The 57,671-nt window shown below is 37.8% G+C and carries 52 protein-coding genes and 1 pseudogene (1 of these 53 running past the window's edge); 38 read left to right on the forward strand and 15 right to left on the reverse strand.

What is annotated here, in order from left to right; all coding sequences use genetic code 11:
• The first annotated feature begins 112 nt into the window (after positions 1 to 112).
• From ACOI1C_RS15055 to ACOI1C_RS15085, 7 genes are all read left to right on the forward strand, one after another.
• Complete coding sequence (locus tag ACOI1C_RS15055) at positions 113 to 1,063, forward strand: ABC transporter substrate-binding protein (protein ID WP_422511320.1); 951 nt, start codon at positions 113 to 115, stop codon at positions 1,061 to 1,063.
• Positions 1,064 to 1,276: 213 nt separating this feature from the next.
• Positions 1,277 to 3,100: an IucA/IucC family protein gene (locus ACOI1C_RS15060; RefSeq protein ID WP_422511321.1), complete on the forward strand. Its 1,824-nt coding sequence runs from the start codon at positions 1,277 to 1,279 to the stop codon at positions 3,098 to 3,100.
• Entirely contained in the window at positions 3,072 to 4,802 is a 1,731-nt protein-coding gene (locus ACOI1C_RS15065; RefSeq protein WP_422511322.1) for an IucA/IucC family protein, read from the forward strand. Before ACOI1C_RS15060 ends, ACOI1C_RS15065 begins: the two co-directional genes overlap by 29 nt.
• A gap of 1 nt (position 4,803) precedes the next feature.
• Positions 4,804 to 6,039, forward strand: coding sequence for an AMP-binding protein (locus ACOI1C_RS15070; protein WP_422511323.1), 1,236 nt, complete (start codon positions 4,804 to 4,806; stop codon positions 6,037 to 6,039).
• On the forward strand, positions 6,036 to 6,311 hold the full coding sequence (gene asbD, locus ACOI1C_RS15075; protein WP_422511324.1) for a petrobactin biosynthesis protein AsbD: 276 nt from the start codon (positions 6,036 to 6,038) through the stop codon (positions 6,309 to 6,311). The genes ACOI1C_RS15070 and asbD overlap by 4 nt, the downstream gene beginning before the upstream one ends.
• Complete coding sequence (locus tag ACOI1C_RS15080; RefSeq protein ID WP_422511325.1) at positions 6,308 to 7,291, forward strand: DUF6005 family protein; 984 nt, start codon at positions 6,308 to 6,310, stop codon at positions 7,289 to 7,291. The genes asbD and ACOI1C_RS15080 overlap by 4 nt, the downstream gene beginning before the upstream one ends.
• Positions 7,288 to 8,118, forward strand: coding sequence for a sugar phosphate isomerase/epimerase family protein (locus tag ACOI1C_RS15085; RefSeq protein ID WP_422511326.1), 831 nt, complete (start codon positions 7,288 to 7,290; stop codon positions 8,116 to 8,118). Before ACOI1C_RS15080 ends, ACOI1C_RS15085 begins: the two co-directional genes overlap by 4 nt.
• Positions 8,119 to 9,240: 1,122 nt before the next feature.
• On the opposite strand, the gene ACOI1C_RS15090 is transcribed toward ACOI1C_RS15085, so the two are convergent.
• The 5 genes from ACOI1C_RS15090 to ACOI1C_RS15110 all read right to left on the reverse strand — a co-directional run bounded on the left by ACOI1C_RS15090 (position 9,241) and on the right by ACOI1C_RS15110 (position 12,673).
• Positions 9,241 to 9,564 carry a hypothetical protein gene (locus ACOI1C_RS15090; RefSeq protein WP_422511327.1) on the reverse strand — a complete coding sequence of 108 codons (324 nt, stop codon included), beginning with the start codon at positions 9,562 to 9,564 and terminating at the stop codon, positions 9,241 to 9,243.
• On the reverse strand, positions 9,527 to 9,937 hold the full coding sequence (locus ACOI1C_RS15095) for a hypothetical protein (protein ID WP_422511328.1): 411 nt from the start codon (positions 9,935 to 9,937) through the stop codon (positions 9,527 to 9,529). The genes ACOI1C_RS15090 and ACOI1C_RS15095 overlap by 38 nt, the downstream gene beginning before the upstream one ends.
• A gap of 455 nt (positions 9,938 to 10,392) precedes the next feature.
• The gene (locus ACOI1C_RS15100) at positions 10,393 to 12,027 is read right to left on the reverse strand and encodes a b(o/a)3-type cytochrome-c oxidase subunit 1 (protein ID WP_422511329.1); all 1,635 of its coding nucleotides are present in this window, start codon (positions 12,025 to 12,027) and stop codon (positions 10,393 to 10,395) included.
• Position 12,028: 1 nt separating this feature from the next.
• Positions 12,029 to 12,499, reverse strand: coding sequence for a cytochrome c oxidase subunit II (locus ACOI1C_RS15105; RefSeq protein ID WP_422511330.1), 471 nt, complete (start codon positions 12,497 to 12,499; stop codon positions 12,029 to 12,031).
• 21 nt (positions 12,500 to 12,520) lie between these two features.
• The gene (locus tag ACOI1C_RS15110) at positions 12,521 to 12,673 is read right to left on the reverse strand and encodes a cytochrome c oxidase subunit 2A (protein WP_422511331.1); all 153 of its coding nucleotides are present in this window, start codon (positions 12,671 to 12,673) and stop codon (positions 12,521 to 12,523) included.
• Positions 12,674 to 13,488: 815 nt separating this feature from the next.
• Between ACOI1C_RS15110 and ACOI1C_RS15115 the strand changes: the two genes are divergently transcribed.
• From ACOI1C_RS15115 to ACOI1C_RS15130, 4 genes are read left to right on the forward strand one after another with little or no spacing between them, the layout of a single operon-like run.
• A complete protein-coding gene (locus ACOI1C_RS15115; RefSeq protein WP_422511332.1) occupies positions 13,489 to 14,172 on the forward strand; it encodes a sensor histidine kinase in 684 nt (227 codons plus the stop codon).
• Positions 14,147 to 14,803, forward strand: coding sequence for a response regulator (locus ACOI1C_RS15120; RefSeq protein ID WP_422511333.1), 657 nt, complete (start codon positions 14,147 to 14,149; stop codon positions 14,801 to 14,803). Before ACOI1C_RS15115 ends, ACOI1C_RS15120 begins: the two co-directional genes overlap by 26 nt.
• A 21-nt stretch (positions 14,804 to 14,824) precedes the next feature.
• Positions 14,825 to 15,259: a GAF domain-containing protein gene (locus tag ACOI1C_RS15125; protein WP_422511334.1), complete on the forward strand. Its 435-nt coding sequence runs from the start codon at positions 14,825 to 14,827 to the stop codon at positions 15,257 to 15,259.
• A gap of 17 nt (positions 15,260 to 15,276) precedes the next feature.
• Positions 15,277 to 16,368: a PAS domain-containing sensor histidine kinase gene (locus ACOI1C_RS15130; RefSeq protein WP_422511335.1), complete on the forward strand. Its 1,092-nt coding sequence runs from the start codon at positions 15,277 to 15,279 to the stop codon at positions 16,366 to 16,368.
• A 71-nt stretch (positions 16,369 to 16,439) separates the two neighbouring features.
• On the opposite strand, the gene ACOI1C_RS15135 is transcribed toward ACOI1C_RS15130, so the two are convergent.
• Entirely contained in the window at positions 16,440 to 17,069 is a 630-nt protein-coding gene (locus ACOI1C_RS15135; protein ID WP_422511336.1) for a molybdenum cofactor guanylyltransferase, read from the reverse strand.
• 209 nt (positions 17,070 to 17,278) lie between these two features.
• Here ACOI1C_RS15135 and ACOI1C_RS15140 point away from each other — a divergent pair, with 209 nt between their 5' ends.
• The 3 genes from ACOI1C_RS15140 to katG all read left to right on the forward strand — a co-directional run bounded on the left by ACOI1C_RS15140 (position 17,279) and on the right by katG (position 23,225).
• Positions 17,279 to 17,986: a Crp/Fnr family transcriptional regulator gene (locus ACOI1C_RS15140; RefSeq protein ID WP_422511381.1), complete on the forward strand. Its 708-nt coding sequence runs from the start codon at positions 17,279 to 17,281 to the stop codon at positions 17,984 to 17,986.
• Between the two features lie 199 nt (positions 17,987 to 18,185).
• Positions 18,186 to 18,812, forward strand: a complete 627-nt coding sequence (locus ACOI1C_RS15145) for an acetate uptake transporter (protein WP_422511337.1) — start codon at positions 18,186 to 18,188, stop codon at positions 18,810 to 18,812.
• A 2,181-nt stretch (positions 18,813 to 20,993) separates the two neighbouring features.
• The gene (katG, locus tag ACOI1C_RS15150; protein WP_422511338.1) at positions 20,994 to 23,225 is read left to right on the forward strand and encodes a catalase/peroxidase HPI; all 2,232 of its coding nucleotides are present in this window, start codon (positions 20,994 to 20,996) and stop codon (positions 23,223 to 23,225) included.
• Between the two features lie 318 nt (positions 23,226 to 23,543).
• Here katG and ACOI1C_RS15155 read toward each other — a convergent pair whose 3' ends face one another.
• The 3 genes from ACOI1C_RS15155 to ACOI1C_RS15165 all read right to left on the reverse strand — a co-directional run bounded on the left by ACOI1C_RS15155 (position 23,544) and on the right by ACOI1C_RS15165 (position 26,566).
• Positions 23,544 to 24,155, reverse strand: coding sequence for a DUF421 domain-containing protein (locus tag ACOI1C_RS15155; RefSeq protein ID WP_422511339.1), 612 nt, complete (start codon positions 24,153 to 24,155; stop codon positions 23,544 to 23,546).
• A gap of 194 nt (positions 24,156 to 24,349) precedes the next feature.
• A complete protein-coding gene (locus ACOI1C_RS15160; protein ID WP_422511340.1) occupies positions 24,350 to 25,453 on the reverse strand; it encodes a chloride channel protein in 1,104 nt (367 codons plus the stop codon).
• Positions 25,454 to 25,939: 486 nt separating this feature from the next.
• Positions 25,940 to 26,566, reverse strand: coding sequence for a toast rack family protein (locus tag ACOI1C_RS15165; protein ID WP_422511382.1), 627 nt, complete (start codon positions 26,564 to 26,566; stop codon positions 25,940 to 25,942).
• Between the two features lie 105 nt (positions 26,567 to 26,671).
• Here ACOI1C_RS15165 and ACOI1C_RS15170 point away from each other — a divergent pair, with 105 nt between their 5' ends.
• Positions 26,672 to 27,142, forward strand: coding sequence for a hypothetical protein (locus tag ACOI1C_RS15170; protein ID WP_422511341.1), 471 nt, complete (start codon positions 26,672 to 26,674; stop codon positions 27,140 to 27,142).
• A 764-nt stretch (positions 27,143 to 27,906) separates the two neighbouring features.
• On the opposite strand, the gene ACOI1C_RS15175 is transcribed toward ACOI1C_RS15170, so the two are convergent.
• Together ACOI1C_RS15175 and ACOI1C_RS15180 are read right to left on the reverse strand one after the other, a co-directional pair.
• Positions 27,907 to 28,248, reverse strand: a complete 342-nt coding sequence (locus tag ACOI1C_RS15175) for a hypothetical protein (protein ID WP_422511342.1) — start codon at positions 28,246 to 28,248, stop codon at positions 27,907 to 27,909.
• A complete protein-coding gene (locus ACOI1C_RS15180) occupies positions 28,245 to 28,523 on the reverse strand; it encodes a hypothetical protein (protein ID WP_422511343.1) in 279 nt (92 codons plus the stop codon). The genes ACOI1C_RS15175 and ACOI1C_RS15180 overlap by 4 nt, the downstream gene beginning before the upstream one ends.
• A 521-nt stretch (positions 28,524 to 29,044) precedes the next feature.
• Here ACOI1C_RS15180 and ACOI1C_RS15185 point away from each other — a divergent pair.
• The 6 genes from ACOI1C_RS15185 (at position 29,045) to ACOI1C_RS15210 (ending at position 36,108) form a co-directional block, all read left to right on the forward strand.
• Positions 29,045 to 29,344: a nucleotide pyrophosphohydrolase gene (locus ACOI1C_RS15185; RefSeq protein WP_422511344.1), complete on the forward strand. Its 300-nt coding sequence runs from the start codon at positions 29,045 to 29,047 to the stop codon at positions 29,342 to 29,344.
• 47 nt (positions 29,345 to 29,391) lie between these two features.
• Positions 29,392 to 31,014, forward strand: coding sequence for a DUF2075 domain-containing protein (locus ACOI1C_RS15190; RefSeq protein ID WP_422511345.1), 1,623 nt, complete (start codon positions 29,392 to 29,394; stop codon positions 31,012 to 31,014).
• A gap of 365 nt (positions 31,015 to 31,379) precedes the next feature.
• Positions 31,380 to 33,407, forward strand: coding sequence for a DEAD/DEAH box helicase (locus ACOI1C_RS15195; RefSeq protein WP_422511346.1), 2,028 nt, complete (start codon positions 31,380 to 31,382; stop codon positions 33,405 to 33,407).
• 37 nt (positions 33,408 to 33,444) lie between these two features.
• The gene (locus ACOI1C_RS15200; RefSeq protein ID WP_422511347.1) at positions 33,445 to 34,395 is read left to right on the forward strand and encodes a hypothetical protein; all 951 of its coding nucleotides are present in this window, start codon (positions 33,445 to 33,447) and stop codon (positions 34,393 to 34,395) included.
• 187 nt (positions 34,396 to 34,582) lie between these two features.
• On the forward strand, positions 34,583 to 34,852 hold the full coding sequence (locus ACOI1C_RS15205; protein WP_422511348.1) for a hypothetical protein: 270 nt from the start codon (positions 34,583 to 34,585) through the stop codon (positions 34,850 to 34,852).
• A 362-nt stretch (positions 34,853 to 35,214) separates the two neighbouring features.
• A complete protein-coding gene (locus ACOI1C_RS15210; protein WP_422511349.1) occupies positions 35,215 to 36,108 on the forward strand; it encodes a hypothetical protein in 894 nt (297 codons plus the stop codon).
• 366 nt (positions 36,109 to 36,474) lie between these two features.
• Here the strand turns inward: ACOI1C_RS15210 and ACOI1C_RS15215 are convergent, their stop codons facing one another.
• On the reverse strand, positions 36,475 to 37,806 hold the full coding sequence (locus ACOI1C_RS15215) for an NAD(P)-binding domain-containing protein (protein ID WP_422511350.1): 1,332 nt from the start codon (positions 37,804 to 37,806) through the stop codon (positions 36,475 to 36,477).
• 90 nt (positions 37,807 to 37,896) lie between these two features.
• Positions 37,897 to 38,349 (reverse strand): MarR family winged helix-turn-helix transcriptional regulator, encoded by a 453-nt coding sequence (locus ACOI1C_RS15220; protein WP_422511351.1) that lies wholly within the window; start codon positions 38,347 to 38,349, stop codon positions 37,897 to 37,899.
• Between the two features lie 654 nt (positions 38,350 to 39,003).
• On the opposite strand from ACOI1C_RS15220, the gene ACOI1C_RS15225 reads away from it, so the two are divergent.
• The 5 genes and pseudogenes from ACOI1C_RS15225 to ACOI1C_RS15245 all read left to right on the forward strand — a co-directional run bounded on the left by ACOI1C_RS15225 (position 39,004) and on the right by ACOI1C_RS15245 (position 44,806).
• Positions 39,004 to 42,306, forward strand: a complete 3,303-nt coding sequence (locus tag ACOI1C_RS15225; protein ID WP_422511352.1) for an SNF2 helicase associated domain-containing protein — start codon at positions 39,004 to 39,006, stop codon at positions 42,304 to 42,306.
• Positions 42,307 to 42,371: 65 nt separating this feature from the next.
• Positions 42,372 to 42,641 (forward strand): NUDIX hydrolase, encoded by a 270-nt coding sequence (locus ACOI1C_RS15230; RefSeq protein WP_422511384.1) that lies wholly within the window; start codon positions 42,372 to 42,374, stop codon positions 42,639 to 42,641.
• A gap of 7 nt (positions 42,642 to 42,648) precedes the next feature.
• Positions 42,649 to 42,801, forward strand: a complete 153-nt coding sequence (locus tag ACOI1C_RS15235) for a hypothetical protein (protein WP_422511353.1) — start codon at positions 42,649 to 42,651, stop codon at positions 42,799 to 42,801.
• A gap of 137 nt (positions 42,802 to 42,938) precedes the next feature.
• Positions 42,939 to 43,506: pseudogene (locus ACOI1C_RS15240) on the forward strand (DUF4256 domain-containing protein).
• 694 nt (positions 43,507 to 44,200) lie between these two features.
• Complete coding sequence (locus tag ACOI1C_RS15245; RefSeq protein ID WP_422511354.1) at positions 44,201 to 44,806, forward strand: Crp/Fnr family transcriptional regulator; 606 nt, start codon at positions 44,201 to 44,203, stop codon at positions 44,804 to 44,806.
• Here the strand turns inward: ACOI1C_RS15245 and ACOI1C_RS15250 are convergent.
• Positions 44,793 to 45,509 (reverse strand): DUF4386 domain-containing protein, encoded by a 717-nt coding sequence (locus tag ACOI1C_RS15250; RefSeq protein ID WP_422511355.1) that lies wholly within the window; start codon positions 45,507 to 45,509, stop codon positions 44,793 to 44,795. The genes ACOI1C_RS15245 and ACOI1C_RS15250 overlap by 14 nt on opposite strands.
• A 216-nt stretch (positions 45,510 to 45,725) precedes the next feature.
• On the opposite strand from ACOI1C_RS15250, the gene ACOI1C_RS15255 reads away from it, so the two are divergent.
• From ACOI1C_RS15255 to ACOI1C_RS15285, 7 genes are all read left to right on the forward strand, one after another.
• Positions 45,726 to 45,962 (forward strand): TetR/AcrR family transcriptional regulator, encoded by a 237-nt coding sequence (locus ACOI1C_RS15255; RefSeq protein ID WP_422511385.1) that lies wholly within the window; start codon positions 45,726 to 45,728, stop codon positions 45,960 to 45,962.
• Between the two features lie 97 nt (positions 45,963 to 46,059).
• Positions 46,060 to 47,145 (forward strand): alpha/beta fold hydrolase, encoded by a 1,086-nt coding sequence (locus ACOI1C_RS15260; RefSeq protein WP_422511356.1) that lies wholly within the window; start codon positions 46,060 to 46,062, stop codon positions 47,143 to 47,145.
• A 379-nt stretch (positions 47,146 to 47,524) separates the two neighbouring features.
• Positions 47,525 to 47,761 (forward strand): hypothetical protein, encoded by a 237-nt coding sequence (locus ACOI1C_RS15265; protein WP_422511357.1) that lies wholly within the window; start codon positions 47,525 to 47,527, stop codon positions 47,759 to 47,761.
• The gene (locus ACOI1C_RS15270; RefSeq protein WP_422511358.1) at positions 47,748 to 48,311 is read left to right on the forward strand and encodes a hypothetical protein; all 564 of its coding nucleotides are present in this window, start codon (positions 47,748 to 47,750) and stop codon (positions 48,309 to 48,311) included. Before ACOI1C_RS15265 ends, ACOI1C_RS15270 begins: the two co-directional genes overlap by 14 nt.
• 93 nt (positions 48,312 to 48,404) lie before the next feature.
• A complete protein-coding gene (locus ACOI1C_RS15275) occupies positions 48,405 to 48,650 on the forward strand; it encodes a hypothetical protein (protein ID WP_422511359.1) in 246 nt (81 codons plus the stop codon).
• A 692-nt stretch (positions 48,651 to 49,342) separates the two neighbouring features.
• Entirely contained in the window at positions 49,343 to 49,918 is a 576-nt protein-coding gene (locus tag ACOI1C_RS15280; RefSeq protein WP_422511386.1) for a Uma2 family endonuclease, read from the forward strand.
• Between the two features lie 259 nt (positions 49,919 to 50,177).
• The gene (locus ACOI1C_RS15285) at positions 50,178 to 51,857 is read left to right on the forward strand and encodes a glutamine--tRNA ligase/YqeY domain fusion protein (protein WP_422511360.1); all 1,680 of its coding nucleotides are present in this window, start codon (positions 50,178 to 50,180) and stop codon (positions 51,855 to 51,857) included.
• Positions 51,858 to 51,923: 66 nt separating this feature from the next.
• Here the strand turns inward: ACOI1C_RS15285 and ACOI1C_RS15290 are convergent, their stop codons facing one another.
• Complete coding sequence (locus ACOI1C_RS15290; RefSeq protein ID WP_422511388.1) at positions 51,924 to 52,226, reverse strand: DUF6155 family protein; 303 nt, start codon at positions 52,224 to 52,226, stop codon at positions 51,924 to 51,926.
• Positions 52,227 to 52,554: 328 nt separating this feature from the next.
• Here ACOI1C_RS15290 and ACOI1C_RS15295 point away from each other — a divergent pair, with 328 nt between their 5' ends.
• The 5 genes from ACOI1C_RS15295 to ACOI1C_RS15315 form a co-directional block, all read left to right on the forward strand.
• Positions 52,555 to 52,677 (forward strand): hypothetical protein, encoded by a 123-nt coding sequence (locus ACOI1C_RS15295; RefSeq protein ID WP_422511361.1) that lies wholly within the window; start codon positions 52,555 to 52,557, stop codon positions 52,675 to 52,677.
• A complete protein-coding gene (locus ACOI1C_RS15300) occupies positions 52,674 to 53,834 on the forward strand; it encodes a DUF4317 domain-containing protein (protein WP_422511362.1) in 1,161 nt (386 codons plus the stop codon). Before ACOI1C_RS15295 ends, ACOI1C_RS15300 begins: the two co-directional genes overlap by 4 nt.
• Before the next feature lie 120 nt (positions 53,835 to 53,954).
• A complete protein-coding gene (locus ACOI1C_RS15305) occupies positions 53,955 to 54,170 on the forward strand; it encodes a hypothetical protein (RefSeq protein ID WP_422511363.1) in 216 nt (71 codons plus the stop codon).
• A gap of 1,033 nt (positions 54,171 to 55,203) precedes the next feature.
• Complete coding sequence (locus tag ACOI1C_RS15310) at positions 55,204 to 57,408, forward strand: AAA domain-containing protein (RefSeq protein ID WP_422511364.1); 2,205 nt, start codon at positions 55,204 to 55,206, stop codon at positions 57,406 to 57,408.
• Positions 57,409 to 57,443: 35 nt separating this feature from the next.
• Positions 57,444 to 57,671 carry the beginning of a DUF1456 family protein gene (locus ACOI1C_RS15315; RefSeq protein ID WP_422511365.1) on the forward strand. It continues 279 nt past the right edge of the window, so 228 of the gene's 507 nt are visible here — the first part of the coding sequence; its start codon is at positions 57,444 to 57,446; the stop codon falls past the right edge of the window.

Consider the following 57,671-nt stretch of genomic DNA (forward strand, 5'->3'; position numbering starts at 1 on the left):
TGCCCTGAAGTCCATTTTGTCCATGCAGGAAGTTATATTTGTCTATGTTCAGCTTAGTTGATAATGATTATCATTGATAATGAAATTCAATATTGTTTAGGGGGAGTCATTCATGAAGAAGTCAGTTGCTCTATTGAGCGTTGTTTTCATGTTATTTTTAGTTGTTTTAACAGGATGCGGAAAAGGAGAAGAAGCGTCGTCAGAAGCAGTTGCTGAAAAGAAAGAGGAAGAAAAGACAGAAGAAACAAGAACGGTTGAGCATTTATACGGAGAAGCAGAAGTCCCGGCTGAGCCGAAGAAAGTGATTCTGCTGTCCCATGTGTCCTGGGAAGGATCACTAGTATCTGTTGGCGTAAAACCATACGCAGTGATGGCGTATGATAATGAGTTTCCACCGCATTTAACAGAAGAACTCGAAGGTGTACAGGCGCTACCTTACGTTGATGAAATAAGTTCAGAGGAAATTGTGAAGTTAGATCCAGATCTTCTTATCATCAGTGATCGCTATAAGCCTCTATATGATCAGCTATCTGAAACTATTCCAACCGTTGTGGTGGAAGTGGGTGGAGATTGGAAGGAAGACCATCTGAAAGTAACCGAAGCTGTCGGCAAGCTTGATGAAGGTAAGAAAGTGATTGAAGATCTAGACAAGGTAGCAGAAGAGATCGGAAGCCGCGTTCGTGAAAAAATGGGCGATGAAACATTCATGGCTGTTGCGATCAATAAAAAGGATATTCGTGTATATGGACGTACAAATCATGCAACAAATTCTTTATTATTTGATGATTTGAAGCTAACTCCTGCAGAGAATCTTCCAGAGGATTTCGGTGAAAACATTTCAATCGAAGGGCTAGCAAAATACAACCCCGACCATATCCTGGATGTTTCCTACTTTAACAGCGGAGAGTTCTATGATTCCGTCACCCAGGGCGAGGTTTGGAAGAGTCTCAACGCAGTCAAAAATGATAACGTACATACCCTTACAACAACGTGGGGCTACTGGGACCCAATCGAACGCCAAAAAGGATTAAAAGAAATTGAGTCCTTGCTATTAAACAAATAGGTCATTTAAAGAATAGTGATTGCTTTATAGAAATCAAGAGCGGTATTCAATAGCCTAAATCGAATTACACCTTAAAGAAGAGGCAGAGATCTCACGTGCTCCTGTCTCTTCTATCAATCTGATTATTTTCTAAGAAAGTAATCAAATTTTTTAGCCACCGTTGAGAATGGTTATCAATTACTAGGTCTAAAGACTCGGTGAAAGGATGGAATTATGCAAAGATCAGCCAAAAAAATTGCAGAACATGCAACGTTTCAAGCTTTTATAAATAGTTACTTAAAAGAAGTAGACTGCGGTCAGTGGATGGAAAAAAAGGAATGGATGCAGGAGCAGCAGCCGTCCATAACTCTCTCAGGCAAGTCGGTAGTAGAGATAGAACTTCCAGCCCAGTCCACCAAGTTTGCAGTTGAAGTGATGTACCAATCACGAACTGGAAGGCATCTGATTGGGTGTTCCCTTAAATATTGTGAAAAAAGTCGGGAATGGATTCTCCAGGATAGGCTGCAGACGATGATCACCCTTAGCCATGAGCTGCACCTAATGGCCCAATCTAATGGCTGCCACGAACTTGTATCCCAGTTTGATGAGCTGGTTCTCAGGCTGATCGAGAGCTATCAGACGATGACGTCGTACATTGAAGCTAGAATGAATGATGAGAAAAGCCTTTACTCTGAAGAAAGTACTTTCATTGAAGCCGAGCAATCGCTCTTGTTTGGCCACTGGCTCCATCCTACACCTAAAAGCAGGCAGGGAATGGCTTGTTGGCAGCACCCAAACTATGCCCCGGAATTGAAGGGCCGTTTTCAGTTGCACTATTTTCAAATCAACCGGGAGCTGGTCATAGAAGCGTCCAATAACCTGAAAGGTGCAAACGAAATTATTCTTGATTCATTAACAAAATTGATGCCTCATCTTACTGTTCCGCAAAATGGCTGCCTTATTCCAGTCCATCCTCTTCAGGCTCAATGGCTGCTTCAGCAGAATCATGTCAAAGAGGCGATGGAAAAAAATCTTATAAAGAATCTTGGGCCAATCGGTGCTTATTATTCAGCCACCTCTTCAATTAGAACCGTTTACAATTCTGAAGATGAATGGATGTACAAATTTTCCGTTCCGGTAAAAATCACGAATTCGTTAAGAACAAATCGACTTCATGAGCTAAGGGCAGGTACCACGATGGCGAAGCTAATGGATAAACTGCGCTTTACAAAAAAATACCCGGCATTCCGGATGATTGATGATCCCGCATATATTTCTGTTGAATTTCCGGGAGAGAAAGAAACCGGATTTGAGGTAATTATTCGATCCAATCCATTCACTAAAGGCAAAGACAAAGGGATCAGCACTATCGCGGCATTGGTGCAAGACCCTCTGCCAGGAGAGCGCTCAAGACTGCAGCGGACCATTGAAAGGCTGGCACAATCGGAGAGGCGAAAAACCGAGGATGTAAGCTGGGATTGGTTCGAGAAGTATTGGAGATGTTCAATTGACCCTCTTATCCGTCTATATGATGAACACGGAATCGCGCTTGAGGCTCATCAGCAGAATAGTGTCCTGGACCTTACATCCGGCTATCCGGAAGCTTATTACTACCGCGATAATCAGGGGTATTATCTATCAAACTCTTATCGGGAAACGTTATCTGCGCTCCTTCCATCCTTGGAAAAATGTCCGGAGCTTTTTTATGAGGATACTCTCATTCAGGAAAGGTTTACGTACTACCTTTTTATGAATCAGCTCTTTTCCGTGATCTGCCGGTTTGGGCAGGAAGGTCTCATTAGTGAAGAAGGTTTGCTTGAATGGAGCCGGAAACAGCTTTCCCGTCTTAAAAATGAGATGACTGGACAGGGGAAAGCATTTATTCGCCATATACTCCATTCGGAGAAACTATCCTATAAAGCCAATCTATTAACCCGTCTTCATGATGTGGATGAACTGATGGCGAAGAATGAACAAGCGGTTTACACCTATATACCAAATCCTTTTAACCTAGTGAAGGAGGAGAAATATGCAGAAGCTTCAACCGCTGCCGTATAGGAAAGTTGTTAAACGGATAGTCAGGCAGCTGATGGAGGCAATTCTTTTCGAAGGGTTGATGGATTTTAAAACCGCTTCCCGGCTGGATGACCCTCTATTAACCTTTACCATTTTCACAAGCAAATGGACCTACTTCTGCACGGGGAAAATCACTGCGTTTGACCGTGTACGAATAAAAGAGGGAAGCATCCGCTCCTTGCACTGTAATGGCTCCATCACGGAAACCAGTATGGAGGAATTGGCGGGAGATCTCGTTTCTGATCCAGAGAAAAGAAGCTTGCTTATTCGTGAGCTTGAGCAAACAGTTCTGCTGTCTGAGTGGAATGAAGCTCATCTCAAGACGACCCTTTCCAGACGAGCATTCAGCTATGAGGAACTGGAGTCGCAGATATGGGAAGGGCATCCTTATCATCCTTGTTTTAAGGCAAGAACTGGATTTACGCTGGAAGACCATGCTGCATTTGGTCCTGAAGCAAGACAGTCTTTTACGTTGCAATGGGCAGCTGTCAGACGGGAGCACAGCAAAATCGCACTTCTTGGAGATGAGAAGCGCTTCTGGGAGGAAGAACTCGGACCTTCCATGTTCCGGCAGCTGCTGGCTGAACTGGATGAGAATGGCAAAACCTTTGAAGAATACACCTTTCTGCCCATCCATCCCTGGCAGGTGAAATTTGCAAAAGATGAGCTGGACAAAGGGAAGATCGCCCTTTTGAAAGCAATAGGGGCTTCTTACCGGGCAACACAGTCCGTCCGAACCTTATGGAATGTTTCAAATCCTGAGAAAGCTCATGTAAAACTATCCATGAATATGGTGAACACCTCCTCTCGAAGAACCTTGGACGCTCATGCCATCTGTGCAGCTCCACATATCTCCAAATGGATAGCGGATGTGGTGCAATCAGACCATTTTTTAAAAGAAGAAGCTTCCCTCATCATTCTGAAGGAATATGCAGGGGTTGCCTATCAACCAAATGGGCAAGAAACACGGGCCAAGCTTGGAGCCATATGGAGAGAAAGCATCCGGCTTTATATGAAGGAAGACGAGGAGGCAGTGCCTTTTACAGCCTTGCCACTAATGGAGCGTGACGGCTTACCATTTATTGAGGAATGGCTGAAGCGCTATGGAATCGAAAACTGGCTGAAAAGATTAATGGAAGTAAGTGTGGTTCCGGTCTGGCACTTGCTTGCCTCCCATGGCATTGCCGTGGAGGCGCATGCGCAGAATATGATTCTTCTCCATAAAAACGGCTGGCCGACACGCGTGGCCCTGAGAGACTTTCACGACAGCGCAGAGTACCATTCGACCTTTTTGAAAAAGCCCAGCCATGTCCCTGATTTTGCGCGGATCCATGAACAGTTTAAAAACGGCGAAAATGACAAGTATTATTGGATGTCATCCATAGAAGCGCTGAGAGAGCTAGTGATGGATTCATTGTTTGTTTTTCATTTAAGCGAACTGTCCTTTGTACTCCAGGAGCAGTACGGGTACAGCGAGGGGAAGTTCTGGGAAATTACATATGAAGCGATAGCCGGGCACATGAGCTGCCATCCTGAATTGATTTCACGAAATCGCCTGCTTCAGCATACAGCAACTTTTGTGTATGCCGAGTCGCTTCTGAAAAGGAAGACCCGAAGTGAAGAGTCTAGCGGGTTTCGCCATCTTGTCACAAATTCTTTAGAGGATAGCCAAAAGGAGAATTGAGATGTATTTTGTAAATGATCAGTACTACACACTAGATGAAATCGAAAGACAATATAATGTATTTGAAAATATTCCATACTTAAGAGATTGCAAGAATAGAAGACTGGCAGTTTGTATGCCGGATGTATTTCACTGGTTGGCACTATGTTTATTTGTGCGGAAAAAAGGGGGATCCATTGTCCCAATCCATCCTTCCGTACCAAAAGAAGGGGCGATCCGGATGGCAAGTTTGGCAGGAGGCCATTTCTTGCTTTTTGAAGATATCCACTCACCACTTCACCTATCAGATCAAAAAAATGCAAGGGAGGGTGTACTGGTGCAAATGAGTTCAGGTACAACAGGAGCTCCTAAATGCATTGAACGTACCTGGAATTCGATTGAGATCGAGCTTGAAAGCTATGTTTCTGTATTGTCGGTTGAGCAAAACACCACGACATTCGTTGCCTGCCCGGTTACCCACTCCTATGGCTTGATCTCCGGGGTGTTTGCCTGCTTCAGGCGCGGTGTGGAACCGGTCATTCTGACAAACATGAATCCAAAGTATATTCTAAAAAAACTGAAGGAGCATCCTAATCATATTCTCTATGGAGCGCCTGCATTATTGCATACCTTAACGAGTCTGATTCGTGATGATCAGCGGTTTAATGCAGTGATGACATCAGGTACACTAATGCCTTCTGGTTGGCTCAGAGCATTAAAGAAGGTTTCAAACCGTGTGTTTCAACAATATGGATGTTCTGAAGCTGGATGTGTGGCTATACAGCAGGATGTGAGCGACAGATGTGAAATGGGCTATCCACTTCCACATCTCAAGGTGGAGGCCGGAAGCATGGATCATCCTGGTGAAATTATCATCCATGATTTGGAGAAAACCATCTATACAAAAGATCTTGGCTATATAAAAGACGGACTCCTGTTATTTCTAGCAAGAATGGATGACACCATAAATGTAGCTGGCTTAAACGTTTATCCGCAAGAAGTGGAGGAAGTTCTGATGGCAGAACCAAGAGTTGTAGAGGCGGTTGTTTATAGAAAGCTCCATCCGCTTTCAGGAGAAAGAGTATGTGCACAGTATGTCTGCTCCCAACCAGTTGAGGAGCAGGAGTTACTGAAATGGTGCAGAGACTATCTTGCTCCATATCAAGTACCTATGGAATTTATCCAGGTGGAAGCAATCGAAAAGCTGCCGAATGGAAAGATCAGCCGAAAAAGGCTGGGTGAAGGAGTGCTGGCATGAAAAGACAAGAAATAGTACAGATCATTTATGATATTCTGCAGCACAATTTAAAGCTACCATTTATGGAGGCTTTCCATGAAGGTGCTCGTCTAAATGAAGATTTGTATATGGATTCCATCATGATCCTGCAGTTGATCCTTTATTTGGAAGTGGATCTTGGCTTTGATATCCCAGATGAAATGCTTGTGTCAAAAGATTTCCAAACAGTAGGAAGCTTGGCCGATTTTCTTGAATACCAGCAGAAGCCGGCTACATTGGAGGAGATCCTATGATTAAAGTTCATTGCTTTGTAAGCTGTGTATGCGAGGCAGTAAAAAAGAAAGAAGGTACCGATCACAGACCTTATTATTTTGGGGTATGGGATGCTGATTTCGATATATTGGAGAATGGAATCCTAACCTATCACTCCAAGCGAATCGACCATGATTTTTTCCACCAATGGTATGAAATGCTCTATGGCATTAAGCTTTATAAATGGTATGACGAAAACCAAAGCAAACAAGGAAATATAAATGAAATGCTCAAACTGCTCGAAAATAAGCAGCCTGATCAATATTTAATGGTCATGCTGGACTTGTCAAAGCTACCAGAAAGGGAAAATAAATTTCATCAAAGCCCATTTCCTCATTATGTGATGCTCGAAATGACAGAGAACGAAGAAGAATGGTTGATGTATGATCCGGACTTTCGCTGGGAAGGGGTACTTCCGAAACAGCGGATCCTCTCTGCCATCGAGGATCCTTCTGCAAAAGGTGGCTATTTCTTTGATGCTTCAACCATCATTCCGCCATCTGTAGAAACGGTTGAGGCATATTTTAACACATGCATCAAGCATAGCAGCAACCCGATAACAGATGCTGTTACAAAAATCATCCATCTACATACTGCTGGAGATGAAAAATATCCACTGTCAGGATTGACACTGGCTTTAAGGGAGCTGCCCGTTCTAGCCATCCGGAAATACGCATATGAACATGCCTTTGCGTTTTTCTGGGAATCGCTTGGGTATGACGAGGTAAGCTTTGAAGTCTGGTGCGATGATATCGACAGGCTTGTGAAAGGCTATACGGAAATCCAATATCGGGCCATGAAACTTGCCATGACTGGAAACATGCGTTTAAAGGAAGAAATCACTGCAAAACTACAAGAACAGAATTTCCTGGAATTTAAGATTAAGAGAGGTTTGCAGGAAAGCTTTGAGGCGTGGTTAAAACAGAAGCATTCTCAAAATATGAAGGAGGAAATCTTATGAAACTCTCTCTCTGCACCATCTCTTTCCGACACCAACTACAGTCAATTGACCAGATTGCCCATTGGGCCCAAACACACGGATTCCAAGGAATTGAACTATGGGGTGTCCATGCCAAAAATCTGGCAGAAGATATCCATTATGGAAGTGAGTGGCTAAGCTCACATGGTCTAGAAACGAGCATGCTGAGTGACTATTTGCCACTGGATGCGCCTCTCCCTGCATTAATAGCTGAAATTAATGAGTTATGCTCGCTGGCACATCGTTGGGGAACGAATAAAATAAGGACTTTCGCTGGAAACAAGGGAAGTGCGGATATTAGCAGATTAGAGCGAATTGAGCTTGTTTCCCGCATGAAGATGCTCTGCAAAATCGCTGAAGCAGAAGGAAAGCAAATTCTGGTAGAGACTCATCCGTTTACCCTAACAGACAACCCGTCTTCCACGCTTCAGCTTATTGAGGAAACAGATCATCCGGCGCTCCGGGTAAATTTCGATGTCCTTCATATATGGGAATCAGGGGTGGATCCCCTCTATGCACTCAAACAACTGCGGCCATATATTTCATATTTCCATTTTAAGAATATTGAATCACGCAATCAGCTTTCCGTGTTTGCCTCTACTAATGTATATGCAGCTGCCGGGAGCAGGGAAGGGATGGTCTCCCTGTTTGAAGGTGCAGTGGACTACCGGCTGTTTCTGAGAGAAGCTGCCGATATGATTGAGATGGAGGCTTCACTGGAATGGTTTGGGGCGAATGTGAAAGACATTCTTGCTAAGGACAGCAAGGAAGTCAAGAAGATTCTTCAGCTTGAGAAAGCTAATCAATAAATGAAATTCATATTAATAGTAAAAGCTCAGAGATTCTTGTCTCTGAGCTATTTTGCGGTTTGGAAATATTTAAATATAACAATTTTAAACAAATGTTTGATTATATCTTATATTGGCGTTATAGCGGTGGTGTTTAAAAGTGTTCGTAATTTTTCAACCGTTTTCGCATGGAATATCAGGATAGAAAGCGCTAAAACCCTTCCATACACTATGATGTACCAAGAAAAGGGGAAACCGGTACATGAAAAGTGAGGATGATAAAGAATGATGTTCCAGAAAAAGTGAAACAGGTACATGAAAAGTAGGGTTCGCGAAGGATGATGTCTCAGAAAGAGCAAAACAGGTACAAGATAAGTAAAGTTCACAAAGAATGATGTGCCAGAAAGAATGAAACAGGTATATGAAAAGTAGGATTCGCAAAGAAGATGTACCAGAAAAAGCAGCGTGCCAATAGCATTTCTCTTTTGGGGGATACCGAACATATGGTGGCGAGGGTAAATCTGGTCGATGAAGGGAATTAATTAGAATGTAATATCGAGACATCGCAGGGGATACCAATTCTGTGCTGCCTTTTTGTCGATACAGGCTAAGTTTAGTTCCGCTTTTCTTCAAAGCAGCCCACAACCATACCTTTCCATCCATCCTAAAAGGCCCCTCACTCCATTTTCCAGCTCACGACATACTCCGTATTCTCACTTTACCGCTTCAGCTCCGGTTCCTCTATTTTCCAGTTCCCCTTTATATGGGGTTCAGCCAACATTTTAACAAAAAATATACGCTTAGGATGTTCAGAAGCAAGAAAAGCGAGTTTTCCCGACTCTAAGGTCCGAATGTCCTATAAACTTCATTAGCGGTCATCATGCAGTCTGAAATCAGATTGTTACGTCCACTAAGGCTGTCAGGAACGGGGTGAATCTGCTAATGCTTAGCGTATAAAACCGTCAAAATGTTGGCTCTACCCCTATATTTAGCTGAACATAGATAAAGAAATAAGTTAACAACATTATCAGATAAGGAAAAGCCTCATAAATCCTTCGTTGGTGGGACCCCAGATATAACGAATGATGACGGTACTATAATCAAATTCATCACCACTAAACTAAAAGATCAATTCCATATATACTAAGAAAAGCATGGATCCATATAGGAAACCATGCTTTTTTTACATAAGGCATATTTTGGACATTCCATAACCCTTGTATGGAGTAACTCTTTTCTATGGATTGTAAGCTTATTATTATCACTTAAACGACTATAAAATCCTTTATCATAAAGTAAATGATTGTCATAAATATCTCCAGAAATAAAATCTGAAGGTCTAAAAGCATCATAACCTAAAAAGGTTTCTCCACTTTTCTCGATAAATTCAAACAAACCAAGCATTACATTAAGTCCAGACTTTGCATACTCATATCTTGTTTCTGCGTTCTTTAGAGGGTTTCTCATTAACCCTAGGGACTCTAGGTTTTGTAAAATCCTCAATCTTAGCTTCAATTACCTCAATTTCGTTCGGAAAGGTTACCTCAACATAAACATTGTTAGCTATAGCCTTACCGGTATTGCTTAGCTCAATTTTAAAAGGAACTCCCATTTCAGTTACTCTAATGTATATCTTAATCTCTTGATTATAATTTTTTACTTTCTCAATCTCATCTATCAAATTAGAATTATATTCATTCAATTCTTTTTGATCAATATGTTCTCTAAGGTAGTCAGGAACCAAAGTTTTGTCTATTTCAATAGGTAAATTAAGTGATTTATTTGTAGATTTCTTATAGTATAAGTCAAGTGGTTTCTGCTCATTAATGTTTAACTCCAATATAGGAAAAGCCTTCTCTTGTTTTTGCTTTAATTCATCAAATTCAGCTTTTAACTCCCGATTTTCTCTGCTTGATCCCGCTAACTCTTCTGCAACCTTTGGGGAAATTGCTTGATTAGCTCTAACCCAACCTACTCTCGGATATCTCTTAATAGTTTTGGAATAGCTAATGAAATCCTAGTTGCTAGCTGGTCGGAATTGCTCCAAAAGTTAACCATTTTACTACCTGTGGCTTTTTCTACAAACTTCACTAATTCTTCTCTTTTTCAGGGTCATCTTCCCGTTCAAAAGGTTTAGTAGAAGCATCTCTGTCCATCACAAATGCTAATATTGGTATTCCTTTTTCTTTTGCATAATCGTATTCTTTCACAGTATAACTAATCCCTTCATCACTAACAGCACTATAACGATGCCTAACGGTTTTTATTAAACCAGTCTAATAGAAAAAGTTACTACTACCAAAACTTAAAACCCTTTGAACCAGGCGGTGCATGTTCAATCATATCCATGACCGGGAATGTGTAAGCAAATAAGATTAAGGCAATCGTGATCGAGATCCAGAGTTTCCAGTTTTCGAGAATTTGTGGAGTCTTCTCAGCATCTTTATCTACTTCTCCAATTGGGAATTCCTCGTGTCCGGTTGGTGTTACAAAAACTAATTGAGTGACAATGTACATTAATAACAAAATAGCAACAAATAAAATGGTTCCTCCGAATGCCATGACAACATGATAAGGGATCCAGGTCAAAGCCTCAGGATGGTCTGTATAGGTTGTAAATGATGTTCTGCGTGGGTTCCCCAATAAGCCTGTTGTATGCATCGCACCCGACATAAAGAACATTCCAACTACCCATAATATAGTTTGTACATTGGCTAGTGCATTTAATTTCTTCGTAAAGGTTCGTCCAGTTAAATGAGGTATTAACCAGTAGCCAATCCCAAAAAATGTTAGGGCAACTGAAGTTGCAACCGTTAAATGAAAGTGACCTGTAACCCATAGGGTATTATGAATAACTTGGTTAAGCTGGTTACTAGCATTGATAATTCCTCCAGCACCTGCCGGAATAAAAATTAGCATCCCCATAAAAGGAGCGAAGAATCTAGCATCCTTCCATGGTAGCTTTGTTACCCAACCGAATAGTCCTTTTGCTCCTTTTTCACGTCCATAAATTTCAAATGTAGCAAAGAGTGAGAAGGCTGTCATTAAGGATGGAATAATTACCATAAAGGTGAGTACAACTTGAGTGTATTTCCAGATTGGGCTAATACCGGGCTCTAGGAGCTGATGGTGAAAACCAACTGGAATTGAAAATAGTATAAAGAGTACAAATGAAAGACGTGCTAGTGAATCGCTAAAGATTTTACCTCCAATGATTTTAGGGATAATAGCATACCAACACATATAAGCTGGGAGTAACCAGAAGTATACTAATGGATGACCAAAATACCAGAATAGTGTTCTACTTAATAAAATATTAATGGTTTCAACCCATCCAAACGACCATGGAATGAACTGAAATAGGACGGTTGCTGCAACTCCAAGTGTCGCAATAAACCACATCGTCATTGTAGCAATAGCCATAAAACTTAAAAGAGGAGACAATTGTCCTTTGTTTTCTTTTTTCCATGAAGAATACGTATGAATCATACCAGCAAAGCTAATCCAGCTTCCAACAACTATAAGAGCTAATGCGATATAGTACCATGGTGATGCTTGAAGTGGAGCGTAAAAGGTATAAAGAACAGTTGCTTTATTAAGTAAAATTAAGACCGTACCTAAAACAGTACCTATTAGCATCACATAGAACCCGATCCAGCCAAGCTTTCTAGAAGCAGCTGTTAAATCATTTTGGGTTCTCGCTATACATGCATATAAAAACCCGATAATAAAGAAAGTTGTAAAGATGAGTCCCAATAATACCCCGTGAGCTGTTAATAACTGATAATACCCAATACCTGCTGGTAAGGTAAGAGAACCACTTCTTACTAATGTTTGAAGTAAGCCTGCAAAAGCCCCGATGAGAAGAGCAGTAAAGGCAACAACCAAATGAATAAGTACTAGTTTTGAATCTTGTTTTGACAAGCGCATATTATTCTACCACCTTAATTTTCGTTCCCATAAGTTGATGACCAATTCCACAATATTCATTACATAGTAAGAGATAGTCTCCTGTTTTAGTAAATACCTGAGTATAGGAATTGATATGCCCTGGAACAATCATCATGTTGACGTTTGTTCCTGCTAAAGCAAATCCGTGAACAACATCCTTACTAGTTACAACAAAATGAACCTTCGAGCCTTTTGGGATCTCCACTTCACTAGGTCTAAAGGTAAACGCTTCAGCCACCATCGTTAACTGGTATTCGTTATCCCCAATTTGTTTTAAGCCCGGCTCATTAAATGGCGGAGTTTGATCAACAAGCTCAGGATCTATGATTGTTAAATCACTTGGTGGAATATGGTCCATCGCGAATGCGGTAAAACCTATGATAGAAAGAAATATTACTATTGTTGCTCCTCCGAGCATTAACCAAATTTTTTCGTATTTATGAAGATGCATTTAAAAATCACTCCTTTTTCTCTATAATCTTTGAATAAATAATGCATAAACAGTTATCCAGGATAAAACAATAAATGCCCCTAGTAATAGTACTGAAACAAATGTCCCTTTCAGGTTTGACTCCTTTTCGTGTGGAACTTTAACCGGTGTGTCTTTCTTCACACTTGGTTGCATAAAAACGCCCCTTTCTCATGTTTAGAAATTTAAACAAATCATTGGTCAACTCTAAGTAGTACTAAGTTGAGCGGGATACATAGCTATATTCTAGGGGAAAAAGGGGTTAGTAGGTTGTGATAAAAATCACAACCTAGCACTATTTAATTTGACAATCCTGTTAACAATGGAAGTGGTTTTTGTTTTAGGTTGTTTTCGTTACTAATAACCGTGTCTGTTGATTGCAACTCCAGGATGCTCGCTTTCTGTGGGGCGCGAGAAAGGATGGTTATTTTCACTACTTTCGCTACAATCAACATTTGTTTAAATCTTGATTCTTGCTAAAAACAACATTCTTTACGAAAACAGCCTTGTCTTAACTGTATAAGGTTAAACTGATAAAGGATTTTCTTACTAAGACACATTTTTGTCAAAAAGGATATTGTAGTCTGTGAGGAATATCACTGGTTAATTGTTTTTGTTTCGATAAAATGAAAATAAATAGAAGAGGGGTGATCATTATATTCTCGTTCGTAACGGCATTCGTCATTTTAGCGAGCATTATGATAATTATTACGATGGAGCTTTCGTCCGATTCTGATGAAGGCGATGAGCCATTCAACAAGTCAGTCTGACTAAGGTAAGAAACCTGATAATGAACTTATCAGGTTTTTTGCACCTCTATTTTGAAATGAATTATGAGAAAACTAAAATGAAGTAGGATTCAATTTATTGAATAAGGGATTTATACTTGTGAAAATGAGTGTATTCCCTGATGTTTTTTCAAACAAAATTAGGATATATTTACACAAAATAAATAAAATGGAGAGAAATATATGACACTTCTTAGTGCTAGAACAATGTCAAATGTGATTCACTCAATAGAGGAAGAACATAAAAGAATTGCTCATGAATTACATGAAGGTATAGCACAAACCCTATATAGTGTTTATAGTGGTTTACAATATATTGAAAACAAAACAGAGGATAAGGACTTGTGTAAATACACGAGCGAAATGACTTTAATGATTGAAAGAACCATTGAGGAATTACGTTGGTTCTCCATTGACCTCTATCCAGCATCACTTAGCTTACAAGGAGCGTTTGCTGCGCTTAGAGCTTATGCTACTATATATACAAAAACATATGGTATTGAAATTCAACTACTTGAAAATGATACAAAAACTACAATTTCTTCCTTTCAAGAAACATTGCTATTTCGTATATGCCAAGATATGCTAAAAGCAGCCGCAGTCTATTCGGAGACCGAAAAAATAACGATTCTATTTGAGTGGAACTCTTATAATGTGAACATTACTATTTTCATAAAAGGAATTGGTAAACAGATTATCCAATCACGTGAATTTCAAGAAGAGATAAAAAAGGCAAAAGTAAAAGCACTTCTAATTAATAGTGAAGTGACACATGGATATAAAGAAGAAGGCGAAATATCAATCATTATATCCATTCCATCGGGGAAAGAGGTGATAGTAGATGATAAGGGTCTTATTAGTGGATGATCATGCTGTAGTAAGAACAGGTTTGAAAATGTTACTGAACTCAATTGAAGGAATGGAAGTAGTTGGGGAGGCAACAGAAGGTGACGAGGGTATAAGAAAAGCTAAAGAACTTTTGCCAGATGTTATTCTAATGGATCTAAGCATGCCACATGGGAAGGATGGGTTACTTGCTACAGCGGAGATCCAGCAACTTCTGCCACAAGTTCATGTTTTAATACTTACCATGCATGACGATGAAGAATATTTATTCAGAGCAATTAAAACGGGTGCCTCAGGTTGTGTATTAAAAAGTGCACCACATGATGAGCTTGTTAGGGCAATTCAATCTGTATCTGTGGGATCAGCGTATTTATATCCTTCAGCGACAAAGATGCTCATGAAAGAGTATGTAGAAAATTTGAAGCGCGGCGTAAATAATGATACGTATTCACTTCTTTCTGACAGAGAAAAAGAAGTGCTGACGTTAATTGCAAAAGGGTTTTCAAATAAAGAAATAGCAGAGCATTTATTTATCGGCGTAAAGACTGTAGAAACGCATAAAGCAAAGGTTATGGAAAAGTTAAAGGTGAGAACTAGGCCAGAATTAGTAGAATATGCAGTGAAAAAGGGGTTATTGAGCTACGGTCTTTAAACAATAGAATAGAGTGATATAATGGAATTCGAAAATCTAATGAAGCAAGCCTACCATAATCTGTACGACTTAATAAAGTGTGATTTTATCGGTATTGCCTGTCACGATAATAAACAAAAAGAAATAGGTTGGAATTATGTAATCGGTAATCAAAACAATAAATGCACACGAATTACAGTTCGTTATGGGAAAGGAATCGCTGGTCAGGTTATTCAGACAGGAAGACCAATGCTTATCTCTTCTTTCCCGAGCAAAGATATGAATGTGATAAATTTCCCTATTTTATTAGCAGAAAAGCTAGTTACTTCTTTTGCTGTCCCCATCTTTAAAGAACAAACTATATGGGGTGTATTATTAGTGGGCTATAGAGAAAGCCATGAATTTAGTGAACAAGAACATGATCAAGTTAAGATTTGCGTCACTCAAATAGAGCATGGATTGCGTCTTTTGTCATAATCATTGAGGTGAAAAGATTGAATAAAAAACATCCGAAGTATTATCAAAATGAAGGATCAAGTTCTGAACCCGAAATAAATGAAGAGGATATATTTAGTAAGGTTCAGGAGGAGCTCCAGAGCTCAATCGAAGAATTGTCGGATTTAAAGTTTGCTTTAGATGAGTCAGCAATAGTTGCCATCACGAATGCAAAAGGGATTATTTCCTATGTAAATGATAAATTTTGTAAAATCTCAAAGTATGATAGAGATGAACTACTTGGAAAAACTCACAAGTTAATAAATTCTGATTTTCACTCTAAAGATTTCTTTAGAGATCTATGGGAAACAATTCGAGTGGGAAGAGTTTGGAAGGGTGAAATCAAAAACAAAGCTAAGAACGGATCTTTCTATTGGGTGGATACAACCATTGTTCCTTTTCTTGATAAAGAAGGGAAACCTTATCAATTTTTAGCGATTCGTTATGAGGTAACAGATAGAAAAATAGTTGAAGAAGAATTGAAAAATATGATGACTAAAATGATTGGACTTCAAGAACAAGAGCGGAAAAGGATTTCAAGTGAGCTCCATGATGGGGTCGGACAAAATTTATATAGTTTATTAATTAGCATAAGCCGACTTAAAAATGAACTCGATCATCCATTATTAGACCAAATGCACGATGAAACAACAAATTTAATAGAAGATATCCGAAATATTTCTTGGGAACTGCGACCATCGGTCCTAGACGATTTAGGCCTAGTTCCCGCGATTCGAACGTTTATTCATCGATTTTCAACTCATTTTGACATAAGAATTGAATTTAATTGTTCCTTAAAGCGTAGATTGACTTATGAAATGGAAACATCGATTTATCGGATTCTGCAAGAGGGGTTAACCAATATGAGAAAATATGCTGGGGTTGATATAGCATATGTGACAATAACGGAACTTAATAACCAAGTCGAAGTTGAGATAAAGGATTATGGCTATGGTTTTGATACAAAGAAAAGAAGAGGTATCGGTTTATTTAGTATGGAAGAGCGTGCAAAATCAATTGGTGCTGAAATTAAAATTTCCTCTGACCAAAATATCGGGACAACCATTCTATTAAAAATTCCAACTGCATAAAGTAGATAAGAAGATCGCGTTTTGGGTCTTCTTTTTTCATTCCTTTCTAATACACAATAGCATCTTTAAGCTTAAGAACGGTTTTCTTTCATGGCTATCGCAAGACGATAATCATCTTCATTTTTGATCGAATATATGAATGATGGTGAAATTCTATTCTTAAGAAACATTTGTTCACTTATACCTAAATAAGAGGTTTGTTCAATGAAGTGAAATGCATCATTATAATCACTACTCCATTTTAAATCTTCAAATGTTGGAAGAAGACCTTTACTATAAATTCCATGAAGTGGATATGTTTCTCCTTTCACGTAAGGTAAGATAGCATGGTATTCAGAGTTTTCTAGCATAGATGACATATATTTAGCTGCCTTACTAGAGATAAATGGCATACCACTTCCTACAATCCAAAGATAAGGATGTGTAGAAAGAGATAATGCAGAGAACATTCCTCCTAATACTCCTTTATCCTTATGAAAGTCTGTAATTATCCGAATATCTGATGAAACACTCGAAAGAAACAAGGGAGGTGTATTAGTAACAATTACAATTTCCTTACATAGTTTCTTCATCTCTTTAATCTGGTAATCTAATACCCTTTTTTTGTTCAAAGGTAAAAATGATTTTAAAGTCCCATTAATATTGTCATCTTTTCCCCCGGCTAAGATCACTCCTGTTAACAAATCGCCACTTCCTTTCAACCACCCTTTTTTAAAATATAAATCATTTTTTAAACTATAGCAGTAAGATAAATCACACTAGCTTTGAGAAGATGGGTTTCTTTTTCGAGAAAAATAGGGATAAAACAGAGGAGGAATGAGGGGATTCCCTGATTATTTAAATTTACCCCCTGGCTTATAATAAAAGTAGAATAAAACTTTTGTAATAGGCGGTGTTATGTTTGATACCAATGACAATAAATAGCAATCAAGTACACAATACGAATCATTTTACTGATGAGAACCTTACTAAAATGAAAGATATTATGTATGATTATAAAGTTGAATCAGGAACGAATATTTTCTGGGAAGGAGACCCATCTGATAAATTATATTTCATTAAAAAAGGGATAGTTAAATTATCAAAGATGACTGATGATGGGAAGGATTTAACCTTTTATTACTTTGGTCAGGGAGATATGTTTGGAGAGTTCGATTGTTTTGTTAAAGACACCTGTACCTTTAGTGCTGTAGCTATACATGATTGTCAAATTGGAGTTATTCAACAAAGCGATTTGGAAGTCCTTTTATGGAAAAATGGAGATTTTCCGATAGAATTCATGAAATGGATGGGTGTCATGCAACGTTTAATGCATGTAAAACTTCGTGATATCCTTTTTTATGGAAAAAATGGAGCACTTGCGTCAACTCTTATCAGAATGACCAATACGTTCGGAAAAGTAGAAGATAAATACATTATAATAACAGAGAAATTTACAAACTCTGATATTGGTTGCCTAATAGGCGCAACTAGAGAGACTGTAAATCGAATGATTGCCCAGCTAAAAAAAGATCATGTACTAGATATTGAAAATGGCTACTTAGTGATATACGACCTCGACTATTTAAAGGGTATTTGTCATTGTGAGGGCTGTCCTAAGGAAATTTGTAGGTTATAGGGAAATACCGGTGCCAGGCACTCACCAAAATTCAGATAGTGCCTGGCACTATTTTTTGATATCCTGTAAAAATTGGATACTGTATTTTGCCGTTTTTTTTGATAAATAAAATTTATTCTTTACCGATTTCACATTAAGATAAAAGGGATTATTTATGTAACCTTAGTAAATCATACTACTAAGGAGGGATTAACATCTTATGAATAATCATCATAATTATACTTCCGTAAAAGTGGTAACAGCTGATCCTTCTGCACTAGGGTTGTTTGGATTAGCAATGGTAACCCTTGTAGCGTCATCACAAAAATTAGGATTGACAGAAGGAACCGCGTTAATATTGCCATGGGCTTTCTTTCTAGGCGGTCTGGCACAATTAATCGCAGCACTTATAGACGCTAAGCACAATAATACATTTGGTACAACAGCATTTGGTGCATTTGGCCTATTCTGGTTTGGAGTTGGGACAACATGGCTGATTCAATCTGGGGCTTTAGGTGAAAATTTACTAGCAATTGCAGATTCTAAGCAATTAGGTGTTGCATTCGTAGGGTACTTAATCTTTAGCTTGTTTATGACAGTCGGGGCCATGGTCACTCATAAAGTTCTGTTTTTTATTTTTGTCCTAATTGATTTATTATTTATTGGGTTATCATTAAGTTCATTTAATATAATGTATGAATTTTCATATATGCTAGCGGGTATCGCAGAATTAATGATTGCTTTACTATCTTTTTATGGTTCTGCTGCAGCAGTTTTAAATACTCATTTTGGACAAGTAATCTTACCAGTAGGCAAACCGTTTGGTGTGTCTAGAAATAACAATTAAAAAGAAAATGTAAACATTGCTGCTTAATAAATTATACAAAACGACTCTTCACTTCAAGTAAAGAGTCGTTTTTGATTTTAAAATAGATGAATATTTTTTTGTACATGTTGAAAAATTAGTTCACTTTTCTACCGCTTTAAATGGTGATTAAGAACCCTAATATTGAAATTATAAATAGTAATGCAAAGTGAGTTACATATAGTAGAGTTGATATCAACAATTACTTCTCGGGAGGTACTTTTTATGACGATAAAAAAAGAACTGAGAGTAAAACAAGTTATAACAGAATATTTCCCAATGTTACGTTCTTTTCCTTCATGCATATTAGACATAAAAAGCGAAACAGAAAGAGAGGATTGATCTCTTGCAATTTCGCTTCATCCAATAACAATTTCTTATCTTTGTAAAATAGATACATTAAATTTAAGTAACTAATCTTCACTTATAGTATTGAAAGTATTCATACACGAAACAGACTAATGGATTATAGACCAAATAAAAGAACCCTAATAATAGGAATTAGGCGGAAACAAGATGCAAGACATAAAAAAGAAAATTAAAATACATGACCCAGTCCTAAAAAACACCGAGAAATTAGATTGATATGAAAGAAGAGTTTACCATTTTTTCTTTGTGCATTTTCTATTATCGGCAAATATCGCAATTAAGGTACCGGACAAAACAGTCATCCATAAAATGAGGTCCATTTTTTCATCTCCATTCGTTAGTTTAAATAGTATACGTCTAATAAGAGTAAAGGATTCATTAAAGATAAAAAAACAGAAAATGGAAGGAGGGGGGACTTTGCAACAACTTGATTTATTTAGAGAAATTAAAGTAGACAACTTCGCTGGCGTTGCTGGTGTAAGCACAGGAATTGAAAAGGCTACAGGTAGCTAAGCAGTACAACGGTACTGTTCAATATTCAATAAATAATGAATTCCACAAACGAGCGCTATTTCGGAAGACCATAAGCCTAATTCCTGGGAAAATAAGCAGAAGTTTTAGGCTTGTTCACTTCAAAAATCCTTATTTTTCTATTGGTTTATATGCTGATATAGAGTAGTACGAGGCAACTGCTGGTAAAAAAAATGACAGAGATGGTACACTTTTTTAATGTAATCAATCAAATATACTTTTGATACTTTAGGTTATTCAATACCATATACCATTTTATATATTGCCTTTGAATAGGATAATTGATTCGTAGTTTTCCCATTAACTAGGAAGACTCCTATATATAGTGATGCTTTTACGAAAGTAAAACATATCTTCATGTTTAGGATAATCCTCAATTGAATCTACTTGTATGTCTAAATGGATGAGGTCTTACCCATATTCATAATTATTTAAAAAAAGTACCCAGGCACTCTTCATCTTTTGTAATGTTAGGCTTACTCTGAATGTACTGACTTTTGAATAATTTCTCTTGAGATGTAATAGAGATATATTCTAAGAGTGTTCTCTCTTTGCCATTAACTAATGCATAATTAACTGAAAACAAGCCATCAATAAACGTTCCGTACTCCTTTGTAATATTTTGTTTAAGCAATGACAATAATTTATGATGATAATTCTAAAATGCTTTGCGAGTGCGAAAGTCAATGTTTACAAAAAGGTCACCGTGTTCTTCGAATCCTACATCCTTATTTTATTAGAGGCCACTGAAAAAGTAGTTACTATCGAAAAATGAGCTATTTTAGGGAGTTTTAGGGAGTATATGTTGATTGGAACGGATGTGCTAGGGCACCTGCGGGATGGGTGGGACAGGTGAGGCCCATGCGCATGGCGTTTACGCCGAGGAGGCTCACCGCCCACCCCGGGGAATGGTGCATCCTCTCGTTACAATCAACAGGTATTTTAGCACATTTTTTTTAAAAAAAGGACTTTTTCAGCAGTCTCATTTTATTACCAATGTTTTTTAATTCATTTACAGGGAACCGACCATCAGTAAATGAAATTGCCGGTAGTCTCCCCAAGAAGAGATTTGCTGCAATCTCGCTGTATCCGGACATCACAAAAAAAGATTTATCCATATTTAAATCCGTATTACTTGTTCAGTCCATCTCCACTTTAGTATTATTATAATGTAAGAATAATTATCTGCCACAGCAATAGTTGGCAACAATAGTTTTAGATAGAAGTTTACTATTTTTAATTATTTTTAGGAGGGTTTATAAGATGGAAAACAATGGTCATGATAACAATGATAAACAGCGCCACACTGCGGCTGGAGATGCACAATGTCCGGTAACAGGCGGGCACAGCGATAGCGCGATAACGACATCGAACAAACCAGGCAAAACGCAAAATAAGGACTGGTGGCCGAATATGCTCAATTTGAATATTCTCCATCAGCATGATAAAAAATCGAATCCGCTAGGGGAAGAGTTTGATTACAAAGCGGAATTCGAGAAGCTGGATTATGATGCTTTAAAACAGGACCTTCGTGATTTGATGACAAACAGCCAGGAATGGTGGCCAGCTGATTATGGCCATTACGGAGGATTATTCATCCGTATGTCATGGCATGCCGCAGGTACGTACCGTACGGCTGATGGCCGCGGAGGTGGTTCTACCGGAAACCAGCGTTTTGCGCCACTCAACAGCTGGCCGGACAACGTAAACTTGGACAAAGCACGCCGTTTGCTATGGCCGATTAAGAAAAAATACGGAAATAAAATCTCTTGGGCCGATTTGCTGGTGTTAACGGGTAACGTAGCACTTGAGTCGATGGGCTTCAAAACCTTTGGATTCGGTGCAGGCCGGGAAGATGTTTGGGCACCAGAAGAAGACGTTTATTGGGGCAATGAAAAAGAGTGGTTAGCAGATACTCGTTATTCTGGTGAACGCGATTTGGAAAATCCTCTTGCTGCGGTTCAGATGGGCTTGATTTATGTGAATCCGGAAGGGCCGAACGGTAAGCCGGACCCTGTTGCTAGTGCCGTCGATATCCGCGAGACGTTTGCGCGCATGGGAATGAATGATGAAGAAACAGTTGCGTTGATCGCAGGTGGGCATACGTTCGGTAAATCACATGGCGCTGGAGATCCTTCCAACGTAGGTGACGACCCGGAAGCAGCCGTTATGGAAAACCGTGGACTTGGCTGGAAGAGCACGTATGGTTCCGGCAAAGGCCGCGATACCATTTCAAGTGGTATTGAAGGCGCTTGGACTGCCAATCCGACGCAATGGGATAACGGCTATTTCGAGCAATTGTTTGGATACGAGTGGGAGCTGACGAAATCTCCTGCCGGTGCATATCAATGGACTGCAAAAGATCTATCAGAACACCAGATGGCACCTGATGCAGAAGATGCTTCGATTAAAGTGAAAACGATGATGACTACTGCAGACATGGCGCTGCGCATGGATCCGGCGTATGAAAAGATTTCCCGCCGTTATTATGAAAATATGGAAGAATTCCAAGATGTGTTTGCTCGTGCATGGTTCAAACTTCTCCACCGCGACATGGGGCCAAAAGAGCGTTATTGGGGACCAGAAGTTCCGGAAGAAGTATTGATCTGGCAAGATCCAGTACCACAAGCACCTGGCACTTTAAAGTCCAAGGAATTGGATGAACTGAAAGGGAAAATCCTGGAGAGCGGATTAGACTCTCAGCAATTGGTTAAAACAGCTTGGGCTTCTGCCAGTACATACCGCGATTCAGACAAACGCGGCGGTGCAAACGGTGCGCGCATCCGATTCGCTCCTCAACGCGGATGGGAAGCAAATGAGCCTGAAGAGTTGGAAAAGGTGCTCAGCTTCTATGAAAAATTGCAAGCAAGCACTGACAATAAAATAAGCATTGCCGACTTGATTGTGCTTGGAGGAAATGCTGCGCTTGAACAAGCTATAAAAGCAGCTGGTTTTGATATCGAAGTTCCATTCACGCAAGGCCGCGGGGATGCACTCGAAGAACAGACCGATGCTGAAAGCTTTGATGTGTTGGAGCCGGTTTCAGACGGTTTCAAAAACTACCAAAAGAAGGAGTACTCAACAAGCCCGGAAGAAATGCTGCTTGATAAAGCGCAATTGCTTGGCTTAACAGCGCCAGAAATGACAGTGCTGGTGGGCGGTATGCGCGCATTCGGCGCAAACTACCAAGGAGCGACAGAAGGAGTCTTCACCGATACTGTCGGCGTGCTGACAAATGACTTCTTCGTCAACTTATTGGATATGAACATTGAATGGACGCCAGCAGAGTTCAATAAATACGAAGGCAAAAACAGTGTGACAGGCGAAGTAGTCCACACAGCAACACGTTTTGACTTAGTGTTCGGCTCTAATTCGATGCTTCGAGCAATTGCCGAAGTTTACGCACAAGACGACAACAAAGAAAAGTTCGCTCGCGACTTCATTAAAGCATGGAACAAAGTAATGAATGCCGATCGTTTTGATGTGAAAAAATAAATAAAAAAAGCTTGGGCACCAGTATAACGGTGGCCAGGATCCTTTTGCCGCAGGCACTCTTTTTTACTGGAGTGTTTGTGGGTTTTTATTTTAATCGAAAGATACAATGAAAGGTTACTAAAGATTTTTTAATTGTAAAATGAAATTAATTGATTTAATAAAATAGTATGAAGCGATCTTTATAAGATGTTAGAATAGAAATATTTCGAGGCAAATTAACGCGATTTTACATAATTATTTTAGAGATGTTCGGTACGAAAAATTAAATGTAGTGAACAGACAACAAAACTCGTTTTTATGTGCTACGTATCATTACTGTTAATCCAAATACTCTTTAGGTTTTTCTTTATGCTTTCTATTTTTAACCTCAGTGAATATGTTATCTGACACACTTGTTTTAGTTTTTGGTGTTTCATTTGGAGAATTAGATTGATTTAATTCAATCAGCGATTTCAGCATCTGAATATCCTCTTTAGTAGCGTATTGTTTATCAGACTTTAACATATATCCTAACTGACCGTTCGTTTCTATTATAGCCCATTGTAAATCAGTAAAATGCTGAATGTTTTGTTGTCTCATTCGTACTTCAAGCATATCAACCGTTAACCGCAGCTTCTTTAAATTGCTTTCATTAATTTGGCCATTTTCAACTACTACAAGTCCTTTCCCATAAATTAATGTTTCAAGAGCATTCGATTTCAAAACGATATACTCAATTAAAACAAGTGTAGCTACCATTAAAAATGTAATCACCATTGTAATCCAAATGTTCCTATCCCCGACAGGTTGAATAATTAATGACCCAACAGCTATCATAACGACAGTCTGAGCAACAGTGAGCTGTGAGATTGATTTTCTTCCAGCTAATCGTAAGATCAGGATTCCTCCTATCACGACGACAATAGCTTTCCATATGAAATGTAAATCCAAAAATATCTCCTCTTTTCAAATGTTGCTAAAAATATATTAACCATACTCCGATCAAAAATAGTTAGATAAATTAAGCTAATACAAGGTAATGGCAAGAAACCAATGAATTATTCTGTAAGTAATTATTCGTTAGTGGAGTGTCTTATATAACCAGTACAATAGAACGGCAGCATATTGCTGTTACGTCTAATTTTCTAAAGATTTTTCTTTTTTTCAACGTTTTCAATTGTTTCCCCGAAAAGAGTATTATATAACCTGCTCTTAGGCTCATATATTTTTTGAGAAGACCATAGTCCATGATGTCCGGAGAATAGATAGCTGACTAAACAAGCAACAAAAAAGTACTCTAACCCTTTTCCATCAAACATCTCCATTGCCAGAAGGAAAGCTGCTATAGGGGTATTATCCCCTCCACTAAAAACAGCGATTAATCCTAATGAAGCGAGAAATGACATAGGTAAATCGATGAATGTGTGTAAGCTATTGCCTAATGTTGCTCCAATGAAAAATAAAGGTATGGCTTCACCGCCAACAAAGCCGGTACCAAGAGTGACTGCTGTAAATATTAGCTTGGCCAAGAAAGCAAAGGGTGGAACGTCTTCTGTAAAAGATTGTTCTAACATCTGTATTCCTCGGCCATTGTAATCTTGTGTACTAACTATTAAAGTTAATATCACAATGACAATACCTCCAAAAAAGGCTCTTTTCATATGGTTTTTTTTGAAAAGTTTCTCAGAGAATTTTTCTATCCCATGTCTCAACTGACAGTATAAAACACTTACTAGGCTAAAAAGGACTGATAGAAGAATAACTATTATAAATGTAATAATAGTTATTTCCGGTACGGTTTGTATTATAAATTCTTCGTGTTTATGTCCCCAAGCTGCTGTAGTTACATAGTGACCAACAAAGCTTGCCGTAAGACAAGGAACAAGTGCTTCAAATTTCAGCCTCCCTAGAGCAGCCATCTCCATCCGAAATACAGCGCCTGTTATAGGTGCTCCAAAGGCAGCCCCAAAACCAGCACTTATACCGCTCATAATTAGAATTTTCTTATCAAATCTATTTACCTTAAATAATTTATTGATCGTTGCAGCTACACTTCCGCCCATTTGGACAGCTGCACCTTCTCTTCCAGTTGAACCTCCAAAAAGGACGGTGACAAAAGTCGCGAAATAGACGATAGGTCCCATTCTCCGCGGAACCTCTTTTTTTCCATGAACTGAGTCTATTACTAGATTATTTAGTTGAGCAGTGTCATTCAAAGTATTATTCAAAAATACCTTTCCGTAGTTCATATATATGTATCCTATGATAATTCCTCCAAAGGGGAGAAGGAAGATAAGCCAATCCCTTTTTGATCGTATATCGTCTCCTAGATAATCGTTTATCTCTAAAAGGAAATAGGTTGTCGAGCCGACAACTATACCAATTATGCTGCCAAAGAAAATCCATAGAAACATAACTGAAAAAAGTTTTTATACTTTAACAGCATTCCCCAATTCGCCTCTTTTCTTTCTTTGAAATTCAATTCTATTGTTGCCTATTGTATTAAAATTAATCAAACAAATACCCATTGAAAATAGGTTCCTGGGACAGGAACAAACACGAATGTTTAAACTTTCATGATTGTTTGTTTCACAGGGACCCTCTTACAAAAAAATGACCGTATCACGGTTCAAATAGAAGATTTTAAAAAATTGTGTTAAACATTAAGATAATTATTGTTTATAACCAAACAAAAGGACCAGCGTTGTCCCCAAAGCTGGTCCCATCTATAATCCTCAATTTTCAACAGTAACTTCGAGCCCGCCGACACCAAAGTCCAAATCTATGTCTATTTTTACTGGAGCATTCTCGTAGGCTTCGTTAATATAGACACCATCACCTTGTGAAATAAGACCGCTTATATCTGTTCCGCCAATACCTTTGTCAACTTTTATTTTGACACCAACGTTTTTTGGAACAATAATTTCTGTATCACCCACTCCGTTTGAGATTTTAGCGTCGAAGCTATTTTTCCAATCACCGCTTAAATCAATGAGTGTTTTTCCTACCCCTGTACTAATAGTTAGACTTGCTAATTGTAGACCGGCTAGATTTAGTTCTGTGCCTGTCGCACCTGAATCAATATTCAAATCAATTGGAATATTATTCGAAAGTTCTACATTCCACTCGTTTTGATAATTGGTAAAGTTAGTTATTTTTTTTGTGCTTGGTTGATCAATGGAGAGATTACCTGTGTTCCCCTTTAAATCATAATTGAATTCTGGCTTCATTTTAGCAGTGCTGTATTCAAATGATCCATTTGCCCAGTCCTCCGAACCTCCATTAACAGTTAGCTCGCCTGCTCCTAAGTGCAGATCAATCTTGAGACGAGGGGACAGGTCCCTCGTCTCACTTTTCCCTATTGAGTCTGTAACTTCTTTCTTTAACCGGTCTAATTACTCCTCGATATAAAAAGTGCTACATGTATCAATTTATGATAAAATCTTTAACTAAGGGAGGTGATAACAATGGAAGAGAAAATTCTTGCTGCATTACAACAAATCAATGCCAAACTATCCGGTCATGATGAAATGTTTAAGCAGATTAACCACAAACTATCCGGTCATGATGAAATGTTTAATCAGATTAACCACAAACTATCCGGTCATGATGAAATGTTTAATCAGATTAACCACAAACTATCCGGCCATAACGAGATGTTTAAGCAGATTAACCACAAACTATCCGGCCATAACGAAATGTTTAATCAGATTAAGGAACAACTTAAAGAACATAGTGTAATTTTAGGTGCTTTAAAAACGGGTCAGGAAGCAACCACTGCAGAAATTTGTGAACTTAGGCTCCAAAATGCTAAAGACTTTGGCATGCTTAAAGAACAAATTAAGGAAATGGAAATTAGCCAAGACTTATTAAAAGAGGATACCTGGGACAACAAAAAAGATATTCGTCGTATTCAACAAACGATGGGGATGAGCTAAGTCATATTCTTGGACAAGTCAGCATCTAAAGAACCACTTTGTTTTGCCCCTACAAAAAGTACCTCAAAGATTTAACTCGTTGTCTCTCACCTTATATTTCGTTAAATAATTTACGTAAAAATAAAAAGTAGTTTCTCTTTAATTAAGGGGCGCAGTTAAATCTAAATCCAGAACGGATTCAGGCTGTGTTCCCTTTTTATGTAAAGTCGGACAGGGGGAATGACTCCTTGTTGCAACACCTCGTCCCCAAAAGTTTTCTCGAAATAAAGGGAAATAATGTCAATTGAAGAATATAAGTATTTATAAAAAATTAAAACTAGTATAGGAGTTATCTCTACGAAAAGAATATCAATTTATAAAAATGAAAGTGGCAAGCAAAGTAACATTTATTGGCCCCCATTTTATGGAGCGGGTATCATATTAAGGTTAGCAACTTTTTTACCAGAAAAAATTGTGTGTTCCATTCTTGTTTCACCATCGGGAATGAAAGTGCAAGGAAGGAAGCGTGGAACCTTGAAAGAGAAGAATTGCAGCGGTAGGCAATGGCTTTGAATTGTTTATGTCAGCTACAACAGATGATAGTGCGGGAACGAATCAGTGGAAAAATGGATCTTAGCTATTTATATATCAGGCTCTGTTAAAGTTTAATTTTGATTTTTACTATGATAAACGGACTTCTAATTATATGGGAGTCCGTTTCATTGTTACTAATGGCTTCTTGAACTAACGCAACCGTTTTTTGTTGAAGTAGATTTTTTCACAATCTAAAAACCTTGGTCACTTCTAATTTCAACACCATTAGGGTCAACAATAGGTGATGAAACAAGGTTTTTTATTACCGCTTGTTTGATTGTAACTACATCTCCAACTTCTGAGCTAATATTATATGTAGAATTTCCGAACAGAGTAAAAAGGTTGTTTTCTAATCCTGCTTTTTTTATTACCAACTTTAATTCTTGGATTTTCACCTGGTGATTCAAGGAGTCTACTACTTCTTCATTGGTTTGAAGCTCCATTCTAAAATTATATGGTGTTGCAATAAGGGTTCTTCGTTCTCCTTTATCAACTTTCCAATTGAGTTTATTGGCATTTTCACATGTCTTCATTTGTTTGTTTCTTTTTCAGAAACAAAGAAACCAATATGGTTAAACATTCTCTTTTTTCCGTATCCCAAAGTAATATTTATAATTCCTTTCCTTGCCTCAATAATTCGAAAAAGGATATTTTTCTCTCGAAAGTCATCCCATCTTAAGGGAGGATTAAACTTTTGGAAGTCACCCTCGTATCTTCCTATACGATGAGAAATGACAAACCCATTTTCTACATAGAATTTTTCCATTTCTTCTACAAATGGCGTCCGAAAATGATAATGAAAAAGCATAGATTGCACCTTTTTTTTGTATATTGTTTTTTTTTACGAAAAAAGACTTGGAATAAATCGTATTGGAGCTAACTCAATTACCTATCTTAATCATGACTCTGTTGTACTAAAACAAATTTCAGATGTAGCAGTCGAGAAAATAGCTTCAAAATATAAAAGTAATGGTAAACAAATATTCATTTCCTTTGATAAGATATCTGCCTATAGTTCGGTTAGTCAAAAAACATTTAAGGAAAATAAAGTGTTAGATTTGTAAGTAAATGGATAGGAGCTGTTCGGAAGGTCGTGGAATAACAGATAACGTGTACTGATTTTAAGTATGAAACGAATAGTTTAACCTATTTGCATACAATTTAAATATTTGGTTCCAGGCACTCTCCATTCATTGGATAGTACTCGGTACCTTTTTATGTTTTAGGAAGAAGTGTAGACTATTTTTCTGAAATGTGATTCCTTATCTATAAACAAATGGTAAAATAAAATATACTTACAAAAATATACAGAAAAATCAAGGTGATCAAATGAAAGATATCATCCAAAAAATCCTCCAATTCAGAGACGAACGAGGTTGGAAGGAATATCATAACGAAAAAGATCTAGCTATCTCTATCTCTTTAGAAGCTAATGAACTACTTGAAAACTTTCAATGGAGAAGTAGTGAAGAAGCTGTTATTGAATCGATGGAAAATATAAAAGAAGAGATGGCTGATGTACTTATTTATCTTTTACAGTTAGCAGATAGGTTAGATGTTGATTTAGAAGAGGAAGTACATAGAAAGATGGAGAAGAATGCTATAAAGTATCCCGTCAATAAAAATTGAGGTTTTAATAGCAAATTCATAGTTTAGCAAGTAGAGGAGATCTACATATGACCCAAGTAGATATAAGAACAATGCCATTTACCAAAACATCAATAGATAGTATCAATAAAGACTATTATGCTGATTACCCAGTTGTCTACTTTTTAAATAATAATACAACAGTCTATATTGGTGAAACAGTTGCTGTAAGAAATCGTATGAGGGATCATCTCAATAATCATGAGAGAAAAACATTAGAGAAGATGACGTTGATTATCCATGAGAAGTTTAATCAATCTGCTACATACAATATCGAAACAAAGTTGATAAATTACTTCTTGGCAGATGAGCGATACAAGCTACAAAATAAGAGCCAGACGTCCAAAAGTGTGATGCATAATTATTATGAAAAACAATTCTATAATGAAGAATTATTCAAGGATATATGGAATGAATTGCTTAAAAAGAAAATAGTAAATCATTCTAGTAATACCATTGAAAATAAGGATATCTTTAAGTTATCTCCATTTAAGGAATTAACAATAGAACAACTTGAGCTCAAACAAAAAATCATCGAGGTATGTGAACAGCATATTAATGATGATAAAACTTTTGTGTTTTTAATAAAAGGAGAAGCTGGAGTAGGCAAAAGTGTAGTTTTGAGTTCTGTCTTTAACAAGTTACAAGAACTATCAAAGGAAAAGTCTTCAGATCTGTTTAAAACGGAGAATTATTTACTAGTAAACCATTCCGAGATGCTAAAAACATATAAGAGAATAGCAGGAAATGTTAAAGCGCTCAGCAAGAAAAACTTTGATAAGCCAACTAGTTTTATTAATAAGCGTAAAACCTTGAATGAAAAAGCTGATGTTGTCTTCGTAGATGAAGCACACTTATTATTAACTAAGCCAGACCGATATAATAATTTTAATGAAGAGAATCAACTACAAGAAATTATCAGACACAGTAAAGTCGTCATAGCAGTTTATGATGATAAGCAAGTGTTAAAGATGAAAAGCTACTGGGATGAAGCTAAGCTCCAGAGTATTTTAGGGGAATGTAATATGGACGTTCCATATAAGCTAACCAACCAATTCCGAATGAGAGCAAGTAATGAAATGATTCAGTGGATAGATTATTTAGTAGAAAAGAAGATTACGGACATTCCTAAACAACCAAATTATGATTTTAGAATCTTTGATTCAGCTGGTGAAATGTATAATGTCATCCAGGAAAAGAACAAAGAACACGGATTAGCTAGAATTGTCTCAACCTTTGACTATGTACATAAGAAAGATGGTAACGAGTACTACGTTGAAGAAGAAGGATTTAAACTTCCATGGAACGGTGATTACGGAAATGATACCTGGGCTGAAAAAGCTGAAACAGTCAGAGAAGCAGGTTCCATTTATACAATACAAGGGTTTGATCTAAATTATGTTGGTGTCATTTTAGGACCATCTATCTCTTATGATGAAGAAAGTGATGGATTAAAAATACTAACAGAAAATTATAAGGACACGGAAGCTTATCGGGGCAAAGATGAGTTTGAGGATAGTGAAGGGGTAAAAGAGAAAATCATTTTGAATTCTCTGAATGTGCTCATGAAAAGAGGGATTCATGGATTGTATATTTATGCTAGTGATCCGAAACTAAAAGTTAGGTTAGCGGCGCTAAACCAATGTGAGTAAATAAATTTTATTTGTTTAATAGCTTAATTGATTCCGCGAAGGCTGTAGAGATTTGCCTTTCTACTAAAGGATTTGGTGCCTGAACCCAAGTGCGTTAATGCTTTAGTTGAGTGAGGGACAGACCACTTTCTTTGGTGGCGTGTTTATATGGTTAGATCCCAATTACTTTAAAAGAATGGTGTCTATTTTTTATGTAAAAGGAAGGATCAGATCACATGTATCATGTCTAGTTATCTATTATTTTATCGACAAACAACATACGAACTTCGAAAGTGATAGGTATCATTATTTTGTCGAAATTATTAAAAATTAATGGTAAAATATGAATACTAAAGGTAGTAGACTACAAAGTGGGTGACTTTATTTTGGAAAGGTATCTTTTTAAGTTAAATCAAGAGTTACTTGATTTAAACTCAATTGAAATGGATGCGTCATTGATCCATTTTTTTAAAAAAGCAGATATTTCTGACCAATTATTTGAGATGGAAAATGATCAAGGGATTACTAGAAAATTTTCGATTAACTGGGAAGAGGGACTTTTGCAAGGTAGAGGAATAAAAGGTTTCTTCGCCAAGTATACAACCGAATATTTAACAATTGAATATATGGAAAATAATAAAATAAAAGTAAGTGCTCCAATCAATTCTCCAGCGGAATCTTTTATTTCAGAATTTCGAAATAAAGAACATGCAAATAAAGTATTGGAATCAATCGTGAGTTTTACAAACATTCCCGATAAATGGTTCCAACTTTATGAAAATGCAAAAGTATTTAAGGGTGTTCCGAGTCATAATGAGTTAATCTGCCTACCTTATGTGCGTGAAATAGAACCTTTTGATTACCAAGTCAATACAGTGAAATCGGTAATCAACCGTTTCAAGGGGAGGGTTTTATTAAGTGATGAAGTGGGACTTGGTAAAACCGTTGAAGCTGGGTTAACGATGTTAGAATATGTTATGCGCGGCTTGGTGAAAAAAATCTTAATTCTTGTGCCCCCATCTCTTGTCGGACAATGGGAAAATGAAATGAAAAGGAAGTTCAATCAAGACTTTATTCGTTCAGATCACCCGGATTTCAAAAAAATGGGTGATAGTGCTTGGGGGCATCATCAAAAGGTGATTGCTTCCATAGAAACAGCTAAACGGAGAAACCATCGTGAAGCTATTTTTGAACAACATTACGATTTAATTATCGTCGATGAAGCCCATCATTTAAAAAACAGGACCACACAAAAATGGCAGTTTGTGAATGGAATTAATAAGAAATATATCTTTTTGCTAACCGCCACTCCAGTTCAAAATCATCTTGAGGAACTGTACAATTTAATCACGCTATTAAAACCAGGACAATTAAGAACTTATAGTTATTTTAAGAAGAATTTTGTTGAAAGTAAGGATGGAATTGAAGTTAAAAATGCTGGTGTACTTAAAAACTTGTTAGCAGATGTCATGATTCGCAATAAACGAAGTAATGTCGATGTCAAGTTTACCAAGAGATCTGCTTATACAAGGACTGTTGCTCTTTCAAAACAGGAAAAGGATTTATATGATGATTTGAGTAAGTTTATTCGCAATCAATACAAAGTGCAGCATCCAGTTCTGAACCGGTTTATGCTTAAAAATCTTCAAGAACAGATAGGAAGCTCCATTATAGCAATCATTCCCTCATTAGAGAGATTAAGTTCTAATGAAAAGTTATCTAATTTTGACGTAAAGGCGATGAAAAAATTTCTCGACCGAGCTAAAACAATTGCCCAAAATGAAGAGCAGTCGAATGCGAAAGTAGAGGAGCTTGTATCTATTTTAACAGAATTTAAAGATAAGATGATTGTCTTTACTAAGTTCGCTTCGACCCAAGCCTATATAAGTAATTTGTTGAAGGAACGAGGGTTTATAGTGGCTGAATTTCATGGTGGATTACGCCGAAAAGAGAAAGAAGAACAAGTCACTTTCTTTAGAGAAAAGGCAGACGTTTTAGTAAGCACGGAAGTCGGTGGTGAAGGTAGAAATCTACAATTCTGTCATGGGATGATAAACTTTGATTTGCCTTGGAATCCTATGGCCATTGAACAACGGATTGGACGAATTCACCGTATTGGGCAAGAAAAGGATGTTGTTGTTTATAATCTAACTTCTAAAGACACGATTGAGTATTATATTTTAGACTTATTGGATCGGAAAATTAATATGTTCGAACTTGTCGTCGGTGAGGTGGATGCCATTTTAGGTGATATTGAGGAAAAAGAAGATTTTTCGGATTTGGTTATGAATGCATGGGTTAATGCGGAATCGATTGAAGATGTTCAATCAGAACTTGACCAAATTGGCCAAAACCTACTTGAGAATAAACAAAAGATGATTAAGCAAAAGCAACTAGACGATCACTTGTTTTAAAAATGGGTATATTATCCACAAGTAATGGAGGTGTATGATGCAGTTACAGCAGTTTGTCACCGAGATTTTTGAAGAGCTAGGTGGGCTAGTAGAGCCAATTGAATATGCTTTGTGTAGTGTACTAATTCCCGAAGAATACACACATTATTTTCAAAATAAATCAGAAATCATGCTTGCCTTTGATTTTGAAGTAGCACAGGAAAATCCGGGGGCGGAATTCGTTACCTTTGGTAGTTTTATTTTAGAACAATTACTGGCTATTCTTCACAGACAAGCAGTAAGTTCCTTGCGTTTCGCAGAGGTTGAGCGCTTAGAGGTAGGGAATTCTATAAAGAAGATCACAGATTTTCTAAAGAATGAATCGGGTAAGATTAGCGTTGAAAACGAAAGACCCGTTCTTGGCGTATGGGCCGTTTTCCAATATCAAATAACCTATCTAGCGGAGGAAAAAATAGAAACATCGGAACAAGTTTGGATAAACTTATTAACAAACAAAATTAGTTCGATTATGAAAAAAGAACAAAATCGAATCACTTATAAAAACAAATCACTTTACCCCTACCCAGTCCCGGTCCCAATTAATTTATCAAATGCGTTAAATGTCACAACAACCTATTTAAAACAATCAGTTGAACAAAATAATTACTCCAATCCAGTTGCATTAGAAAAAGATGTTACTAGAATCACAGACTATTATACAGAGTTACTGCATGAAAATGATAAACGGGCTAGCCGAATGGGATTAAGTGAGGAGAAGAAACGAGAAATCACGGAAAAATCCGATACAATTATACTGGAAAGAGATAAACAATTGCAGGAAATTCATACTAAATACAACGGTCAAACGGAAGTCAATCTGGATAATGCGATATTATATTTTATCCCTATATTAGAGTTTTCAATAAATATAGAATTCAGAGGTATGATAAAAAGCAAGATTGTTTATTTTAATCCAATAACCAAACAGTTTTTTGAAGGGAGCTCTTAAGAAAAGGCGTACCTGTCTGGTAAAAGATGGCGCAGTTGGACCTTGGGATGGAAAAATGTATAAAGCAGTTTCAATTTTTTTTAAAGCAAGACAGTATAAGCACATGCAATGATTACAGCTAATGCTTTTGGTGCATGACCCCTAGTAGGCAAGACTCAATTTAGCATATAGAAAGTGGTGTTATAAGATGGATGACTACTGGGAGCAGAGAGTAAGTAAAATAATATGTCTTGATAATCAAAACTTGAATAACAGTGAAGATGACCTCCCCCATGTTACGGATAAAACTCTCGAAATGTACTTGAATTATTTGAAAACCAATTTAGTTTTTCCTTTTGAAGCTACTTATGATAAGGAAGTTGGCCCTTTTTCAATGAAAGAGTATCACATGAAGGTAATCAAGCTTGCTGAACACTACGATGATTTTTACGGAATAACATGTGAAGCTAAAGAATGAAGAAATAAGCAGTACATCCTAATGGCAGAATTAAAAATAAGCCCAAGCAACCCAAACTTTACTCTATTGGATGATTATAATAGCTGGTTTTGGAATTACAGGTAATTAAAATCATGTAGCCCAATCATAAAATGGCCAACATAAAAAAGTGGGTATCCCCTATCAGAATATACGCTTTTAGCCTTATCTTTAATTTCCATACTAAAATAGATTTGGAAAATTGTAGTTACTACTAAATAGTTAAGGAATAGATAATCTCTATTCCTTTAAAGTAAAATATATCATGTAAAGAGGATTACCCGAGTATTTTGTCGAAATAGTATATCTGATTGAAAATAGATTACTGAAAGGATGATCCCTAATTGGTTCAAGACTTTAACATTCCTCGTAACCACAAGGACATTGGGCTTCGTTCCCTCGCTGTCATGTTCAAAGACGAATTCCTTCCCTTCACTGGTATGCAGCTTCCGAAAGTGAAAGATGTTATACAAACAAATGTTGCTACAATTGAAGTAAAAGACCGAGGAATGGACCTCAATTTTCTTCTAGAAGATGAAACAATCGCCCACATCGAATTTGAATCAGATCCCCTAAGCGCAAAAGACCTTATCCGCTTTGCCCACTATGACCTAAAACTTTTTGAACAACGCAAACAAAAAATCCGCCGAATCATTATTTTCTCATCCGGAGTTCCAGAAACCACGTTAAGAGAGCTAGATATCGGAAGTGTGACACAAAAACATGATTGTCTTTTCCTTGAACATGATTTTGATGGCGATGAGATTTTTGGTAAGATTAAGGAGACAATTAAGAATAAAGAAGAGTTTACAAACACAGAGAGACTAGAAATCATCTTATTGCCCATGATGAAATCAATGAAGTCTACAAGTTCAAAACGTGCATTTGAACTGACTAAAGCATTACAAAATTATCACATTGAAGACATTTCCTATTTTCTTATTGGTGCAATGGTTGCGGTCAATTATAGTGGAATTCAAGATCCAGAGAAATTAAAAATACTGGAGGTGTTAGAAATGGCAAAGCCATTTGAAGAGCTTTATAAAAAATTTGAAGATAAAGGGAGAGAAAAAGGAAGAGAAGAAGGATTACAAGAAGGATTACAAGAAGGATTACAAGAAGGACAGAAAAAACAAAGTATAGCCATCGCCAAAAAGCTTGTAATCAAGGGAATGAGTCCAGAAGTTATTTCTGAAATAACAGGACTATCACAGAGAGAAATTGATGAACTCAAATAAATGGATGGCAAAGGGAAGGGTTCTTCCTCCCCGTAAAACTTAGGGGGAAACTGTCCGAATGCACTAACTATAATATAGTCATAAAAACGGGCCACTAGATTGTTTTTAACGTTTTCTAAAAAGAATTCTCCCTCTTCAAGCGTGTGAAGGGCGAAGACCAACGGTAAGGGGGAGATGAATTTCGGTTGGGCGTTAGCCCAAAGGCTTTTTCTTTTTTTTTTATAAGCTATAATCAGTCTTATAAAGTATAAGGGTTGATATGAAATGAAATTAGATAGGAAAAAACAAAGGGACGTTTCTCCTGCTTCCTAAGTAGCAATAGAACAGTCCCTTTGCTTCATGAGCGCAATGGCTATAATGTTTTGTTCACCCACAACAAGTAGAGGTCTTAATTTCCAACTTCACAGGTCCACTGCCACAACATGAGCTACTTTCAGATTGTTTTTGTGTTATCCCTGTACTACAAACTCCTGTTTCAGGAAGCTCGAGCTGAACTTCTTTGGCTCCTGTAAAATCTCCCGTCATATATGCCACCACAGATCGCACTTGCTCATATCCAGTGGCAAGTAAGAAGGTTGGGGCTCTTCCATAGCTCTTCATCCCCACGATATAAAAATCCTTTTCAGGTTGGCGCAGCTCTGCTTCGCCATGTGGCCTGACGGTTCCACAGCTATGCACATTCGGATCAATTAATGGGGCAAGCGCTTTAACACTCTCTACGGAATCGTCAAGACTGATTCGGACTTCACTACTAAAGGAAGTGTCTGGCCTAAATCCTGTACTTACAATGATTTCATCCACATCATGAAAGCTCACTTCTTCACCCTCTAACTCGCCAATGACAGTTACTTTATCACCGTTCATCTTCAATTGCTCGATATAAAACGGCGTGATCACTTTAATATTTTCTGATTCTACTAGCCTTTGAATTCGAATTCCTAGCTCACCACGTGCTGGAAGCTGATCATTTTCCTGTCCTCCATACACAGATGCCACATTGGTTTTTCGTAGTACCCAATAGATGGTTGTTGCTGGATATGTGTCCTTTAAACTCGCTACATCGAGTAATGCGTTAATGGCAGAATGCCCACTTCCCACAACCATAATGGTCTTATTCACATACCGATCTTTCATTTCAGGGATATTTGGAATCCCATAATAGATTTTATCTTGTAGATTTCGCTCTGCTTTTGTCCATAATCCATTAGAAAGTGTAGGATTTGGGGAGCGCCAAGTACCAGAAGCATCAATAATTGCTTTTGCTTCGAATACCTTTGTTTCTTCTCCTACTTCTACGTATATTTGGAAAGGAAGTTGATCTCTGTTTATCGTTTTTAATTTATCAATTCCTTTTCTAGTTATTCCAACTACTTTCGCTTGTAATAGGATTTGATTCTGGATTTGTGGCAGCTGGCTAAGTGGAAGTAAATACTCTTTTACCAGTTCTAGCCCAGTCGGAAGTAACTCACCATTTGGTGATTTCCAGCCTGATGCCTCAAGTAGTTCCCTCGCCACTTTATCCATGTTATATTGCCACGGTGAAAACATTCGAACATGACCCCATTCAAGGACACTTGCCCCCACTTTTTCACCAGATTCAAAAATAATGAAGCTTTCTCCCTTTTTCACTAAGTGTGCCGCAGCGGCAAGACCAACAGGTCCTCCTCCTATAATTGCAACTGGTAATTGTGAACTCATTTGTTTTCCTCCTCAGTTTTATGAAGTAACTTTTCCATAGCTATTACATTGAGACGGTAACCATATTAGTCATCAGTGTGACCCCTTTACCTAGCAATCTTCGTCGCAACAATCTGAGCGATAGCGTAACGTAGGATTTTCCATTACTTTGGCTAATAATTTGATGGAACGCTGAACATTTTCCCTTTCAAACTCTGACATTTCCAAAAAAATATCATTCAAAAACCGATTTACTTGTCGATCAATTCCTACAGCTGTTTGTTCACCTTTTCCTGTCAGGCTAAGAAGAGTAATCCGTTTATCCTCCGAATATGGCACCTTTTTAACTAACCCCATTTTGACAAGGGTTTGTATTTGTCGACTAAATGTTGTGATATCAATACCTAATATCTCAGACAGTTGCTGAATCGACAGGTCACTTCGCTTATCGATTTCATATAGAATGTGACTTTGAATTGCCGAAACGTCGACTCCATCAACCGAGCAACACGTTTTACTTAGAAGGCCAAATCTTCTTGTCATGGTTTGAAAGTATTCTCTCATGTTCAATCTCCTTTATAGACTTTATGAATAGGTCCTTTTTAACAAGCAAGAACCATCAATATTATTTGCAAAATACAAACAATATACATTTAAAAAACATTTAAATGTTTTAATATATGTTTATATTATGATAAAACACTTGTATTATGCAAGTATTATCTTACATCAGTCATAAATTATCATTGATCTGTTACATGCATTCTTTTAGCATGAAGAAAAGCCATGAATGAATCATGGCTTCTTATACTAAAACTTATTTTATTTCCACTTACTTTTTCATGATTTCAACCAGTTCTTGATATCCTAATTCTTGTGCGTTTGTAATAACTGACATCACTTCGGCATCTTCTTAGTTAGAATCGGCACCTGCATCTAACAATTAATTGAATCTTATTTTAACGATATAAAAGAAAAGTGCGTTTAACCCGTTTGTTCCTATTCGTGCTATAAGTGCCAGTAACCTTCCAGTTAATTGGATAGTACCGGGCACCTTTTTTTTTGCTATGTCTGGGTCTAAACGGTGCGCCTGCGCTTTTAGTTATGTGCTCGAATGATTAAGCAATACATAAATTGGTCATTCTAGTAGTATAGCTTTTTACTAGTCTAGTGGATAAAATAGTGAATATAAATAATGAACGAAGGTGTGGGAACTTGATGGTTAGAACAATAGTAAATTTCGATGTGAAGGAAATGGTCAGCTCATCCAATTATCGGAAGGGACATAGTTATTTTACACAAGGAAAGGTAAGGAATTTAATTTTCGATCGAGCTAAAGGTGAGTGGAACGCAACGGTTGTAGGGTCCAAGCATTATGAAGTTGTTATTTCTGAAGATGATATTGGCCTTGAGTTCGATTGTACTTGCCCAGCCTTTAACAGTTATTATGATGGGGAATGTAAGCATATAGCGGCTGTCTTACTTAAAATTCAAGGATCGGATGCCAGGGTGGAGAAAACCTCTACCATGAGTCTACAAGAAAAACAACAAGAGCTTAAGAGAAAGCAAGAAGAGATGCATAGGCAGGCATTTGAAAGACAAGCCGTCTATGTAAAACAGTTAACAAGTCAGTTTATTAACACGTTTGCATACCAATTTCAAGATCGTCTTATCCAAGAGGAAATGATAGAAAAACAGCCCTTACTGGTCGAATGGATCTGTAAAATGAACAATACTATAAACCGGAACACAATTCTCACACTAGAAATGAAAGTAGGGAACAAGAGAACATATGTGGTTAAAGATATAAAAAATTTTCTAACTGCTGTCAAAGAAGGCAAGCAGTATCCATTTACAAAGAACTTTACGTTCGATTCAACTGAATTTACTTTTACAGAAGAAGACCAACAGCTTATTGACCTTTTACAGGAAGCTATGAAGTATGAAGATATGTATCAAAGCTTGCAATCTACTTATAATCATTATGGCGGATCGTCATCTGATGTGCGGGCGATCACCATTTCACCTATCCTGGCTGATAGAGTAGTAGAAAATCTTGCGAAAGGGAAGGTTGAATTTCAACATGGGGGCAACCTCTACCATCAACTCCACTTCCATACAGACGAATTACCCTTTCGTTTCAAGTTAGACAAGGGAACCCAAGGTGCATTTCAATTAGATGTTTCGGAATTTCAAGCTGTAGGCTACTTAGAGTTCTATAACTATGTTGTCAATAAGAATAACTTTTATAAGCTGTCACCAATCCAGCAACCATTTGTCAAAGAATTAAAAAAGCTTGTCCGGCTAGCTAACACACAAGTGATTCCCATTACGAATGATCAAATTGAGCCGCTTTTATCCTACGTAGTACCGATGATAGATGGGGTTGGTATGTTAGAAATTACTGAAAGTATTTCAAGCAAAATAATAAAGCTTCCTTTGCAAGCAAAAATGTATGTTGATTTAATAGATGATTTACTACATGTGACGTTGGACTATCATTATGGAGAGTATCGTTATAATCCGTTTCATCATAAGTCAGTTCAGGAAACAAAGGATCCGATTTTAATAAGAGATGTGGAAAGGGAACAAATGATCATGAATGTGATCGAAGCGAGTAGCCTTAAGGCAAATGGAGAGCTTCTTTATTTAGAGGGAGAAGAAAATATCTTTGGGTTTCTATATGAGACAGTACCGAGATTAGAGCAGATGGTAGAAGTTCTCCTTACTAAGAAAGTTAAATCCTTTTTTCTATCAGAACAGCATGCACCTGTTACTACTATTGATGTCGATTCAACAGGGAATTGGTTAGAAGTAAGCTTCGAAATGGACGGAATTGAACAGGAAGATATTCAAAATATAGTACGATATGCAGTTGAGAAAAAGAAATATTATCGACTCCCAAGTGGCGCATTTGTGTCTCTAGAGTCAGATGAGTTCCAAACGATTCAGCACATCTTTCATGAATTAAATTTTAAACGATCACATTTGAAAGAGAATTTATTACAATTGCCACTTTACAAGGGAATGCAGCTTGAAGAGATTGTTGAAGGAAATCCAGGTCGAAATACCAAAAGTGGAAAACAATTTCGCCAGCTACTCACCCGTCTTAAAAATCCAGAAGAGCTTGACTTTGAGGTTCCAGCCTCCTTACATGCAGAACTTAGAGACTATCAAAACTATGGGTACCAATGGCTAAGTACATTAAAATATTATGGACTTGGCGGTGTACTTGCAGATGATATGGGTCTAGGAAAAACGTTGCAAAGTATAGCCCTTCTCCTAGCTGACAAAGAGAAGTATCAAGGAAGTAAACCGTCTTTAATTATAGCGCCGGCTTCACTTGTCTATAATTGGAAAAATGAACTTGGGAAATTTGCGCCATCCTTACGTTCAGAAGTTATGATAGGATTACCACAAGAACGTCTGGATATGCTTCAGGGTAAGGACCTTCCTGATGTTTGGATTACCTCTTATCCGACTTTAAGACAGGACATAGAGCATTATCTACAACATGAATTCCGTATTCTTATTTTAGATGAAGCACAGGCAGTCAAGAACTATGCAACCAAAACGGCGAGATCAGTTAGAAGTATCCAAGCAGATAGTCGTTACGCTTTAAGCGGAACACCGATAGAGAATTCAATCGATGAGCTATGGTCTATTTTCCAAACGATCATGCCTGATTTCTTTCCGAGCCAAAAGGCCTTTCGCCAGTTAGCTCCTGAAAAGGTAGCAAAAGTAATCAAACCATTCCTACTGCGACGATTGAAAAAAGATGTATTGAAGGAATTGCCTGATAAAATTGAGACGGTTCATGTTTCGGAGCTTACGAAAACCCAAAAAGAGCTGTATCTTGCATACCTCGAGAAACTGAAATCAGAAACACAGGATTCATTAGAAGGTGAAGGGTTTCAAAAGAGTCGCATGAAAATTCTTGCTGGCTTAACAAGACTTCGCCAGTTATGCTGCCATCCCTCGTTATTTTTAGAGGATTATAAAGGTGACTCAGGAAAGCTACAACAATTAATAGAGATTGTGCAAAATGCTTTGGAAAATGGAAAAAGGTTATTAATTTTTTCTCAATTTACTAGTATGCTAGCCATAATCAAGAACGTATTAGAAGAGAAAGATATAAACTTCTTTTATTTAGATGGTCAAACACCCTCAAAGGAACGCATCGAACTAGTGGATCGATATAATAATGGGGAATCGGACATTTTCCTCATTTCCTTGAAGGCCGGAAACACTGGATTGAATTTGACTGGAGCCGATACGGTCATATTGTATGATCTTTGGTGGAATCCAGCTGTAGAGGAACAGGCAGCAGGACGAGCGCACCGAATGGGTCAGAAAAATGTTGTTCAAGTGATCCGACTCATCACTCACGGGACTATCGAAGAGAAAATGTATGAATTGCAGCAAAGTAAAAAGGAGCTTATCGAAAGAGTGATAGATCAAGGAGATCAAGCAATATCTAGAATTACAGAGGCGGATATAAGAGAGATACTCAGTATTTAGCTTGGAAGCCGAACTAAGATAATTGCTCTAGGTAGGATGGATTTGTCAAAGATGGAGAAGGAAATATCCTTTTAGTAAAAACTCGTGATGGTGGTTGGGTTTACCCTGGCGGACAAGTGGAAGTTGGAGAAAATCTGATGGATGCTTTGGTTCGTGAAATCAAAGAGGAAAGCGGAATAGACACCACGGTTAGCTACTTAATTGGTGTCTATTCGAATACAGGGATATTTAAATGGTATGATGGTGTGACTGATGTTCCTACCCAAGTTATGTTTGATTTCGTATGTAAACCTGTTGGTTGGGAGTTAGCTGTTTCTGAAAGAAACAACGGATAGTCGCTGGGTGGCGAAAGATCGTGTTCTTGATTTTATTACACATCCAGCTATTCGCACTCGCTATCAGGCTTATTTAGAGTTTAACGGAGCGGTAGAATATATGGAATATGTAACGATCCCAAAGTTTACAGTTAAACACCAAACAGGTATATCAAAGTAGAGTGTTTCTCGTTGTTGAGCTAATGGGGGGCTTTAGTGAAAGTTCAAAGCAGCCAAATCTGGCAGCTTTTCTTATGGTGCTAACGGGTAGTTAGTCCTTAAACCATAATGAGTAAAAACAATAAGGAGGAAACCAATATGACAAAGAGAAATAAGGAGTTGTCACTAGAACAACGTGAAGAACTACTCAGAACTTTGCAAGTCCGTTTTTTAGAAAAACATGAACCGGCATAAAGGTCTGGAATGGGCTAAGGTACAAGCTAAGCTCGAAGCTAATCCTGAAAAACTGTGGTCGCTGGGTGAAATGGAAGCAACTGGTGGTGAACCGGACGTTGTTGGCCATGATAAAAAGACGGGCGAATACATGTTTTATGATTGCTCAGCGGAAAGTCCTATAGGTCGCAGAAGTGTTTGTTACGACCGCGATGCGCTAGAGTCAAGAAAAAAAAATAAACCAGAAAATAACGCTATGGATATGGCTGATGCCATGGACGTTGAGCTTTTAACGGAAGAACAATACCGGGAGTTCCAGAAACTTGAGAATTTCGATACGAAAACATCGAGCTGGGTGGAAACACCTGCTACTATTAGAAAACACGGGGGAGCCATCTTTTGTGATCGTCGCTACGACACTGTCTTTGTGTACCACAATGGAGCAGAATCCTACTATGCTGCAAGGGGTTTCCGTGGCTCGCTAAGTGTCTGAATTTTACTCAGAAAGCTATAGTGCCTAGCACCTTTTTCATTGATAAATGAACCTATGGCATATAGCTTCTATGGTTCTTTTTTTTAGCTACATTCTATTAATTACTCCTTACCAATATACACAACTTAAAACCCCTATAGATGTACTATGATATTCTAAAAAAGGTTGGACTTTTCCTTCTTAAGGTCTAGGAACCATAGTTCCTGGCACCTTTTGTATTATTTTTTAACAATTTCCATAATGTATCAAAGTTAAGATGTAGTAATGATATATATAGATATATAAGTGGAGGTGGAAAATTGCCAAATATCAGACCTAGATCTGACCTGAGAAATAAATATAACGAGATCTCAGGTTTTTGCCGTGAGACTTCAAAGCCAGTGTAAATCACGAAAAATGGAAAAGGTGATTTAGCAGGATAGACTAGAAGCTGCCAGACACTCACCAATACAAACTAGACAAGCAAAAGAAATGGCTGATTTATAAGGTATGAGTTCGCATCAACTCATTGATATATCAGATTATGGTTCATCATCAAAGCACAACTGAGGATTAAAATATAATAGTGTAGATAAAAATCAAGGACTTCCAACAACTTTTCTAACATACATTTTCCATGTAGGTCTACAATGTCAATAGCTTATAGGAGATAAATACAGTGAACACTAAATATAAAAGATGAAAGGGGAGCGCAATGAAACGAATTTTATTTGATTATATGTCTAGATTCACATCGCTTAAAGAAGATGAACAACAGGCTATCGCTGGAGAAATAGTTATTGAGACATTTAAAAAAGGAACAGTTCTCCTTAAACAAGGAGATGTTCCTACCAAATGTTTTTTCGTGTTGAAGGGATGCGTGAGGCAGTATTCAATTGATGAAATGGGAAAAGAGATCACATCTAATTTTTATACTGAAGAGCAAGCCATTGCGATTTTTAATCAACATAAACAAGATAAGTCATCCGAGTACACCTTTACCTGTCTTGAAGACTCCGTACTTGTCGTTGGTGACTTATATACCGAAAAGGACATGTATAACAAATATTCTCAATTGGAATCAATAACACGCAAGATGATAGAGGAAAGCTTTGGTCAAGTACAAGAAGAATTTGCTGCATTTATGGCTTCTACACCTGAAAAACGATTCAAAGCACTACTACTAAGACGTCCTTATTTAATTGATCGCGTACCTCAACATCAACTGGCGAGCTATCTCGGTATTACTCCAGAATCATTGAGCAGAATCAAGAAGCGGGTCTATAAAGAAGAGAATCTAGAAGATGTTACTTCATTGTAGAGACCTTCCCACCTCTGAAAAGCAACCATAACCCAAAGCCCAACTCTCCTACAATCATTGGAAGAATAAACACAAAGTCAAGTAACATAAACGCATCGTATTGTGGCAAAAAGGTTTTGCAAAGGTGAGTTAGAATATAGCCTATTGAAGCAACTAATAATAAGATGCTTATGATTTTGGGAATACTTTCTGATTTTGAAGCCACATAGCCTACAACAAAAAGGTGCACACCAAAAATAATCAAACCAATAGACCAAATCACTTCAAAAGCTTCTAAAAACAGCATCACCTGTGCTTGAAGCTGATCGGTATCAAATGCAGATAAATAATTTGAACCGTTCGTGAGAAGCATCACTACTACCAAATTCAGTATGGCAAGTCCCAATATAGTCGCGTATGTAAGACGAAGCCATGCAGCAAGCAAAGACAGGTTTTTACTTAATGGCTTCATAAAGATAAAAAAAGCCCACGCGACCACGATGTCACAGATCAGGATGATGAGCCACCCAAAGATTTCAGCTTTGAAAAGTATAGTTGATGACAGGATGTTGTTAAATGTGGCGCTGACATTGCCATGCACCACAAGACTTCCATGGGCAAAGCCATAGGAAAAAGAGGCAGCAAGCGTCATTATGATTAGTGAAGTCCCCGCAATCAAAGCAGATTTTCGCTGATCTGTTCGTTCTCTTACTAAGTTAGCCATTATATAACCCCCCATGTTTTCAGTGTTGAGTTTATTGTAATAGGTAATTAAAAGATGGTCATTGACTTAAATCAAGATTGCCGATCATAATAGCAAAAGGTGCAGAGCCTGAGGCTGCCGATCAAGCCTTAGTTCAAGAAGAAAGCATAGGGACGGCTCTCTTGCTTCCATGATGTTGATTCCCAACCGATTACCAATACAACAAAGATTAAAATTATTGAGGTATCGATTGAACTGTTTTCAAAAAGAGGATTTAGTGGAGCCTCGATCAGAGGTATTACCAAGGATGTGGGGATAAAGGAAAGCTCATTGTGTAAACATTTTAGAAACAAAGATGAGATCCTCGAAACTATTTTTGTGAACTTTCGCAAAGAAACCGATAAAATCCTTCCACCCATGGAGCACATTAATTGGATTGTAGAGACAATGACTCTAAAAGATTCAACTCCTTGAACATGTCCAATTTTTTTCGACAATGGCTCGAACTTGACTAAAAAAATAGGGCTGTTCATTGGAGGTTGAGCGTTAAGAAAATAAGTAGAAGGGGGCAATGAAAGTGGCGGGAATTTTTACAAATAAGCTGGACTATATCATTTCTGCAAAAGGTTTAAGCTCTGTTCAGACAATCAATTTAGGTGGGGTAGAGCAAACGATATTATTACAAGGGGAGAACCCAAATAACCCTGTCCTTTTAATGATCCATGGAGGTCCAACCATGCCGCTGCCGGGTGTTTCATCCAAAGGACGTGATTATACCATTATCACCAATACTAAGGAACTGGTGAAGCATTATGTAGTTGTATTTTGGGACCAACGCGGAACAGGCAGGTCTTATCATAAAAACATAGCACAAGAGTCTTTGAATTTTAGCCAATTCGTTTCAGATGCCAATGAACTTACCGATTATTTAAGACAACGTTTTAATCAAGAAAAAATTTTTCTTTCAGGACATTCGTGGGGCTCAACGATTAGTTTACAGCTGGCAGCCACCTATCCAGAGAAATTTTACTCTTATGTAGGCTTATCACAAATTGTCAGTTGGACGGAAAATGATAAATTGGCCTTGAATTGGATAAAGGAAGAAGCAAAACGCAGAGGAAACAACAAAGCATTAAAAGAATTGGAATCGATTGGAGAGCCTCCATTTGTAGAAAGTTTTCAGCAATGGGGGCTTTTAAGAAAATGGCAACGAAAATTCAATACACTGATTTATACAGATAAAGATGTAAGGCATCCAGGTTTACTTGGAGTTATGAAGCCTATGTTTCAATCGGAAGATTATACCCTAATGGACATTGTAAATACTTATTATCATGGCTTCAAGCTCATTTATACTCAAGCTTTCATCGAAGAACTGGCAATGGTTAACTTTATAGATACCGTTAAGGAATTTGTAATTCCCGTTACCTTCATACATGGAAAAAAGGATTTTCATGTGCATGGATGTTTAGTGGAAGATTATATCAAACACCTGAACTCGACTAAGGGAAAAACCTTTATTTGGGCAGAGAAATCGGCGCATTTATTCCATCCAGATGATACAAGAATTATAGAACAATATTTCATTCAAGAGATAAAGCACCATAATGATGGAGCAGGATCGATAAAGGAATATCAAAGTAAAGGAATTGTCTAAATGTATCTTTTTGCTACTAAAGCATAGTACTAGCGGGGTTATCTGTACTTATTATTATCTAAGATGTCGAATTATTATGGTTCAAATTTGTTCTCGGTGCCAGGTACTCTCAGAGGATGATACCTTTAGATCAATGGTTGTGGCATCTGAATAATAAGGAACAAATGGAAATAATTAGGAAGTCATTATTAACAGTTAGAGTAAGAAGAAGAGCTAAATCTATATCATATAAGGTACACTTATAATGAAAAAAATCGAACACATTCCTTATAGGTATTGGTTCGATTTTTTTCAATTGATTTTGGGAGTACAAGATATATAAATCTTTTCACAGAAAGTGATATGTATTATTATTAAGGTAAAAAGGAGGTTTGAGATCATGATTACTATGACCTTAGAATCAATTAACGAAACGATTGAAAAAAATCGAAAATCCGCAAGCCTTACGTTAAGAACAGCTCCACGTTCAAGTGGTCGTAGAAAAAAATCTCGAACACGGTCGGTAGGAGAAATTGAGGGTTTGAACCAAATTTCGATTTCACGTTGGGAGAAAGCGGTGCAAGAGGGGAAGATTAAATCTCTAGGGAACCGGAAAATCTATTATGATTACAATTGAGGAGTTAAAGAAAGAACTCGAAAACATAAAAGATAAACCTAAGTTCCATAAGATGATTGAATTTGCTGCCCTGCTAACGGAATACTTTGGTACCAAGGGAATACAACCAATTGTGGTTGGAGGCCTTTCGGTAGAGATTTATACTCGAAATGATTATTCCACCCACGACATTGATTTTGTTAGTGATGGTTGGGAGCTATTCAACGAATTGCTGACGGAGTTAGGTTTTACCAAAACCCAAAGAGAATGGTATCACGCGGATGCTGAACTAGCAGTTGAGGTTCCTTCTGCCCATTTAGAAGGCAGTATAGACAAAGTGTTGGAGTTACTGCTCCCGAATAATCGCAAACTGTATGTAATCGGCATTGAAGATATTATCATTCACCGCTTAGAAGGCATTGTCGGAAAAAGGTATCCAAAAGATGATGAAGATTATGAATGGGCTTATCGGATGTTCCTCATACATAAACATGAGAATATAGATATGGATTATCTGATTTCAGAAGCAAAACGAACAAAGGTAGATAAGCTAATAACAACTTGGCTATAAAGAACCGCATATATTGTCGGTTCTTTTTTTGTTTTCCGACTCATAAACTCAACTAATTTTGACCATGATGGTTACTAAAAAGGGTTGGTAGAAATGAGAAGAGAAATGAGTTTGGGAGATATTGAAAGCATCATAAAGAAAAACGGCAAGCAGGCAAACGAACAAATCGCCAAGACTCAAAGTGCTAACAGAAAGAAAAGGAGTCGGACTAGAAGTGAAGGGGAAGTGGAGGCCTTGAACCAAGTTTCCATAAGAAAGTGGGAAAAGGCTATCGAGAACGGGAATGTTAAAAAACTAGGTAAGAATAAGATGTATTATGATTATAGGGACATCCAATGATAGAAGGAAAGTCGTTTCTGTGGGTCAATTTGTCGATTATCCAATCTTTAAACAAAATCTTAACCTATGATTTCGAAGATGTGTTTTGTAGTCACGCAGGATACTTGAAGAATGGGCGTAATGCTTTAAAGAGAAAGTTGGCCTTTTTGTTGGACATGCAAGGAAGTATTTTAAGGCTGCATGATGAAGGGATAGACTCCTAAAGAGATTAATGCCACTTTGTTTCCTGAAAAATATCCCATTACCTTTTTTTCATTTGGTGAATGAGACTCTATTCATATTGTTCAATCCACTATTAAAGAACAGAAATCCTATTACTTTTTCAAAGGATATTATAATGTATTTGTCGAAATAACATCTGGTAAGTAGGTGAGAAAAAACAGAAAGGTATTGATGTGATTGAGTTAAGATTATGACTAGACTATTCAAGATAAGTTAGTTGACTTTACAGTGCCTCCAAATTCCACGAACAAGAAATTCTAACCATTTTCCAATAATCCTTAAGCAATAAGCGTGCTGAATACAAATATGTCAAGCTTCAATTAAAAAGAGGCCATGAACACTGGGTATACGTTCATATTTAAGTACAGGATACTTCGTGCCAGATGCCTTTTTGACAGAAGGAAAAATGGTTTGTTAGCAAGTATCCATGATATAATTTATTGACATTCATTAGGAGGTCGTTACTATTGATGAATCGAAAGAGAACTCACCACTTGATTAAGGAATCCGGCTGGACTGTAGATGATTACTATCAACTCCCGGAAGACGGAAACCAATATGAAATCATTGAGGGTGTTTTGGAATTAAAGCCTTCACCAAGCACAACTCACCAGCGCATCAGTCATCAGCTGGAAAAAAGAATGACCGATTGTTGTGAACAAGACTATATTACTTTCGATGCACCAATAGATGTCATTCTATCTGATAATGAAACGAGGCAGCCTGATATTTTGATGATTCATCGTAGCCGTGAGCATATCATTGAAGAGCACGCTGTTGTTGGGCCGCCGGATCTTGTAGTGGAAATTCTTTCACCGAACAGTATCAAAAGGGATCGTCTAGTAAAACATGAATCGTATGCAAGGTTTGGTGTTGCTGAGTACTGGATTGTCGATCCTAATAACCTAGCGATTGAGCAGTATTTACAAGCAGAGGCAGGACAACCTTACCGGCTAGCCAATGTCTTTGCTGAAGAAGACCAAGTTCATTCTGAGCGGGTGCCTTGTTTGTCTTTCACTGTAGGAGACGTGTTGAGAATCCGTTAAACGATTTTTAGAACCACCCAAATGTATGTGCTGCGATACCATATTTCTCTGTTAGGCATTTAATCGTTTTGGAGTTCGTGGGAATTCTGTGCCAGTAACCCTCCTGAATTTGGATAGTGCCTGGCACCTTTTTACTCCACCCGGACGGGTTCTGTTGCATCCCTTCCTATACTTCACCTATTGTTCCAGCTACAGTTATGTTACAATATTGTCTATTACATAGTGCTGCCCCAGCACAAAAAGAAAGGCCTGAGAAACCATGGAACATAATTCTTCCAACTTTATACGAAATATGATAATTAACGATTTGGAGTCAGGCAAGCGAAATCATGTGATTACTCGTTTCCCACCAGAGCCTAATGGATACTTACATATTGGTCATGCGAAATCGATTGTGATTAACTTTGATTTAGCCGATGAATTTAACGGGAAAACTAACCTGCGATTTGATGACACGAATCCTCTAAAAGAAGATATTGAGTATGTTCATGCCATAAAAAAGGATATTGAATGGCTAGGCTATGACTGGGATGGTCTGTTTTTTGCATCTGATTATTTTCAAGAAATGTTCGAGAAAGCGGTCCTTCTGATTAAGAAAGGGAAAGCATATGTTGACGATCTTTCGGCGGATGAAATCCGCGAATACCGCGGTACATTAAAGCAGCCTGGAAAAGAAAGTCCTTATCGCAATCGTTCAGTTGAGGAAAACTTGGACTTATTTGAGAGTATGCGTAATGGTGAGTTTGGCAACGGGGAAAAGGTGTTACGAGCGAAAATTGATATGAGCTCTCCGAATATTAACCTGCGTGATCCAGTTATTTACCGTATTTCACATGCAACGCACCATAACACAGGTGATCAATGGTGCATTTACCCGCTTTACGCCTTTGCTCATCCATTAGAGGATGCGATTGAGGATGTGACACATTCTCTTTGTACAACCGAGTTCGAGGATCAGCGTCCACTTTATAACTGGGTGGTTGAAGAGTGTGAAATGACAAGTACACCTCAGCAAATCGAATTTGGCCGTTTAAACATAACAAATGCGGTAATGAGTAAACGTAAACTAAAACTGCTCGTCGATGAGGGAATTGTAGATGGTTGGGATGACCCGCGTATGCCGACGATTTCGGGTTTACGTAGAAGAGGCTACACACCAGAAGCGATTCGTGCATTCGTAAGAGAAACAGGTGTGTCAAAGGGTTCTGGTACGGTCGATTCTCAAATGCTCGACCATTTTATACGTGAGGATTTAAAGCTAAAAGCACCTCGTACAATGGGAGTGGTTCGTCCGTTAAAAGTCGTCATCACCAACTACCCAGAAGGGCAAGTGGAAATGCTAGAGGCAGAAGTCAACCCTGAAAATCCTGAAATGGGAACAAGACAAATTCCATTCTCAAGAGAGATTTACATTGAGCAGGACGATTTCATGGAGAACCCTCCAAATAAATACTTCCGTCTTTTCCCTGGTAATGAAGTCCGTTTAAAGAACGCCTACTTCATTAAGTGTGAGAACTTCGTTAAAGATGAGGACGGAAACGTAGTCGAAATTCACTGTACGTTCGACCCATTAACAAAAAGCGGAACAGGCTTTACGGGTCGTAAAGTAAAAGGAACGATCCACTGGGTAGAAGCAACACAGGCTGTTCCAGTAGAGTTCCGTTTATATGAGCCACTGCTTTTAAGTGAAGAAACAGAAGCAGTAGATGAAGACACCGAAAATGAAACAGAAGTAGAAAAAACATTCTTAGATTTCATCAATCCAAACTCCCTTGAAATCCTAAAGGGCTTTGTGGAGCCAAACTTAAAGGATATTGAACCACAAGAGAAGTTCCAATTCTTTAGACACGGTTACTTTAATGTGGATCCAAAGCATACAACAAAGGAAAACCTTGTATTTAACCAGATTGTTTCGTTGAAGAGTTCATTTAAGTTATAGTGTGAATTAAGGCAAGACCTCTATTAAAGGAGGTCTTTTCTTATTGGCCCTTTTCTGTTAATTCTATCAAAGGATTCGTTTGATAGAGTCCACTTGCTTTAATCGATTCGCAAAAAAATTGTAGTATTCTTCTTCTTCATCACAAAGGATGATTACTCTCTCATACATCGATTCGATACTACTATAAAAGCTTTGATCAATATCACCGTAATTATTCGTAAATTCTACACCCTTCTCTACGTAATAAAGCATAAGATCAGCTGTTCTTAGTTCGTCATTTGTGAGTTTTTTAAAGTCGGAAATGGCTTTTTTTGCCTCATTTAAACGTACCTTTCCATGTCCTTTTTCAGGGGGAAATTCAGTATTAATTTTTTTGTTGTTGGATTAAACAATTCGTTTACAGCCTCATCACCAAGAAAACGGACGGATAAATAGGATTGTACATCCTTATTAGTCTTGTAAAGATCAGTAATTAATTGAATAAGTTCTTTCTGCTCGTATTCTTTTAAGTTTTGTTAATTCGGTTACCTTTAGTTTCTTTTTTGCATCTTCTTTTGATATCCTCTTTGACCTACTTGGATGTAATGCTAGTATACATGATTTAATTTTGAGAGATTAAGAGAAATCAATGCGGATTAAATGATGGATAAGATATAATTAAGATATATTATGTGATATTCAGAATGTGAGGGGTTCCATGAAATATCAGGTGTTGACGGAATTGAAAAATGAACTTGATCAGTATCGCCCCGTTCATTCAAATATTAAGGGCTTAACAGATACCAATACAAAAACGAACCGGGAGATCGACTCAGTATGAACAAAAAAGACGTAGCATCTATTAAGAATCAATTTAAACTGGATAATGACCGAATGAAGATTGCCGACATTTTTAATGTGTATGTGATGAAAGAAAGCCGTGATATTTTATATTCAGAAAGCAGGCCGTTTTCGATACTGGATCAAGATCAACAGGAGTTATTTTTCAAAAACTTTAAGAAAGTGCTAACAGGTCAAATGGATGAAAAATTATTCGAGCTAAAGTTCCAAAAGAATGCAGAGAATTCCAGTCAGTTGATTTTACATAAGGGACTACTTGCAGCTGAAGAGGTGGATTGGAAGGAGGAAATGCTGCTCCTCGTTGAAAAGATGTTTAAAGATACTACATATGAAATGGATGTTGTGGTCACGTTTATCCGTGGTGAGTATTACAAACCAACGAAAGAGATAAACGACGAGGGCGAGGAAAGTGGAAGTAACACCGTGTATAGCCATAAATTTATTCTCTGCAGTTTGAATCAGACAGAGCAGTCAGAAAAAACGCTGCTGTTTGATTTTGCCCAGAAGGAATTTAAGTACAACGTGGTTGTCGATTCGATTATTAATCTTACGTCTCCAGTGGCAGGATTTTTATTTCCTTGCTTCACAAACAGCTATGCGGATGTAAACCATATCCTTTATTCCGCTGCTAAACCAAATCACCCCGATATCTATTTTATCGAGCATGTGTTAAATAGCGAAGAAATCCTAACAGCCAAAGAGAATAAAGCTGTGTTCGAGGAAATTGTGAGAGAAGTAACAGGAGACCAAATGAATACATCCGTCCTTTCTAATGTATACGAAGAAATTAACCGTGTCATGGCAGAGGCGGAGGAAGAGACACCAAAGCTAGATGTCAAGGACGTAGAACGCGTGCTAAAAGTGAGCGGAGTCGAAGGAGTTAATATAGAAAAGGTCGTAACGGCATTTCAAAAAGTTGTGGATGACGACAAGTATGAACTCAAAGCGAGTAGTATCATGCCGAACTATAAGACAAAATCAATTAAAATTAAGACAAAGGTAGCGGATATTTCAATAAGCCCACAAGACTTGAAATACGTTAAACAAGTTCACTTTAACGGTAAAAAATGTATCTTGATTGAGGTAGATGAAGATATGGAGATTGAAGGGTTTAAGTTGGACGTGGAGACGCTTTAGTTTACTAGCTTTTATATAGTTGCAACTAACTGTAAGTTTGGTGCCTGACACCTGTAGGCTAATTCTTTAAATTTAGGTGCAGGCAGTTTATTGAGATATTCTCATTAAAGAGAAAAAGAATTGAATGAATTACTTATAGAGTCTGTTCAAAAAGGAGGACAAAAAGAGCAAAGAAGTTCGAGGAAGCGAAGTCTTGAGCTACCTGCGCGTATGTTTTGTATACGTGAGGAGCGGAGAGACGAGCTGACGAAGAAATTTGAAGCTATTTTTGCCGGACTTTTTGAACACCCTCTTATATTTAGTGAACTACAAAAAATTATAAATAGCTTAGATTAGGTGTAATGGAGTTTACACTTGCACCTAAAAATCTAACGTTAGGATATAAGCCAGTTTTCTTTTCTGGAAAAAGGCCGAAGTTCGCCACGTTATATGTAGAAAAACGCTATAAGAGTCTGTTCAAAAAGGAGGACAAAAAGAGCAAAGAAGTTCGAGGAAGCGAAGTCTTGAGCTACCTGCGCGTATGTTTTGTATACGTGAGGAGCGGAGAGACGAGCTGACGAAGTAATTTGAAGCTATTTTTGCCGGACTTTTTGAACACCCTCTATAACTGTTTGATACTTCAAGTGGATCCAGGTAACCAAGAATCTTCGAAAGGAAAATTGATCCAAATAGAAATACAACAACTCTTACACTTTGATATCCGACAAATGAGAAGCTTTGCATTAAAAAAAAATGAAGTATGTCATGTAAAATTAATTCGAAATCACAACCCTAAAACGTTAAGATGAGTATGGAAAAAAGCCAACTATGCTTTCAAATTTAGTAAATACCTATCTGAAGAACCTTCAATGATTAAAGACTATCTTCTAAATTTCTTCCTTATGACATCCCCTGTACTTCTGTTTATTTTGTTTCGTGTGCCCTTTCAAGATAATCCGAAAAATAGTGTGAAGGCTGGCTTGATTTTCAATTTTTCTAGTATATTGTGCATGTGCTATCCGATTGTTATGGATCAAGGGTTTCTGTTAGATCTTAGATGGGCCCCTTAATGCTATTGAAGCATCAGTAAACATAAGAAAAGTAGAAGTTGTTTTGTCAGAAGCCAATGGTTTTGCTCACATTATGATAAAGGTCACGGAGTCGGCATGACGCCTAAGCAAATTGCTCGCATTGGACAATCCTAGTAAAGTCAATTTCGGTACAACCGTAGATTTGTATTTTCAGATTCATCGGGCGAGGTAACATCAGTGCTAGGTATTATCTGAAAATTGGATAGTGCCTGGCACTTTTTTTGTATACGGATTTATACATAGAACAGCAGTTGTGTTATAGTAAATAAACAAATTTTTACGAAAAAAGGAAGACCAACGTGAAGTCAACCATCCATTACATCAAAGAATGGCAGCATACATTATTGGCTGAGATTCAGTATTTGAAGAAATACGGTAGTACGAAATACCGCGTCATGAACGGTCATTTGCTTTCAAGTGAGGAGGGGTTTACCTATTATTTTGAAACAGCCGCATCCCAACGGATTCCAGTAGGCTCCCTGGTTAAACTGGAATGGGAGAATGTCACTCAGGAAGCACGGACACTATCAACAGACCGAAAAGTACTGATTCTCTCTGTTCCTACTTTTATTGGGGACCTAATTTCAGAGGCCTATGTTTCCCACGATCCTTGGGAGCTTTTAGAAGAACTGATTCAGCGGTTTGACGAGATAAAAGAGAGTAAAAGTAAGCGTGCTAGAATAAAGAGACTGATGAATCCGCCAGTGGAGACAAAGCATCCCATTGAAAAAATTAAAAACAATGTGCATGAAGTATTTCTCCGGTCGAAATACAATCCTGTTACTTTTATTTGGGGACCACCAGGAACTGGGAAAACGTATACCCTTGCTCGTGTATCCATTGAACAGTATTTAAGAGGGAAAAGTGTGTTGCTGTTATCTCACAGTAATCAAGCGATTGATGTTCTAGTAGCAGAAATAGCAGGAGTGTTACATAAGAAGGGTAAGCTTCGGGATGGGGATCTATTGAGATATGGCTCACAAACAGGAGAGATTTTATCTTCATTTGAAGGAGTCACCACCACACAGCTTATCCAGAAAAAAGACCCCATGCTTGCAGACGAAAAGAAGTTCTTAACAGAAGAGAGACAAGGATTAAAGTTTGACCTTTCTAGGTCCTTTGCGAAAAGGGATACGGACCGATTGCTAGAAATTGAAACAAAACTAGTGAGAGTGCTTGAAAAAATAAGACAAAAAGAAATAAAGCTTGTGAGTGATGCATTCATCGTGGGTACCACTCTGGCAAAAGCTGCATCTGATGAAACAATTTATAAAAAGAACTATGATGTGGTCATCGTCGATGAAGCGAGTATGGCCTATGTTCCTCAAGTTGCTTTTGCTACAACACTTGGGAAAAGAGTGATAGTATGTGGCGATTTTAAGCAGCTGCCTCCTATCGCATCGAGCAATCATCCACTAGTGGAAAAATGGTTAAAGCAGGATGTCTTTCAAAGTGCAGGTCTAACAGAGTCTGTAAAAGCGGGAGAACTACATCCTCAATTATTTTTATTAAAAGAACAAAGAAGAATGCATCCAGACATTTCTGCTTTTACGAATGCATTTGTTTACGGATCGCTTGTCTATGACCATGTAAGTGTAAAGAAGAGTAGACAGTCAATCGTTTCAGAAGCTCCGTTTCAAAACAAGGCTTCTGTGCTACTAGATACTAGTTATACAGGTGAGCATTGCTATGTGGAAAAAGGATCAAGTTCCAGAATTAATCTTTGGCAATTGCTCCTCTCCTTTCAGCTTATACATGAAGCCTATATAGGCGGCTCGCGTTCGATAGGGTATGCAACCCCTTACCGAGCACAAGCTGAACTAATGCAAGTAGTACTGCAGGACTTGTATGCCAAAGAACTAACAACAGCTGATATCATTGCAGCAACCGTGCATAAATTCCAAGGTAGTGAAAGAGATATGATGATCTTTGACAGTGTTGACAGCTTCCCGCAAACTAGAGCCAGCATGCTAGTAATAGGTAAGGAAAGTGAGAGACTATTAAATGTAGCCATCACAAGAACAAAGGGAAAATTTATCCACGTGGCAGACACAGCATTTATTCAAAAGCATGTGTACCGAGGCAAGTCGATAAGAGAACTTGTTGACTATCAGCAATCCAAAAAGCAGCAGGTACTCCCGCGAGAAATCGGAACATGGGTGAAGCACCAACACCCTAGTTTGCAATGGCTACATGCTCTCAAACTGGACCGCCTTTTTAAGGATATAGAACTCGCTCAACATACGATTTTGATAAACCTTCCAAGTACCTATAGTCTACCTGAAGAGTGGGATATTCAGTTAAAGAATGTATTGAAAAAAGTGAAAGTCGTAGTGTTAGGAGAAGGGGAGTCACTACCTTTTCCTTTTGTCATAATTGATCAAAGGTTTATATGGCTAGGTGTTCCAGTTGGAAAGAAACCAACATTACAACCTCCTTATGTAGCGGTGAGGCTGGATTCTGAGCAGGTCGCTTTGCATCTACAAAACCATTTAGCAGAGTAGGGAATAGAACAGGTACTATTATAGGAGGCTCATCGATGACGAACAATGATATATTAATCCGATTAAGATATGCTCTAGATATAAGAAACATGGAAATGGTTGAAATTTTTAAGCTTGGTGGTATCGAACTAACAACAGAAGAAGTGCTAAAGCTACTTACTAAATCAAAAGACAGTAGTGATCTTGAAGCTGACAATGAGGATGAACTAGCTGAAAATGAATGCACGAATGATAGGTTAGAATCCTTTTTAAATGGCTTCATT

The sequence above is a fragment of the Bacillus sp. DJP31 genome (assembly GCF_049310945.1).
In the GTDB taxonomy this organism is placed as follows: Bacteria; Bacillota; Bacilli; order Bacillales; family SA4; genus Bacillus_BS.

Coding starts and splice junctions, on each gene's coding strand:
- ACOI1C_RS15265 (WP_422511357.1), top strand. CDS start 47,525: ATGATTACTATGACCTTAGAATCAATTAACGAAACGATTGAAAAAAAT.
- ACOI1C_RS15100 (WP_422511329.1), bottom strand. CDS start 12,027: ATGCGCTTGTCAAAACAAGATTCAAAACTAGTACTTATTCATTTGGTT.
- ACOI1C_RS15200 (WP_422511347.1), top strand. CDS start 33,445: ATGCAGTTACAGCAGTTTGTCACCGAGATTTTTGAAGAGCTAGGTGGG.
- ACOI1C_RS15295 (WP_422511361.1), top strand. CDS start 52,555: ATGAAATATCAGGTGTTGACGGAATTGAAAAATGAACTTGATCAGTAT.
- ACOI1C_RS15205 (WP_422511348.1), top strand. CDS start 34,583: ATGGATGACTACTGGGAGCAGAGAGTAAGTAAAATAATATGTCTTGAT.
- ACOI1C_RS15125 (WP_422511334.1), top strand. CDS start 14,825: ATGGAATTCGAAAATCTAATGAAGCAAGCCTACCATAATCTGTACGAC.
- ACOI1C_RS15105 (WP_422511330.1), bottom strand. CDS start 12,499: ATGCATCTTCATAAATACGAAAAAATTTGGTTAATGCTCGGAGGAGCA.
- ACOI1C_RS15110 (WP_422511331.1), bottom strand. CDS start 12,673: ATGCAACCAAGTGTGAAGAAAGACACACCGGTTAAAGTTCCACACGAA.
- ACOI1C_RS15115 (WP_422511332.1), top strand. CDS start 13,489: ATGACACTTCTTAGTGCTAGAACAATGTCAAATGTGATTCACTCAATA.
- ACOI1C_RS15180 (WP_422511343.1), bottom strand. CDS start 28,523: ATGCTTTTTCATTATCATTTTCGGACGCCATTTGTAGAAGAAATGGAA.
- ACOI1C_RS15120 (WP_422511333.1), top strand. CDS start 14,147: ATGATAAGGGTCTTATTAGTGGATGATCATGCTGTAGTAAGAACAGGT.
- katG (WP_422511338.1), top strand. CDS start 20,994: ATGGAAAACAATGGTCATGATAACAATGATAAACAGCGCCACACTGCG.
- asbD (WP_422511324.1), top strand. CDS start 6,036: ATGAAAAGACAAGAAATAGTACAGATCATTTATGATATTCTGCAGCAC.
- ACOI1C_RS15215 (WP_422511350.1), bottom strand. CDS start 37,806: ATGAGTTCACAATTACCAGTTGCAATTATAGGAGGAGGACCTGTTGGT.
- ACOI1C_RS15085 (WP_422511326.1), top strand. CDS start 7,288: ATGAAACTCTCTCTCTGCACCATCTCTTTCCGACACCAACTACAGTCA.
- ACOI1C_RS15300 (WP_422511362.1), top strand. CDS start 52,674: ATGAACAAAAAAGACGTAGCATCTATTAAGAATCAATTTAAACTGGAT.
- ACOI1C_RS15270 (WP_422511358.1), top strand. CDS start 47,748: ATGATTACAATTGAGGAGTTAAAGAAAGAACTCGAAAACATAAAAGAT.
- ACOI1C_RS15055 (WP_422511320.1), top strand. CDS start 113: ATGAAGAAGTCAGTTGCTCTATTGAGCGTTGTTTTCATGTTATTTTTA.
- ACOI1C_RS15245 (WP_422511354.1), top strand. CDS start 44,201: ATGAAACGAATTTTATTTGATTATATGTCTAGATTCACATCGCTTAAA.
- ACOI1C_RS15275 (WP_422511359.1), top strand. CDS start 48,405: ATGAGAAGAGAAATGAGTTTGGGAGATATTGAAAGCATCATAAAGAAA.
- ACOI1C_RS15080 (WP_422511325.1), top strand. CDS start 6,308: ATGATTAAAGTTCATTGCTTTGTAAGCTGTGTATGCGAGGCAGTAAAA.
- ACOI1C_RS15280 (WP_422511386.1), top strand. CDS start 49,343: ATGAATCGAAAGAGAACTCACCACTTGATTAAGGAATCCGGCTGGACT.
- ACOI1C_RS15090 (WP_422511327.1), bottom strand. CDS start 9,564: ATGAGAAACCCTCTAAAGAACGCAGAAACAAGATATGAGTATGCAAAG.
- ACOI1C_RS15260 (WP_422511356.1), top strand. CDS start 46,060: ATGAAAGTGGCGGGAATTTTTACAAATAAGCTGGACTATATCATTTCT.
- ACOI1C_RS15175 (WP_422511342.1), bottom strand. CDS start 28,248: ATGAAGACATGTGAAAATGCCAATAAACTCAATTGGAAAGTTGATAAA.
- ACOI1C_RS15185 (WP_422511344.1), top strand. CDS start 29,045: ATGAAAGATATCATCCAAAAAATCCTCCAATTCAGAGACGAACGAGGT.
- ACOI1C_RS15070 (WP_422511323.1), top strand. CDS start 4,804: ATGTATTTTGTAAATGATCAGTACTACACACTAGATGAAATCGAAAGA.
- ACOI1C_RS15190 (WP_422511345.1), top strand. CDS start 29,392: ATGACCCAAGTAGATATAAGAACAATGCCATTTACCAAAACATCAATA.
- ACOI1C_RS15060 (WP_422511321.1), top strand. CDS start 1,277: ATGCAAAGATCAGCCAAAAAAATTGCAGAACATGCAACGTTTCAAGCT.
- ACOI1C_RS15160 (WP_422511340.1), bottom strand. CDS start 25,453: ATGAACTACGGAAAGGTATTTTTGAATAATACTTTGAATGACACTGCT.
- ACOI1C_RS15285 (WP_422511360.1), top strand. CDS start 50,178: ATGGAACATAATTCTTCCAACTTTATACGAAATATGATAATTAACGAT.
- ACOI1C_RS15220 (WP_422511351.1), bottom strand. CDS start 38,349: ATGAGAGAATACTTTCAAACCATGACAAGAAGATTTGGCCTTCTAAGT.
- ACOI1C_RS15225 (WP_422511352.1), top strand. CDS start 39,004: ATGGTTAGAACAATAGTAAATTTCGATGTGAAGGAAATGGTCAGCTCA.
- ACOI1C_RS15145 (WP_422511337.1), top strand. CDS start 18,186: ATGAATAATCATCATAATTATACTTCCGTAAAAGTGGTAACAGCTGAT.
- ACOI1C_RS15065 (WP_422511322.1), top strand. CDS start 3,072: ATGCAGAAGCTTCAACCGCTGCCGTATAGGAAAGTTGTTAAACGGATA.
- ACOI1C_RS15170 (WP_422511341.1), top strand. CDS start 26,672: ATGGAAGAGAAAATTCTTGCTGCATTACAACAAATCAATGCCAAACTA.
- ACOI1C_RS15250 (WP_422511355.1), bottom strand. CDS start 45,509: ATGGCTAACTTAGTAAGAGAACGAACAGATCAGCGAAAATCTGCTTTG.
- ACOI1C_RS15140 (WP_422511381.1), top strand. CDS start 17,279: ATGACAATAAATAGCAATCAAGTACACAATACGAATCATTTTACTGAT.